The organism is Actinomycetospora sp. NBRC 106375, from assembly GCF_030269665.1.
Classification (GTDB): domain Bacteria; phylum Actinomycetota; class Actinomycetes; order Mycobacteriales; family Pseudonocardiaceae; genus Actinomycetospora.
Genome location: NZ_BSTS01000030.1, coordinates 1 through 47,610, shown reverse-complemented (window position 1 = coordinate 47,610; position 47,610 = coordinate 1). Strand labels below are relative to the sequence as shown.

44 protein-coding genes and 1 pseudogene are annotated in these 47,610 nt (G+C 75.4%); 32 read left to right on the top strand and 13 right to left on the bottom strand.

The annotated features are described in order from the left end of the window. Positions 1 to 123: 123 nt before the first annotated feature. Positions 124 to 1,158, bottom strand: a complete 1,035-nt coding sequence (locus QSK03_RS30590) for a glutathione S-transferase family protein (RefSeq protein WP_502872240.1) — start codon at positions 1,156 to 1,158, stop codon at positions 124 to 126. Between the two features lie 191 nt (positions 1,159 to 1,349). Here QSK03_RS30590 and QSK03_RS30585 point away from each other — a divergent pair, with 191 nt between their 5' ends. From QSK03_RS30585 to QSK03_RS30560, 6 genes are all read left to right on the top strand, one after another. Beyond that, positions 1,350 to 2,033, top strand: coding sequence for a TetR/AcrR family transcriptional regulator (locus QSK03_RS30585; RefSeq protein ID WP_285659374.1), 684 nt, complete (start codon positions 1,350 to 1,352; stop codon positions 2,031 to 2,033). Between the two features lie 108 nt (positions 2,034 to 2,141). Then, complete coding sequence (locus QSK03_RS30580; protein WP_285659373.1) at positions 2,142 to 2,717, top strand: dihydrofolate reductase family protein; 576 nt, start codon at positions 2,142 to 2,144, stop codon at positions 2,715 to 2,717. 29 nt (positions 2,718 to 2,746) lie between these two features. Further along, positions 2,747 to 3,343 carry a dihydrofolate reductase family protein gene (locus QSK03_RS30575; RefSeq protein ID WP_285659372.1) on the top strand — a complete coding sequence of 199 codons (597 nt, stop codon included), beginning with the start codon at positions 2,747 to 2,749 and terminating at the stop codon, positions 3,341 to 3,343. Continuing rightward, positions 3,343 to 3,957, top strand: a complete 615-nt coding sequence (locus tag QSK03_RS30570) for a dihydrofolate reductase family protein (RefSeq protein WP_285659371.1) — start codon at positions 3,343 to 3,345, stop codon at positions 3,955 to 3,957. Before QSK03_RS30575 ends, QSK03_RS30570 begins: the two co-directional genes overlap by 1 nt. Before the next feature lie 44 nt (positions 3,958 to 4,001). Continuing rightward, positions 4,002 to 4,394 carry a YciI family protein gene (locus tag QSK03_RS30565; RefSeq protein ID WP_285659370.1) on the top strand — a complete coding sequence of 131 codons (393 nt, stop codon included), beginning with the start codon at positions 4,002 to 4,004 and terminating at the stop codon, positions 4,392 to 4,394. A gap of 4 nt (positions 4,395 to 4,398) precedes the next feature. Beyond that, positions 4,399 to 5,622, top strand: coding sequence for an RNA polymerase sigma factor (locus QSK03_RS30560; RefSeq protein WP_285659369.1), 1,224 nt, complete (start codon positions 4,399 to 4,401; stop codon positions 5,620 to 5,622). 5 nt (positions 5,623 to 5,627) lie between these two features. Here the strand turns inward: QSK03_RS30560 and QSK03_RS30555 are convergent, their stop codons facing one another. Next, positions 5,628 to 6,236, bottom strand: coding sequence for a methyltransferase family protein (locus QSK03_RS30555; protein ID WP_285659368.1), 609 nt, complete (start codon positions 6,234 to 6,236; stop codon positions 5,628 to 5,630). A 168-nt stretch (positions 6,237 to 6,404) separates the two neighbouring features. Between QSK03_RS30555 and QSK03_RS30550 the strand changes: the two genes are divergently transcribed. Together QSK03_RS30550 and ppc are read left to right on the top strand one after the other, a co-directional pair. Beyond that, positions 6,405 to 6,872, top strand: coding sequence for a nuclear transport factor 2 family protein (locus tag QSK03_RS30550; protein ID WP_285659367.1), 468 nt, complete (start codon positions 6,405 to 6,407; stop codon positions 6,870 to 6,872). A gap of 137 nt (positions 6,873 to 7,009) precedes the next feature. Next, on the top strand, positions 7,010 to 9,793 hold the full coding sequence (gene ppc, locus QSK03_RS30545) for a phosphoenolpyruvate carboxylase (RefSeq protein WP_285659366.1): 2,784 nt from the start codon (positions 7,010 to 7,012) through the stop codon (positions 9,791 to 9,793). On the opposite strand, the gene QSK03_RS30540 is transcribed toward ppc, so the two are convergent. From QSK03_RS30540 to QSK03_RS30520, 5 genes are all read right to left on the bottom strand, one after another. Further along, positions 9,790 to 10,029, bottom strand: a complete 240-nt coding sequence (locus QSK03_RS30540; protein WP_285659365.1) for a hypothetical protein — start codon at positions 10,027 to 10,029, stop codon at positions 9,790 to 9,792. The two genes, ppc and QSK03_RS30540, sit on opposite strands and share 4 nt — an antisense overlap. A 563-nt stretch (positions 10,030 to 10,592) precedes the next feature. Next, complete coding sequence (locus tag QSK03_RS30535; RefSeq protein ID WP_285659364.1) at positions 10,593 to 13,655, bottom strand: sensor histidine kinase; 3,063 nt, start codon at positions 13,653 to 13,655, stop codon at positions 10,593 to 10,595. Beyond that, positions 13,652 to 15,049 (bottom strand): hypothetical protein, encoded by a 1,398-nt coding sequence (locus QSK03_RS30530; RefSeq protein WP_285659363.1) that lies wholly within the window; start codon positions 15,047 to 15,049, stop codon positions 13,652 to 13,654. Before QSK03_RS30530 ends, QSK03_RS30535 begins: the two co-directional genes overlap by 4 nt. Before the next feature lie 12 nt (positions 15,050 to 15,061). Then, positions 15,062 to 15,727, bottom strand: coding sequence for a response regulator transcription factor (locus tag QSK03_RS30525; RefSeq protein WP_285659362.1), 666 nt, complete (start codon positions 15,725 to 15,727; stop codon positions 15,062 to 15,064). Then, positions 15,718 to 16,311: a histidine kinase gene (locus tag QSK03_RS30520; protein WP_285659361.1), complete on the bottom strand. Its 594-nt coding sequence runs from the start codon at positions 16,309 to 16,311 to the stop codon at positions 15,718 to 15,720. The genes QSK03_RS30525 and QSK03_RS30520 overlap by 10 nt, the downstream gene beginning before the upstream one ends. 197 nt (positions 16,312 to 16,508) lie before the next feature. On the opposite strand from QSK03_RS30520, the gene QSK03_RS30515 reads away from it, so the two are divergent. From QSK03_RS30515 to QSK03_RS30485, 7 genes are all read left to right on the top strand, one after another. Then, on the top strand, positions 16,509 to 18,665 hold the full coding sequence (locus QSK03_RS30515) for an Hsp70 family protein (protein WP_285659360.1): 2,157 nt from the start codon (positions 16,509 to 16,511) through the stop codon (positions 18,663 to 18,665). 162 nt (positions 18,666 to 18,827) lie between these two features. Next, the gene (locus QSK03_RS30510) at positions 18,828 to 20,768 is read left to right on the top strand and encodes a DICT sensory domain-containing protein (RefSeq protein WP_285659359.1); all 1,941 of its coding nucleotides are present in this window, start codon (positions 18,828 to 18,830) and stop codon (positions 20,766 to 20,768) included. A 39-nt stretch (positions 20,769 to 20,807) separates the two neighbouring features. Further along, complete coding sequence (locus QSK03_RS30505) at positions 20,808 to 21,851, top strand: methylenetetrahydrofolate reductase C-terminal domain-containing protein (protein ID WP_285659358.1); 1,044 nt, start codon at positions 20,808 to 20,810, stop codon at positions 21,849 to 21,851. Next, complete coding sequence (locus QSK03_RS30500) at positions 21,848 to 22,684, top strand: class I SAM-dependent methyltransferase (protein ID WP_285659357.1); 837 nt, start codon at positions 21,848 to 21,850, stop codon at positions 22,682 to 22,684. The genes QSK03_RS30505 and QSK03_RS30500 overlap by 4 nt, the downstream gene beginning before the upstream one ends. A 220-nt stretch (positions 22,685 to 22,904) precedes the next feature. Continuing rightward, complete coding sequence (locus tag QSK03_RS30495) at positions 22,905 to 23,201, top strand: hypothetical protein (RefSeq protein ID WP_285659356.1); 297 nt, start codon at positions 22,905 to 22,907, stop codon at positions 23,199 to 23,201. A gap of 148 nt (positions 23,202 to 23,349) precedes the next feature. Next, entirely contained in the window at positions 23,350 to 24,117 is a 768-nt protein-coding gene (locus QSK03_RS30490) for an esterase/lipase family protein (protein ID WP_285659355.1), read from the top strand. Positions 24,118 to 24,375: 258 nt separating this feature from the next. Continuing rightward, a complete protein-coding gene (locus tag QSK03_RS30485; protein WP_285659354.1) occupies positions 24,376 to 25,383 on the top strand; it encodes a DUF2332 domain-containing protein in 1,008 nt (335 codons plus the stop codon). A gap of 4 nt (positions 25,384 to 25,387) precedes the next feature. Here QSK03_RS30485 and QSK03_RS30480 read toward each other — a convergent pair whose 3' ends face one another. The 3 genes from QSK03_RS30480 to gad form a co-directional block, all read right to left on the bottom strand. Beyond that, positions 25,388 to 26,851: a glutamate synthase subunit beta gene (locus QSK03_RS30480; RefSeq protein ID WP_285659353.1), complete on the bottom strand. Its 1,464-nt coding sequence runs from the start codon at positions 26,849 to 26,851 to the stop codon at positions 25,388 to 25,390. Then, entirely contained in the window at positions 26,844 to 31,460 is a 4,617-nt protein-coding gene (gltB, locus tag QSK03_RS30475; protein ID WP_285659352.1) for a glutamate synthase large subunit, read from the bottom strand. Before gltB ends, QSK03_RS30480 begins: the two co-directional genes overlap by 8 nt. A gap of 527 nt (positions 31,461 to 31,987) precedes the next feature. Next, positions 31,988 to 33,364: a glutamate decarboxylase gene (gene gad / locus QSK03_RS30470; RefSeq protein WP_285659351.1), complete on the bottom strand. Its 1,377-nt coding sequence runs from the start codon at positions 33,362 to 33,364 to the stop codon at positions 31,988 to 31,990. A 107-nt stretch (positions 33,365 to 33,471) separates the two neighbouring features. Here gad and QSK03_RS30465 point away from each other — a divergent pair. The 10 genes and pseudogenes from QSK03_RS30465 to QSK03_RS30420 all read left to right on the top strand — a co-directional run. Beyond that, positions 33,472 to 33,681: pseudogene (locus QSK03_RS30465) on the top strand (DUF3072 domain-containing protein); the annotation flags it as partial. Continuing rightward, positions 33,667 to 33,942 (top strand): DUF3072 domain-containing protein, encoded by a 276-nt coding sequence (locus QSK03_RS30460; protein WP_352232077.1) that lies wholly within the window; start codon positions 33,667 to 33,669, stop codon positions 33,940 to 33,942. The pseudogene QSK03_RS30465 and the gene QSK03_RS30460, both read left to right, overlap by 15 nt. Further along, on the top strand, positions 33,939 to 34,685 hold the full coding sequence (locus tag QSK03_RS30455; RefSeq protein WP_285659350.1) for a pyrimidine reductase family protein: 747 nt from the start codon (positions 33,939 to 33,941) through the stop codon (positions 34,683 to 34,685). Before QSK03_RS30460 ends, QSK03_RS30455 begins: the two co-directional genes overlap by 4 nt. Positions 34,686 to 34,845: 160 nt before the next feature. Next, on the top strand, positions 34,846 to 35,355 hold the full coding sequence (locus QSK03_RS30450; RefSeq protein WP_285659349.1) for an Asp23/Gls24 family envelope stress response protein: 510 nt from the start codon (positions 34,846 to 34,848) through the stop codon (positions 35,353 to 35,355). Positions 35,356 to 35,420: 65 nt separating this feature from the next. Continuing rightward, positions 35,421 to 35,735 carry a hypothetical protein gene (locus tag QSK03_RS30445; protein WP_285659348.1) on the top strand — a complete coding sequence of 105 codons (315 nt, stop codon included), beginning with the start codon at positions 35,421 to 35,423 and terminating at the stop codon, positions 35,733 to 35,735. Continuing rightward, positions 35,732 to 36,001 carry a hypothetical protein gene (locus tag QSK03_RS30440; protein ID WP_285659347.1) on the top strand — a complete coding sequence of 90 codons (270 nt, stop codon included), beginning with the start codon at positions 35,732 to 35,734 and terminating at the stop codon, positions 35,999 to 36,001. The genes QSK03_RS30445 and QSK03_RS30440 overlap by 4 nt, the downstream gene beginning before the upstream one ends. Positions 36,002 to 36,060: 59 nt before the next feature. Next, entirely contained in the window at positions 36,061 to 36,240 is a 180-nt protein-coding gene (locus QSK03_RS30435; protein ID WP_274197018.1) for a hypothetical protein, read from the top strand. After that, positions 36,237 to 36,755 carry an Asp23/Gls24 family envelope stress response protein gene (locus QSK03_RS30430; protein WP_285659346.1) on the top strand — a complete coding sequence of 173 codons (519 nt, stop codon included), beginning with the start codon at positions 36,237 to 36,239 and terminating at the stop codon, positions 36,753 to 36,755. The genes QSK03_RS30435 and QSK03_RS30430 overlap by 4 nt, the downstream gene beginning before the upstream one ends. A 3-nt stretch (positions 36,756 to 36,758) precedes the next feature. Next, positions 36,759 to 37,292, top strand: coding sequence for a DUF6286 domain-containing protein (locus tag QSK03_RS30425; protein ID WP_285659345.1), 534 nt, complete (start codon positions 36,759 to 36,761; stop codon positions 37,290 to 37,292). Continuing rightward, the gene (locus QSK03_RS30420) at positions 37,289 to 37,894 is read left to right on the top strand and encodes an Asp23/Gls24 family envelope stress response protein (RefSeq protein WP_285659344.1); all 606 of its coding nucleotides are present in this window, start codon (positions 37,289 to 37,291) and stop codon (positions 37,892 to 37,894) included. The genes QSK03_RS30425 and QSK03_RS30420 overlap by 4 nt, the downstream gene beginning before the upstream one ends. Positions 37,895 to 37,903: 9 nt before the next feature. On the opposite strand, the gene QSK03_RS30415 is transcribed toward QSK03_RS30420, so the two are convergent. Together QSK03_RS30415 and QSK03_RS30410 are read right to left on the bottom strand one after the other, a co-directional pair. Next, positions 37,904 to 39,658 (bottom strand): hypothetical protein, encoded by a 1,755-nt coding sequence (locus QSK03_RS30415; RefSeq protein WP_285659343.1) that lies wholly within the window; start codon positions 39,656 to 39,658, stop codon positions 37,904 to 37,906. Positions 39,659 to 39,788: 130 nt separating this feature from the next. Then, positions 39,789 to 40,859 carry an ATP-dependent DNA ligase gene (locus QSK03_RS30410; protein WP_285659342.1) on the bottom strand — a complete coding sequence of 357 codons (1,071 nt, stop codon included), beginning with the start codon at positions 40,857 to 40,859 and terminating at the stop codon, positions 39,789 to 39,791. 86 nt (positions 40,860 to 40,945) lie between these two features. Here QSK03_RS30410 and QSK03_RS30405 point away from each other — a divergent pair, with 86 nt between their 5' ends. The 4 genes from QSK03_RS30405 to QSK03_RS30390 all read left to right on the top strand — a co-directional run bounded on the left by QSK03_RS30405 (position 40,946) and on the right by QSK03_RS30390 (position 45,475). Continuing rightward, a complete protein-coding gene (locus QSK03_RS30405) occupies positions 40,946 to 42,535 on the top strand; it encodes an alpha/beta hydrolase (protein WP_285659341.1) in 1,590 nt (529 codons plus the stop codon). An 81-nt stretch (positions 42,536 to 42,616) separates the two neighbouring features. After that, positions 42,617 to 43,582 carry an SDR family NAD(P)-dependent oxidoreductase gene (locus tag QSK03_RS30400; RefSeq protein ID WP_285659340.1) on the top strand — a complete coding sequence of 322 codons (966 nt, stop codon included), beginning with the start codon at positions 42,617 to 42,619 and terminating at the stop codon, positions 43,580 to 43,582. Then, on the top strand, positions 43,579 to 44,808 hold the full coding sequence (locus tag QSK03_RS30395; protein ID WP_285659339.1) for an acyl-CoA dehydrogenase family protein: 1,230 nt from the start codon (positions 43,579 to 43,581) through the stop codon (positions 44,806 to 44,808). The genes QSK03_RS30400 and QSK03_RS30395 overlap by 4 nt, the downstream gene beginning before the upstream one ends. A gap of 250 nt (positions 44,809 to 45,058) precedes the next feature. Further along, complete coding sequence (locus QSK03_RS30390; protein WP_285659338.1) at positions 45,059 to 45,475, top strand: ATP-binding protein; 417 nt, start codon at positions 45,059 to 45,061, stop codon at positions 45,473 to 45,475. Here the strand turns inward: QSK03_RS30390 and QSK03_RS30385 are convergent. Beyond that, on the bottom strand, positions 45,472 to 46,080 hold the full coding sequence (locus QSK03_RS30385; RefSeq protein WP_285659337.1) for a TetR/AcrR family transcriptional regulator: 609 nt from the start codon (positions 46,078 to 46,080) through the stop codon (positions 45,472 to 45,474). The two genes, QSK03_RS30390 and QSK03_RS30385, sit on opposite strands and share 4 nt — an antisense overlap. Before the next feature lie 34 nt (positions 46,081 to 46,114). Between QSK03_RS30385 and tsaA the strand changes: the two genes are divergently transcribed. The 3 genes from tsaA to QSK03_RS30370 form a co-directional block, all read left to right on the top strand. Further along, a complete protein-coding gene (gene tsaA, locus QSK03_RS30380; protein ID WP_285659336.1) occupies positions 46,115 to 46,564 on the top strand; it encodes a tRNA (N6-threonylcarbamoyladenosine(37)-N6)-methyltransferase TrmO in 450 nt (149 codons plus the stop codon). A gap of 36 nt (positions 46,565 to 46,600) precedes the next feature. Further along, positions 46,601 to 47,182, top strand: coding sequence for a hypothetical protein (locus QSK03_RS30375; protein ID WP_285659335.1), 582 nt, complete (start codon positions 46,601 to 46,603; stop codon positions 47,180 to 47,182). A 240-nt stretch (positions 47,183 to 47,422) separates the two neighbouring features. Then, positions 47,423 to 47,610 (top strand): hypothetical protein (locus QSK03_RS30370; RefSeq protein ID WP_502872239.1); only part of this gene is annotated, 188 nt, incomplete at its 3' end.

Genomic DNA, 47,610 nt, shown 5'->3' with positions numbered 1-47,610 from the left:
ATCGCGCTCCCACTCCCGGTCCCGACCTGCGGCCGACACCGACAATGAGATCTTGCTCCAGCGCAGCAGCGGTGAACCTACGACGGCGTGTCGCGAAACCGGTCAACGTTCATGGTCAACGCACTAGGCGCCCAAGGGCGGGAGCGGCCGCAACGGGCCGTCGAGCGGCTCGGGCGGGGTGCCGTCGGGACCGAACGGCGAGCCGCCGAGCTCGTCGCGCCGGTGCGGCTCCAGCCAGGCCGAGGGCTCCGGGCCCAGCGGGACGATCTGCGTCGGGTTGATGCTCGTGTGCACCTGGTAGTAGTGCCGCTTGATGTGGTCGAAATCCACCGTGTCCCCGAAACCGGGGGTCTGATAGAGGTCGCGGGCGTAGGGCCAGAGGTTCTCGAACTCGGCGAGCTTCTGCCGGTTGCACTTGAAGTGGCCGTGGTAGACGGCGTCGAAGCGCGCGAGCGTCGTGAACAGCCGGATGTCGGCCTCGGTGATGTGGTCACCGACGAGGTAGCGGCGGTCCGCGAGCCGCTCGTCGAGCTCGTCGAGGCGGGCGAACAGCGCGGTGAACGCGTTCTCGTAGGCCTTCTGCGTCGTGGCGAAGCCGGCCTTGTAGACGCCGTTGTTGACGTCTCCGAAGACGCCCTCGTTGACCGCGTCGATCTCGGCGCGCAGGTCCTGCGGGTACAGCGTCGGGGCGCCGGGGCGCTGGTCCTTCGCCCACTCGATGCCGAGGTCGATCGTGATCTGCGGGTAGTCGTTGGTCACGAGCCGCCCGCTCGACTCCTCGACGAGCGCCGGGACGCTGACCCCGTTCTCGGTGCCGTTCTCCGGGTCCCGCGCGAGGTAGGCCTCCTCGAGGTACCGGTAGCCGAGCACCGGGTCGACGCCGTTCTCGTCGAGGGTGAAGCGCCAGGAGCGGTCGTCCTGCAGCGGGTCGACGATCGCGAGGCTGATCGCGTCCTCGAGACCCATCAGCCGGCGGACGATGATCGAACGGTGCGCCCACGGGCAGGCCAGTGACGCGACGAGGCGGTAGCGGCCGCCTTCGGCGGGCCACTCGTGGTCGGCGGCACCGACAGCGGGCTCGGCGACGATCCGGTCGGTGAACCGGGGCCCGCGGCGGCGGAACGACCCGCCGGCGTCGGCGTACGGGCTGTTGCCCACGGCCCTGTCGGTCGGCCTGTCGGTCGGGGTGCTCACGAGGACACGGGTGCCCCGCCGCGGTCCGGCGTCAACGTCCGTGATCGGTGACGCAGCAGCCACCACTCGGCGATCAGCAGGTTGACGATCCAGTTCGTAAGCCTTACGCATTGAGCGTACTTTTGTCTACGCACAGGTTGTGGAACGATCCCGACGTGCCCGTCCCCGCCCCCGATGCTGTCCCCGACCCCCGCTGGTCGCCGCCCGCAGCCCCGGGCGCCCGACGCCCGCTGACCCGCGACGCGATCGTCGACGCGGCGGTCGCGCTGGCCGACGCCGAGGGCCTCGAGTCCGTGTCGATGCCGCGACTGGCGCGCACGCTGGGCGCCGCACCGATGTCGCTCTACCGCCACGTCGCGCACAAGGACGCGCTGGTCGACCTCATGCTCGACGCGGCGATCGGCCCGCCACCGGCCGGCGCCGCGACAGGGGGCTGGCGCGCGCGGCTCACGGCCTGGGGACGGGCGAAGCGTGCGGTGTTCGCCGACCACCCGTGGACGCTCCCGCTGGTGAGCGGCAGCCGGCGGATGGGGCCCGCCGAATGCGCGTGGGCCGAGGCGGCCCTGCGCGCCGGAGTCGACGCGGGCCTGTCGGTGGCGGACGCCCTCGCCGTCGTCCACGTCGTCAACAGCTACGTCCGCGGCGCCTCGGCCCCGCTCGGCGACCGCGCCCCCCGCACCGCGGACCTCCTCGCCTCCGGTCGCGCCGCCGACTTCCCGCTGCTGCTCGACCTGCTCGAGGCGGCCCCGGACACCGGCGACCCCTTCGACGACGGGCTGGCCCGCGTCCTCGACGGCGTCGCCGCGTGGGTGGACGATCCGGCCAGGCAACGCCCCTGACCTTGCTCGTCCGTCCACGGGTGTCGGTGCTCGACCAAGCGCGCCGGGGCCGGTCGACGTCGGGGTGACCGGGCCGCCAGCGGCCCGCCGGACCCCGAGGAGCACCCCGTGACCCGCACCGTCAGCGCCAACATCACCCTCTCCCTCGACGGCTTCGCCGCCGGCCCGGGCGGCGACATGTCCTGGCTCGTCGACACCGCCCTGCACGAGCAGTGCGCCGGCGGGTTCGCCGGCTACTACCGGGGCGTCGACACCGTCCTGCTCGGCCGCACCAACTACGAGGGCTTCCACGGCTTCTGGCCCGCCGTCGCCGAGGACCCGGCCGCCGACGCCCGCAGCCGCGACTTCTCGCGCTGGTTCGACGCCGTGGAGAAGGTCGTGTTCTCCCGCACCCTCACCGAGGCAACGTGGACGAACGCGCGGGTGGCGAACGACCTCGAGGGGACCGTGACGGCGCTCCGCGAGACCGACGGCCGGACGGTCTCGGTGTTCTCCAGCATCAGCGTCATGCAGGCCCTGCTGGCCGCGGAGCTGCTGGACGAGCTCCGGATCACCCGCGTGCCGGCCGTCCTCGGCGCGGGCGTCCCGTTCTGGACCGCGGAGGTCGCGCGGTCGTCGTGGGCGCTCGAGACGCTCCAGACCATCCCGACCGGCGCGGTCGTCAGCGTGCTGCGGCGCCGCTGAGCACCGCCGATCGACGAAAGGACCTGATCATGAGCAAGATCGTGCTGTACATGTGGACGTCTCTCGACGGCTTCGTCGCGGGTCCCGACGACGGGCCGGACCAGGGGCTCGGGGTCGGCGGCGAGCGGCTGCACGACTTCCTGATCTTCGACGGCCCCGACCACCCCGCCGCCGCGCGGGCCCGCGACGACGTCGGCGCCGCCGTCATGGCCGAGGCGATGACCTCGGGCGCCGTGCTCACCGGGCGGCGCACGTTCGACCACGCCGGCGGGTGGGGCGGCGACCACCACGACGGCGTCCCGATCATCGTGCTGACGCGCTCTGTTCCCGCGACACCGCCGCCCGGCCACGCCCGTTACGTCACCGACGTCCGCGAGGCCGCCGCACAGGCGAAGGAGGCCGCCGGCGACCGGGACGTCCTGCTGCACGGCGCGGCGGCGGCGCAGGCCTGCCTGCGCGCCGGGGTGCTCGACGAGATGGCGCTGCAGGTGGTGCCGGTGCTGCTGGGGCAGGGCCGGCGGCTGTTCGACGACGTGCCGGGCCACGTCGAGCTCGAGCTCACGCACAGCGCCGACGGTCCGGGGATGGTCCACCTGCGCTACCGCGTGCTCGGAGGTGAGGGGTGATGGCCCTGCGACTCGACATGACCGTCTCCCTCGACGGCTTCGTCACCGGCCCGGACGACTCGCCGGACGACCCGATGGGCGTCGGCGGCTTCCGCCTCTTCAACTGGCTCGACCGCCGGAACGACCCGGGCCCCGGCGGCGCGGTGTACGCCGAGGCGATGGCGACCCGCGCCGTCCTCTCCGGGCGCCGGACCTACGAGCACGCCGGGCGCTGGGGCGGCGACCACCACGACGGCGTCCCGATCGTCGTCCTGACCCACACGGTGCCCGACGAGCCCCCGCCGGGCAGCGTCGTCTACGCCACCGACGTGGCCGCGGCCGCGGCGCTGGCCCGGGCGGCGTCCGGGGACGGCGACGTCGCGGTCATGGGTGCGGGCGCCGCGCAGGCCCTGCTGCGGGCCGGCGAGCTCGACGAGATCGAGCTGCACGTCGTGCCCGTGCTGCTCGGCGGGGGCCGGCGGCTGTTCGACCACCTGCCGGCCGAGCACGTCGAGCTCGAGCTCGTGCGCCGTCTGACCACCCCGGACACCGAGGATCGCGCGCGGCGGGCGACCCATCTCCGCTACCGGATCCGCCGGGCTGTCGATTCCCGGGACCGCTCCGCGACGACATGATGAGGGTCCCGCCGCGGGGCCCCGGAGAATCCGAGGAGACGACCATGGGCCAGTACCTGATCCTGATCTACACCGACGAGGCGTCGATGGCGGCGATGGGCGAGCAGGAGGTCGGTGCGCTCATGGCCGCGCACCAGCGCTTCGGCGGCACGCACGGCGCGGCCCTGCGGGGCGGCGGCTGGCTGCACCCGACCGCCACGGCCACCACCGTGCGCCGCCCCGACGGGCGGGAGCGCGACGACCTCGCCGCCGGCGAGGACGCGCTGGTCACCGACGGGCCCTACGTCGAGACCAAGGAGGCCCTCGGCGGCTACTACGTCGTCGAGGCCCCCGACCTCGACACGGCGCTCGCGATCGCCCGCCAGGTGCCGGAGCCGTTCGGCGGCGTCGAGGTGCGCCCGCTGCGCCCGGCGATGCAGGACCTCCAGGGGTCGTGACCCGGTGAGGACCCCCGACGCCGGGTCGGCCGTCGCCGACGCGCACCGTCGCGAGTGGGCCGGGGTGCTCGCCGCGACGGTGCGCGTCACGCGCGACCTCGACCTCGCCGAGGAGTGCGTCCAGGAGGCGTACGCCCAGGCCCTCGTCGCCTGGCGCGACGGGGTCCCGGCCCGGCCGGGTGCCTGGCTCACGACGGCCGCCCGGCGCCGCGCCCTGGACCACCACCGCCACGCCGCGGTGGCGCAGCGGGCGCTGCCGCTGCTGGTGGTCGACGAGGTCGCCCCGGAGCCCGTCGGACCGCCGCCGGACGACCTGCTCGCCCTGCTGTTCACCTGCTGCCACCCGTCCCTCACCGCCGAGGCCCGGGTCGCGCTGACCCTGCGCCTGCTCGGCGGCCTGTCCACCCCGGAGATCGCGCGGGCGTTCCTCGTCAGCGAGCCGACGATGGCCGCCCGCCTCACCCGGGCGAAGAAGAAGATCGCCACGGCCGGCGTGCCCTTCCGGGTGCCGGCCCCCGAGGAGCTCCCGCGGCGCCTCGGCGGCGTCCTCGCCGTCGTGCACCTCGTGCTCACCACCGGGCACACCGCGCCCACCGGGGCCACGCTCGTGCGCGACGACCTGCTCGACCGGGCCCACGACCTCGCCCGCCTGCTGCGGTCCCGGTTCCCCGACGACCCCGACGTCGCCGGGCTGCTCGCGCTGGTCCTGCTCACCGACGCGCGCCGCGCGACGCGGACCGACACCGGCGGGGCGCTGGTCCTGCTCGCCGACCAGGACCGGTCGCGCTGGGACGCTGCGATGATCGCCGAGGGCCGCTCGCTGGTGCTCGGGGCGCTGACGTCCCGGCCGGTCGGCCGCTACGCGGTGCTGGCCGCGATCGCGGCCGTCCACGCCGACGCCCCCACGTTCGACGACACCGACTGGCCCGAGATCGTCGGGCTCTACGACGTCGTCCTCGCCCGCTGGCCCTCCCCCGTCGTCGCGCTCAACCGCGCGGTCGCGGTCGGGTTCGCCGACGGTCCCGACGCCGGGCTGGCGGCCCTGGACGCCCTCGCCGGCGAGCCGCGGCTCGCCGGCTACGGCTACCTCGCGGCCGCGCGCGGCGAGCTGCTGCGCCGTGCGGGCCGCCGCGAAGAGGCCCGCACGGCCCTCGAGGAGGCGGCCCTGCTGACGGCCAACGACGTCGAGCACGAGCTCCTGGCCGGCCGCCTCGAGACCCTGCGCTGAGATCGTCATCGCCGCACGAGCCGCCCGTCCCCCTGCTGACGCGCCGGGCGCAGCCGGGGCAGCAGGCGGCCCGTGGTCGCGGCGTACTCGTCGTACGCGGACCCGAGGCCGGCACGCAGGGCACGTTCCTCGACCGCGATCCGGTAGCCGACGCCCAGACCGGCCACCGCGGTCGTCACCAGGGCCGCCGCGACGCTGCCCGCGGTGATCCCGAAGCCGAGGACCCCGACGAGCGCGCCCAGGTACGACGGGTGCCGCAGGTACCGGTAGGGGCCGCGGCGCACGACCTCGTGGTCGGCCTGGACCGTGACCACGCCGCGGAAGAACCGCCCGAGCACGAGGATCGACCAGAACCGGAACGCGATCCCGGCGACCGCGATCGCGAGCCCGAGCCACAGTGCCACCGCGTCGGGCAGCACCAGCAGACCGCGGAAGGGCGCCGACACGATCCCGGCCGCCACGCCGGCGGCGACCAGCACGACCAGGCTCCCCCACTCCGAGCGGCCGCCGCCGCGTCCGCGTCGCCACTGCCGGACCTGCAATGCGATCTCCCCGGCGAGCCACACCACGGCCAGCGCGAGGACCAGGTCGCCCCCGCCGACACCCGCGTCCATCCTCGGCCTCCCTCGTCCCCGGACCCCGCCGGCCCGGACGCGTCCAGGCTCGTCGCGGCGGCGGGCGCCGTCGTCGGCCCGCGGGTGGAGGGAGGGTGGACGGGGCGGTGGAGGCGGCGGTGGAGCGAGCGGTCGCGGCCGGTCGGGCCCGGGTGCGAGCATCGGGGGATGACCAAGGCCGTCCAGGACCTGATGGTCGCGGTCGAGCGCACCCGCGACGCGTTCGCGGCGGCGGTCCGCGACGGCGACCTGGACGCCGCCCTGGCGGTGGTGGCCGACGACGTCGTGCTGGCGACGATGCCGGCCGGCACCGGCGCGCAGGGCGCGGCCGCGCTGCGCCGGCACCTGGCCGAGCAGGTGCTGCCCCACCGCCCCGCCGACCTCACCACGCGGCGGGTGTCGCGGACCGGCGACCGCTGGCGGGTGGTCGACGAGGAGATGGTGACGTTCACCCACGACCGCGAGCTGCCGTGGCTGCTGCCCGGCGTCGTCCCCACCGGCCGGCGGGCCGAGGTGCTGGCGATCTCGGTGGTGGCCGTGCGCCGGGAACGGGTCACCGAGGTCCGGACGCTGTGGGACCACCACGGCCTGCTCACCCAGCTCGGTCTCCAGCCCGCGGCGGCCCGGAGCGCCTGACCGGCCCGCCCGGGGTGTCGAGCGCACCGATCGGGGGCACAATCCGACGGCGTCCCCACCGTCGCGGACCCACCGGCGGACGGTCTCGATGGTCGAGCACCGCTCCGCTCCGTCTCCGTCGACCAGGAGGGCGCCCCATGAGCGAGAACAGCAGGCCCGCGCGTGCCGACCGGGTCTCCACCGAGGGCAGTGTCGCGTCGGAGTCCGAGCACTCGGCCCTGCGGGCCGACATCCGCCGGCTCTCGACGCTGCTCGGGCGCACCGTCGCCGCCCAGCACGGCGACGACATGCTCGAGCTCGTCGAGAAGGTCCGCCGTCTCGTGCGGGAGATGCCGGAGCGCGGGGACACCGGGATCCGCGACATGCTCGCCGAGCTCGACCCGGGCACCGCCGCGGTCCTCGGGCGGGCGTTCGCGACGTACTTCCACCTCGCGAACCTCGCCGAGCAGCTGCACCGCTCGGAGGAGCGCGCGGAGGTGCACGTGTCCGGCGAGGGCCAGCTGCACACGCTCGTCGACCGGCTGGTGAGCGACGCCGACCCCGACGAGCTCTCCACCGCGCTGTCGCGGCTCGAGCTCAAGCCGGTGTTCACGGCGCACCCGACCGAGGCGCAGCGCCAGTCGGTGCTGGGCAAGCTGCGGGCGATCGCCGACGTGCTGGCCGACGGTCTGCCCGAGGAGCAGGCCGAGAAGCGGTTGCACCGGCTCGTCGACCTCATCTGGCAGACCGACGAGATCCGCCCCGAGCGCCCGACGGTGCTGGACGAGGCGCGTTCGGTCTCGTACTACCTCGATCAGCTCGGGCGCCGCACGCTGCCCGTGGTGCTCTCCGAGCTCGACGAGGAGCTCGACCGCGTGGGCCTGCGCCTGCCCGACGGGTCCCGCCCGCTGGTGCTGGGCTGCTGGGTCGGCGGCGACCGCGACGGCAACCCCAACGTCACCGCCGAGCTGACCCTCGAGACCATGCGGATCTACGGCGAGCGCGGCGTGCGCATCCAGATCGAGCTGCTCGAGGACCTGGTCCAGGAGCTCTCGGTGTCCACCCGGCTGGTCGGGGTCTCGGAGGACCTGCGTCGCAGCCTCGCCCGCGACCGCCGGGCACTGCCGGAGATCCACGACCGGTTCATCCGCCTCAACGCCGAGGAGCCCTACCGGCTGAAGTGCTCCTACATCCACGCCCGCCTGGAGAACACCCGCCGGCGCTACACCGAGGGCACCGCCCACCAGCCGGGGCGCGACTACCTCGGGGCCGGGGAGTACCTGCGGGATCTCGAGGTCATGGACGCCTCGCTGCGCGCCCACCAGGGCGAGCGGATCGCCGACAGCGGGCTGCGCGACGTCATGCGCTCGGCCAACGCCGTCGGGCTGCACCTGGCGAGCGTCGACGTCCGCGAGCACACGAACTTCCACCACACCGCGCTGACCGCCCTGTTCGACCGTCTCGGCGAGCTCGAGACGCCGTACGGCGAGCTCGACCACGCCGGGCGCGCGGAGGTGCTCTCGCGCGAGCTCGCGGGCCGGCGGGCGCTGACCCCGCGCCGCAACTGGCAGCAGATCGGCGACGACTCTTTCAAGGAGACGCTCGAGGTCTTCGACTGCATCCGCACGGTGCAGGAGACCTACGGCGAGGAGGCGCTGCACACCTACGTCATCTCCATGGCCCAGAACGTCGACGACATCCTCGCCGTCGCCGTCCTGGCGCGGGAGGCGGGGCTGGTCGAGCTGACCGCCGACGGGGCCCTGGCGTCGATCGACATCGTGCCGCTGTTCGAGACCGCCACCGAGCTCAAGATCTCCGGCGACCTGCTCGACGGGATGCTCTCCGACCCGTCCTACCGGGCGCTCGTGGCCGCCCGCGGCGACGTGCAGGAGATGATGCTGGGCTACTCGGACTCCAACAAGGGCGCCGGGCTCACCACGTCCCAGTGGTCGATCCACCAGGCCCAGCGCCAGCTGCGCGACGTCGCGACCAAGCACGGCGTGCGGCTGCGGCTCTTCCACGGACGCGGCGGGTCGGTCGGGCGTGGCGGCGGACCCGCAGGCGAGGCGATCGCCGCCCAGCCGCACGGCGTCGTCGACGCCTGCATGAAGGTCACCGAGCAGGGCGAGGTCATCTCCGACAAGTACTCCTTGCCGATGCTCGCCAAGGACAACCTGGAGATCATGCTCGCGGCGGTGCTCGACGCGACGCTGCTGCACCAGACCTCGCGGGTGGAGGCGGCAACGCTCAAGCGCTGGGACGAGGCGATGGACGTCATCTCCGACGCCGCCCAGGACGCCTACACGCAGCTGATCTCCCACGAGGGCCTGCCGAACTTCTTCACCCAGGCCACGCCGGTCGACGAGCTCTCCATGCTCAACGTCGGGTCGCGGCCGGGCAAGCGGCCCGGCGCCGGCGGGCAGGCGTCGCTGGACGACCTGCGCGCGATCCCCTGGGTGTTCGGCTGGACCCAGACGCGGATGATCGTGCCCGGGTGGTTCGGGCTCGGCACCGGGCTCAAGGCCGCCCACGACGCCGGTTACTCCGACGTCATCGACGAGATGCGCGACTGGGCGTTCTTCGCGAACCTGATCTCCAACGTCGAGATGACGCTCGCGAAGACCGACATGCGCATCGCGGCCTTCTACGTCTCCGAGCTCGTCGACCCCGAGCTGCAGGAGGTCTTCGAGATCATCAAGGCGGAGCACCGGGTCACCGAGCGCGAGGTCCTCAAGCTCTCTCCCGGTGAGCAGCTCCTCGGCGGCAACCCCCTGCTGCGCCGGACCCTCGACATCCGCGAGGGCTACCTCGAGCCGCTGCACCACCTGCAGGTGCACGCGCTCAAGGAGCGGCGCCAGGTCGACGACCCCGACCCCGACCTCCAGCGCGCGCTGCTGCTGACCGTCAACGGGATCTCGGCGGGGATGCGGAACACGGGTTAGGGCCGCAGGCACGGCTCGGGGACGTAGGCCGGCACCTGCCTCGCCGCCGAGATCAGCCGCTCGAGCCCGGTCGTGGGGCTGGTGAACGGGCTGCCCAGCGGCAGGTCGGCGGAGCACACGTAGCGGGCCTCGACGTCGCCGGTCGGGATGCGCCGGAGCCCGCCGCTCCGGTCGAGGTCGTCGTAGAGCAGCGTCAGCGCCGTGTCGTCCACGGACACGACGTAGCCGTGCAGCATCGCGTCGACGGCACGGACCTTGACGGCCTCGTACGGGAACCCGGGCTGGGCCGACAGGAACCCGATGACGAGGAAGGCGGCCAGGGGAGCCCCAGCCGTAGACGAAGCGCCGCGCGGAGACCGCCTCCGAGCGGTCCGCGACGACCCCGGAGACGTAGACGACGGCGCCGAACAGGAGCGCGACGGAGATCGCGCTCAGCCCGTCGTCGTAGACCAGGAGCCAGCTGATCGCGGCGGCGACGAGGACGCCCAGCAGCGCCGACGTCGCCACCGCGCGGCGGCCGCGCGGTGAGGGCTCGGGAGCCCCGCGCACCGCGCGCACGCGCGGCGAGACGAGCGACCGGTACCACCAGAACAGGAAGATGATCGGCGCCGTCGCGGTCAACGTGCTCACGGCCACCGTGATCCAGACGGCCCCGAGGTCCGCGCTCGCGACGATGGCCTGGAAGGTGTTGATGTCCCCGCGCGACTCGACGAAGTACAGCCGGAACACGGCGACGACGAACGGGGCGGCGGCCAGCGAGATCGACCAGACGGCCTCCCGGGGGAGCCGTGGACCCGGGTCACGCACGAGGGCCCGGGCCCGTCTCCGCGAGGATCGCCTCGCAGGCGCCGGCGAGGACGAGCGCCGCGTCGCGGACCGCCCGGGACGCGGTGGGGTGCGCCGCGCGGGACCGCCAGGTCGCCAGCTGCTCGTGCGCGGCGCGGCGGACGTCGTCGGGTGCGGCGTCGACCTCGAGCCCCAGACGGGTCGCGACCGGGTCGTCGGGGCGGACGAGCCGCTCCGCGGCCTCCTGCTCGCCGGCCGGGAGCACGACGGCGCGGCGGCGCAGCGCGTCGGCGAGATCGGCCTCGGCGACCTCCCGCGCCCCGGCGAGCCGTGTGCGCTCGACGACGTAGCGCAGGTGGTGCGACCAGTCCCGCCCGCCCGCGCCGTCCCGCGCCAGCGCGTCGAGGGCGTCGAGGGCGTCGAGGGCGTCGAGCGCCCGCCCGGCCCGGCGCGCGCCCGGACCGGTCGCCGCGTCGTCGAGCGCAGCGGCGATCTCGCCGACCCGTCCGGCGACCGGTGACGGCGGCGCGAGACCGGCGAGGAGCTCCTGGACGGCGGCGACGAACCGTGAGGCCTCGGGGCCAGGCACGTCGGGACCGGGCGCGTCGGGACCGGGTGCGTCGGGACCGGGGGCGTCGGGACCGAGTGGGCCCGGTGTCGCCGGGTCCCCGGGTGGAGCGAGGGCGTCCCTCGCTGCCTCCGACGCAGCGAGGGCGTCCCTCGCTCCCCCGTCGCCCGCGTCCCCGGGTGGAGCGAGGGCGTCCTCCGCTGCACCCGACGCAGCGAGGGCGTCCCTCGCTCCCCCACCGGCGGCCACCGCCACCGGCCCGGTCGCCGGGTCGTCGGCGTCATCAGCACCATCAGCACCATCAGCAGCGTCGGGCAGCGGGATCGACCCCGCGACCGTCGTCCCCCGTCCCGGCGCCGAGTCCAGCCGCACGCTGCCACCGACGGCGGCGATGCGGGTCGCGACGTTGCGCATGCCCCGCTCCCCGCCCGCGGCGGCGGGACGCGGGGTGAAGCCCGGCCCCTCGTCGCGCACCGAGAAGCGCAGCGCCCCGCCGGACTCCGCGAGCGTGATCGTGATCGGTGCGCCCGCCGCGTGCTTGCGGGCGTTGTTCACCGCCTCGAGGCAGCAGAAGTACACCGCCGAGTCGACGTCGGCACCGTAGCGGCGCCCGGCCGTCACGCCGGCGACGTCCAGGGTCACCCTCGTGTCGCCTCCGGTCAGCTCCCGGCGCAGGGTCTCGACGACGCCGTGCTCGGCGAGCCCCGCGGACGAGACGCCGGCAGCCGTCTCGGCGAGCACCGCCTCGGCGGTGTCGACCTGCTCCAGGATCGCCGCGAGACGCTCGGCGGCGGCGTCGAGCTTCCCCGCACCGACCTGGTGCTCGGCGAGTCCGAGCGACAGGCGCAGGGAGACGAGGTGGTGCTGGGCGCCGTCGTGCAGGTTGCGCTCGATGGCGCGGCGCTCGCCGTCCATCTCGGCCACCGCGGCCCGGCGGGACTCCGCGATCCGCTCCCCGTGCGCGACGGCGGCGCGCAGCTGGCGCTCCAGCTCGATCTCCTGGCGGTGCGCCTGGAGCACGGCGCCGAGGCTGTCGGCGACGTCGGCGAGCAGGCGGGGCCGGTCGCTGCCGCCGGCCACGGCCTCGGCGTCGACGGCGAGCACCCCGACCTCCTCGCCGTGCTGGCGCACCGGGAAGGCGACGAGCTCGGCGTCACCGGCGTCGTCGGCGAGCCGCCACCGGTGCTCCCGCGACCGCAACCCCGGCCGGTGCACGGTCAGCGCCACGGTCCGGGCGCCGAGGTGGCGCCCGATCGCCTCCGGCAGGCGCTCCAGGTCGGTGCCTGCGGACGCGGTGCGCGAGAGCTCGGCGACCTCGAGCAGCACGCGGTACGGCGTCGGGCGCCGGCCGTAGAGGAGGCGTTCGACGAGGCGGTCGGCCCGGGCGGAGACCGCGAGGTACACCGCGGCGCCCACGATCCCGCCGAGCACCCCGCCGACCACGCCGCCGCCGGCGAGCGCGGCCACCAGGGCGACGGCCCCGCCGACCGCGACGACCTCCACCACGACCGTCAGGGCCCGGTGCAGCCGGTCGGCCGAGGCGCGCAGCCGCGGACGGTAGGCCGCCAGCACCGCCAGGGCGATCGCGGCCGCCGAGATGCGCGCGAACCAGAACAGGAGCGCCGTCGGCTCCCCGCCCGACCCGTGGCGCGCGGTCGGGTCGTCGAGCGTGAGCCCCGGCCGGCCCGACGTCGCCATGACGAGCGTCAGCAGCGCGAGCACCGTCGCCGTGGCCAGCACGCCGGTGAGCACGGTGGCCAGCAGACGGGCCTGGTCGCGGCGCTCGCGGGTCGCCCCGGCCCGCAGGTGGCGCGCGACGCCCAGGGCACCGACGAGCGGGACCCCGAAGCCGAAGAACACCACGCAGCTCACCGTGTGCGGCAGCAGCGCCGTCCCCATGCCCGCGACGAACAGCGCCAGCCCGGCGAGCGCGACGAGCAGCCGCTGCCCACCGTGCGCCGCCGCCACCCCGGCCGGGAACAGCAGGAGGGCCCCGACGTAGGCCGCGCTGGCCACGCCGTGGAGCAGCACCTGGTGGGCCTCGCCGATCCCCAGCCCCGTGGCGACGCGCACGACGGTCGTCGCCGCGTGGGCCTGGAGGTTGAACGCGCCCGCGGAGCCGATCATCGCGAGGATCAGCAGGCGCACGGTCCAGGTGCGCCCGCCGCTGCGCCAGAGCACGACGGCGACGACGAGGTTCGCGAGGCTCGCGAGGTAGTCGAGGACCGCCTGCGCCCCGGGCTCCCCCATCGCGAAGCCCTCGACGACACCCCGGGCCCACGCGCTGCCGCCGGCCGCGGCCGCCCCGACCGCCGCGCCCAGGGCGGGCACGTGCGCCGCCAGCGCCACCACCGCGCCCAGCGCCAGCCACACGACGGCGAGGGTGGCGACGGCGACGAGCGCGACCCACCACGCCGCGACCCACCCGCCGCGGGGCGGTGCGGCGGTCGGCGGCACGGCGTCCGCCTCGGCCGCGGACGTCGCGGGCGGCGCCAGCGTCCCGGTCACGGCGAACCCCCGAAGGATCCGGTCGAGCTCCGCTGCGCTGCGCCCCCCGGGTCCAGCGCCACCGGCCGCAACCGGTCCGGCAGCCACGCCCGCAGCTCCACCGCGCCGCCGGGACGGGCGACGAGGTCCACCGACCCGCCCAGCGCCGCGAGCCGGTCGACGTCGTCGGCGAGCGCCGCGCGCAGGTCCTGCGGGTCGCCGTCGGGATCGGGGTCCTCCACCCGGACGGCGACGGTGTCGCCGTGGCGTTCGAGGACGACCTCCAGCGGAGCCCGGCCGCCACGGGCCGCGAGCAGCGCCAGGGCGGACGCCGCGGCGTAGTAGAGCCCCGACTCGATCTCCCACGGCAGCCGGTCGCCGAGCCGCCCGGTGAGCCGGACCGTGCGGGGCAGGTCCGCGACGACCTCCTCCAGCGCCGCCCGGGGGCCCTGCTCGCGCAGCACCGCGGGGTGCACCCCGCGCGCGATGACCCGGAAGCGGTCGATGAGCCCGGTCAGGCGCTCGCGGGCCTCCTCGACGTGGTGGCGGGCCATCTCCCCGGCGTCCTCGGGGTCGTCCTCGGCGTCCGCCAGGGCCTCGGCCGCGTCGGTGACCGACTGCCGGAACCCGGCGAGCCGGTCGGTGGTCGCGCCCTCGAGCTCGGTGACCAGACGCCGGCGCTCCACCTCGCGCGCGACCTCCAGCCGCCGTCGCGACGCCGCGGTCTCCGCCGCCAGCTCGTCGACGCGGCGCACCCGCGCCGCGAGCTCGGCACCGCGCGCGACGCCCTGGAGCACCAGCTGCGCGCCGCCCGCGACGTCGCGCACGAGGCGACGGTCTCCCGGAGTGACCGGCCGGCCGGACTTCGCGATCGTCAGCACCGCGCGCAGCCGCTCGCCGTCGAGCACGGGCACGGCGTGGTCGATGCCGGGGCGCGTCAGGAGCACGCCGAGGGACCGCACGCGCTCGCCGGCGTCCTCCTCCGGCGGGTACACCGCCTCCGCGACGAGGACGTCGTCCACCACCAGCCACACCACGGCACGCTCGGCCGTGGTGCCCTCGCCGAGCACCCGCGCCAGGCCCGGCAGGGCGTCGGCCAGCGATCCCTCACGGACGCGGGCCGCGGTGTCGGCGAGCACCGCGTAGGGGGTCGGCGCCGGGCGCCGGGCGAGCCGCCCGGCGACCCGGTCGACCAGCGGTCCCGCCGCCCGCGCGCCGGCGACCGCGACGGCGGCGGCCACGAACGGGCCCACGACGGCGGCGAGCGCCGGCCCGGTCAGCAGCGCCCACCCGAGCGTGACGACCACGAGGACCACCGCGACGCCGGCGCCGAGCAGCACCGGGCGTGCCGGCAGGGTCCGGGGGGCGCCCGCGAGCGCCTGCCCGGCCGTCCCGGCGACGCCGCGATCCGACACCGGTCCGGCCCGTCAGTCGTCGCCGCGCTGGGAGCGCAGGTAGGTCAGCACGGCGAGCACCCGGCGATGGTTCGCGGAGGTGTCGGCGTGCAGGCCGAGCTTGTCGAAGATGTTCGCGACGTGCTTCTCCACGGCCTTGCCGCTGACGAACAGCGTGGAGGCGATGCCGCCGTTCGAGCGGCCCTCGGCCATGAGCTCGAGGACGTCGCGCTCGCGCTGGGACAGCGCGGCGACGAGATCCCGTTTGTCGCTGCGCGGGCGCTCGACGAGGCGCTTCGCGAGCTCCGGTTCGATGACGATCTCGCCGGCCCCGATGCGGGTCAGCGTGTCGGAGAGGACCTCGACGCTGCCGACCTTCTCCTTGAGCCGGTAGCCGATGCCGTCGGTGCCGATCTCGAGGATCCGCATGAGGTAGTGCGACTCGGCGTAGTGCGAGAGGAACAGCAGGCCCATCTCGGGGTACTGGGCGCGCAGCCGCTCGGCGGTCACGAGCCCGCCGTCCGGCTCCGGCGGCATGCGGATGTCGAGCAGCGCGACGTCGGCCGGGGTGCGGGTGAGAGCCGCGACGAGCTGGTCACCCCCGGACTCGCAGGCCACGACCTCGTGACCGGCCGCCTCGAGCAGCATGACGAGGCCCTGGCGGAAGAGGGCGCCGTCCTCGGCGACGGCTACGCGCACGGGAACCTCGCGGTGATCGTGGCGCGCCCGGCGCCGTCCGGGGTGGCGTCGACCGATCCGCCGAGCGGGGCGGCCTCGTCGAGGACCGCGCCGCGCTGCCCGGCGTCGACGCCGTCGAGCGTGAGCACCAGGTCGCCGCCCTCGACGCGGACCCGGACGACCACCTCGCCGTCGCCCTCGCCCGTGGCGGCCAGGCACGCGGCGGCCGCGAAGTAGGCCGCCCCCTCGGCCGCGGTGCCCGCCCGGGCGTCGACGGCGTCGATCCGGGCGGTCGCGCCGGTGGCCGTGGCGAGCTCGCGCAGCGCGGGTCCGAGACCCGCCTCGTCCAGCAGCGGCGGGTAGAGCGCGCCCTCCACCTCGCGCAGCTCCTGCAGGGCGGCCCCCAGCTCGTCCTGGAAGGCGTCGAGGCCGCGCACCCACTCGCGCGACGGCGCCTCGGCACGCAGGACCCCCAGGCGCAGCGACAGGGCCGAGAGGCGCAGCGCCGGGCCGTCGTGCAGCCGCCGCTCCCACCCCCGGCGGGCGTGCCACCGTTCCGCGCCGCGGCGGCGGTGGTCCTCACCCGGGTCGTCACCGAGGGTCATCAGCGCAGCCTCCTGTCGCGACCCGCACGCCGACCAGGGGGTGCACCCTCCGGGGTGGCGGGGAGAACCCGACCGCTCCCGTCGTCGCCGCACACTGCGCGTGTTCACTGGGACTCCCTGAGTGGCAACCGGGCGTGGACTCCTCGCTGGCGAGGGACCCGGAAGTTACTATCCGTCAGATTGCCGGAGGAGGGGTCGTGACGTACAGCCTCGGGATCGATCTCGGCACGACGTTCGTCGCCGCCGCGATCTCCCGGGACGGCCACCGCGTCGAGATGGTCCCGCTCGGCGACCGCACGGTCACCGAGCCGTCGGTGGTCATGCGCCGCCCGGACGGCACGTTCGCGGTCGGCGACGCCGCCGCCCGCCAGGCGGCCGCACGCCCCGGCGACGTCGCCTGGGGCGTCAAGCGCCGCCTCGGCGACCCGACCCCGGTGGTGCTCGGCGGCGCGTCCACGCCGGCGGACGAGCTGCTCGGGGCGATGCTGCGCGACGTCCTGTCGCGGATCGAGGCCGAGGAGGGCGGCCCGCCGGACCGTGTCGTGCTCACCCACCCGGCCAACTGGGGGCCCTACCGGCGCGGGCTCTTCGAGGACGTCGCCGCACTCGCCGGGTTGCAGGACCCGCCGATGCTCACCGAGCCCGAGGCCGCCGGGGTGCACTTCGCGATCACCCGGGGCCTGGCGGAGGGCGAGCTGCTCGGCGTCTACGACCTCGGCGGCGGCACCTTCGACGCCGCCGTGCTGCGCGGGCGGGCCGCCGGGGTGGAGATCCTCGGGGTGCCCGAGGGCATGGAGCACCTCGGCGGTGTCGACTTCGACGAGGCCGTCCTCGACCGCGTCGACCAGGCGTGCGGCGGCGCGGTCAGCGAGCTCGACCCCCACGACAGCCGTGCGCGCGCCGCCGCCGCCCGGGTGCGCCAGGACTGCGTCGTGGCCAAGGAGACCCTCTCGGTCGACGACGAGGCGAACGTGTCGGTCCTGCTGCCCGCCCGGCAGGACGACGTGACGGTGACGCGCGACGAGTTCGAGACCATGGTCCGCACGCCGCTCGAGTCCACGGTTTCGGCCCTGCGCCGGGCGCTCGAGTCCGCGGGCGTCACCGCCGACGCGCTGACCGCCGTGCTCCTCGTCGGCGGCTCCTCGCGCATCCCGCTGGTCGCACGGATGGTCGGCGACGCCCTGGGCTGCCGCACGGTCGTCGACAGCCACCCGAAGCACGCCGTCGCGCTGGGCGCGGCGGTCGTCGCCGCCCGGGGCACCGACGCCGTCGACACCGCGAGCCGCGCGACCGCCGACGACCCGACGCCCACCCCAGCCCGCAGCCCCCAGGCCTCGCCCGCCCTCCCCGTCACCGATGCCCCGGCGCCCGAGGTCGTGCACTCCCCCGACCCCGTCGCCGCCACCCGGGCGCTGCCCCGCGACCTGGCGAGCCGCGCCGCATCCGTGCAGCCGGTCGGGCCCACCGGGTCGCACGGGTCGCACGGGTCCGACGGGTCCGGCGGGTCCGGCGACGGCCGGCCGGACCAGGGCCACCCGGGCCAACCGGGCCCCGCGGGTCGCGCGCCGGGCGGTGGCGGACCGCACGCCCCCTCGCCGGGCGCTCCCCGGCCGCCGGCCGGTCCCGCTCCGGGCCACGGCGGGGCCGGCGCGGGCGCCCCCGGCAACCACCGCGTCCCGGGGGCTCCCGGCGGGCCGCCCGGCCACGGCGCGCCCGGCCAGCCCGGCCAGCCCGGTCAACCCGGCCAGCCCGGTCAACCCGGCCAGCCCGCTCCGCCCGCTCCGCCCGCTCCGCCACCGGGCGGTCGCGGCGCGCCGGGTGGCCCCGGCCCCGGTGGTGGTGGTCCCGCCGGCCCGGGTGGCGGACGACCCCGCGGCCCGTATCCCGGTGGCGGTGGTCCTGGACGACCCCCCAGCCCGGGCGGTGCGGCCGGCACGGGCGGTGCCGGCGGTCGCCCGCCCTACGGCCCCGTCGCCCCAGCCACCCCCGGCGGACCCAACAGACCTGGTGGCCCCGGCGGCCCCGGTGGCCCCGGTGGCCCCGGTGGCCCCGGTGGCCCCGGTGGCCCCGGTGGCCCCGGCGGTCCCGGCGGCCCCGGCGGTCCCGGCCGTCCGCCGCCCGACCCCCGTTTCCCGGCCCCTCCCGCACCCGGGCGCCCGGGCGACACGGCCGGCTCCGGTGCGGGGCCGGCCGACGCCCTCACGTCCACCGTCGGGGCGACGGGCCCGGAGGCCGACGCCACGGCCGCCACCGGGGACGACGGACACCGTGTCCGGGTGATCGCCGTGATCGTCGTGGCGGTGCTCGCCGTCGGCATCGTGGTCGGGTTCCTCTTCTTCTTCGGCGTGCTCTGAGCGCCCGGGCGGTGCACCGTTCGCCGCCACGCGTGGCCCATTCGACGCAGACGGTGGCGTGCAGACGGTCATGTTCCCCACCGTTGGGGGTACGGCGACATCACTCGGACGGTGGCGCGGCGACGACGCTGGGCACGCGAGTGGGCGGACGGAGGGGCTGCGGTGGTCGACGACGACACGAGCGCGAGGCGTGCCGAGCGGCCGGAGACGAACCCCTGGTCGCCCGACCGGCCCACGCCGGCGTCGAAGCGCTCCCTGGTGGCCGTCTCGCACGCGATCGAGGCCGCGGTCCTCGCCGGGCCGGTCAACGCGCCGACCGTCGTGGTCGCGCTGTTCCAGCACCAGGCCTACTTCGCCCGCGAGTACGCGGTGTACGAGCGCATCGCCGCCTCCGGCGCCGTCGTCGTGCTCGCGTTCGCCGACGGTGAGGCCCACGACGTGCCGCCGGGGTGCCAGCTCGTCGTCCTCGACCCGGGCGAGCCGCTGGCCGACGAGTGGAGCCTCGTCGCCGTCGGTCCGCAGGCCGGGGCGTTCCTCGTCGCGACCGACGCCCACCGGATCGACCCCACCGAGCACAGCCTCGAGGCGGGGCGGGAATTCATCGGGCGCTGGGGCTGGTCGCGGGTCCAGGCGGCCAACGAGCTCGCGCGGATGCGCTCGGCGCTCGGGACCCGGCTCGAGACCGCGGTCGGCTACACGATCGACGGCCTGCTGGCGCGGGTGATGCCGGCCGGCGGCGCGGCCGCGGCGTCGGGAGGCACCGACGGCGAGCGCTGGGCGACCCACGCGCTGCACCGGATGGTGCGCCGGATGCAGGACGCGCGGGAGGGCACCCGGGTGCTGCGCGCCCAGCTCGTCGACGCGCACGCCGCCGTCGCCGCCCGCTCCGCCGCGCACGTCGACCCGCAGTCCGGCCTCACCACGCCCGAGTTCCTCACGCGGTGGACGAACACCGGCGGTCCCACCGCCCTGCCGGTCGGCGTCGCCCTGATCGACGTCGCGGCCCTCGACGGCGCCGAGCAACGGCTCGGGCGCCGTGCGGCGTACCACGCGGCCCGCCGCGTCGCGGCCGCCGTCAGCGAGCCCCTCGGGCCGGTCGACGCGGCCATCCGGCTGTCCGAGCGGGAGTTCGCGCTCGTCGTGCCGGGCGCGTCGTCGCGCCACCTCGCGGGGCTGGTCGACGCGGTCACCGAGCAGCTCGAGCTCTCCTCGGACGGCTACCCGAACCTGCCCCTGGCCGGGCCGGTGGCCTGGACCGTCACCCTCACGCGGCCGCTGCCGCTCGACGACCTGCACCTCGCCCTCGGGACCCCCGAGCAGCCGGCCGCCACCCTCGCCGGCGACCCGATCACCGTGCGCGAGCTCGCCGACGGCGGCGCGGGGACGGGCGCCCACCACCGCGAGGAGCCGGTCACCGACCGCATGCCGCGCCTGCGGGTCCCCGACGCCGCGACCACGGAGCCGCCCGAGGACGACGTCGCCCCGTGGCCGGTGCCATCGCAGGACGACGCCCACGACGCCCCGCCCCACGACGCCCCGCCCCACGACGCGCCCGAGCCGGACGTGGCCCCGCACGCGACCGCAGCGGCGGACGGGGACGCGCCGTCCGGGCCCCGGCCGGTGCCGGACCGGCGCGGTGGGCCCGACCCTGACGAGCAGGGCGGCCCGAGGCTCCCCGGCGGCCGGTCCGGCTGGGACCCGTTCGGCGCAGCGGTCCCGCCCGGCCCCGCGCCCTCGGGTCCCGTGCCCACGCCGCAGGACCTCGACGGCGACCGCCACGGCACCAACGGCACCGGCCCCGCGGCGGAGGTCGGCCACGGTCCCGGCGCCGCCGGGTCGGCCGAGCACGGCGAGAGCGCCGACCTCGCCGACCGTCCGTCGCCCAGCCCGTCGCCCAGCCCGTCGCCCCGCCCGGGCCGTCGGCGTCTCGCGGGTGGGGAGCCGGCGCTGAGCATGCTCTCCGACCTGCCCCGGCGGCGGCGCACGAACGGGACCGCGCACGGGGCCGCGGCCGGCCCGTCGGGCGGCGGCGCGGAGCCGTCGCGACCGACGTTCGGTGCGCCCGGCGACGCCGGGGGTGACCCTCCGCCCACCGCCTCCTGAGGCGGTTTACCGCCCGGTCGCCCGCGGGAACGTCGCCGCGTGCTCGACCAGATGCCCGTACCGGCGGCGGGATGCCCCAAGCGCATGATCTTCGGGCCGTGCGGCGGGGTGCGCAGCGACGGTTCCTGCGAGCTCGACGCCGCCCTGACCTGCCCGTGGTGCGACGACCGCGACCCGCTCGCCGTGCGCCCGTGGCCGTCGCCGACGGCCACCGGGCCCGCCGAGGCGCCGGCGATCCTCACCGACCTGTCGGTCCCGCCGTACGACCTCGCCGCGATGCGGGACATCCTCGAACTGCTCGCCCCCGTCTCCGACGCCGTGCTGGTCGGCGAGCACCAGAACCGGCCGGACTTCCCGCCGACCATGGTCGCCGCGGAGATCCTCGCCGCGGGCACCGGGCCGTGGATCACGCTGACCTGCCGCGACCGCAACCGCGTCGTGCTCGAGCAGGAGCTCGCCGGGCTCGCCGCGCTCGGGATCGACGGCGTCCTGTGCGTGACCGGCGACGGCCGCGGGCAGGACGTGCGCCCGGAGGTCACCCAGGTCTTCGACCTCGACAGCACCCGGCTCACCCACCTCGCCGCGACGACGGGCCTCACCACCGCCGTCGCCGTCGCCCCCGCCGCCCCGCCCGCCGAGCTGCGTCCGGCGGCGCTGGCCGAGAAGCAGCGCGCCGGCGCTTCCCTCGCCGTCGCCAACCACGTCGGCTCGCCGGCGGCCCTGTCGTCCTTCCTCGACCGCGCCCGGGCGGCCGGCGCCGACCTCCCCGTGATCGCGGCCGTCGCCGTCTACACCGACGAGCGCTCGGCCGCCGTGCTCGCCGCCTTCCCGGGGCTCGCTCTCGACCCCGACGCCGTCGCCGCCGTCCTCGCCGCGCCCGATCCGCGCGAGGCGGGCATCGAGGCCGCCGTCGCCGAGGCCGAGGCGCTGCTCGCGGTGCCCGGCGTCGCCGGGGTGAACCTCTCCGGGCTCGCGTCGGCGGACGGCTGGCGCGCGGGCGCCGAGGTCAAGGCCGAGGTCGCCGCCCGCGTCGCCGAGCGCACGCGCCGGGACGCCGGCCTCGCCCCGGGGCGGCGAGGGTGAGCGCCCCCGAGGACGGCACCGACAGCGCTCCCGACAGCGCTCCCGACAGCGCTCCCGACAGCGCTCCCGACAGCGCCATGGAGGCCGAGTTCGACACGGTCGCGGCGTGGACCGAGGAGGCCGTCGAGGCGCTGGGACGCGACCACGCGATCCCGGCCGCCTGCCGCGGCAGCGGCTCCCCGGCCGACCTGGCGTGGCTCGCGCGCGGCCTCGACCTGCGCGACGACGAGACCTTCCTCGACGCGGGGGCCGGGCTCGGCGGACCGGCGGCGTGGCTCGCCGACCACGTCACCGACCGCTGGCGGGGACGCCCCCTGCTCACCGAGCCGATGGTCCACGCCGCCCGGTCGGCGCGGCGCCTGTTCGGGTTCCCGACGGTCGCGGCGGTGTCCGAGGAGCTGCCGGTCCGCTCGGACAGCGTGGACGTCGCCTGGTCGCTCGGCGTCCTGTGCGTCACGCCCTCCCGGGACGCCATGGTCGCCGAGCTGCGCCGGGTGCTGCGACCGCAGGGCCGCCTCGGGCTGCTCGTCCTGGAACGCGGCGAGGCGCCGCTGCCCGAGCAGCCCGAGGGCAACGACTTCCCCACCCGCGAGGAGCTGGACGACCTGCTCGGCGACGCCGGCTTCCACGTGGACGACGAGATCGACGCCGCGCGCCTGCCCGGGGCGCCCTCGGCGTGGTCGGAGCGCGCCGACCGCGTCGAGGAGCACCTGCGCCGGCACCACGGCGAGCACCCGGCGTGGCACGCGGCCCAGGAGCAGGAGCGGGTGATGGGCCGGTTGCTGCGCGAGCGCTACATCGTGACCCGCCTCCTGCGCGCCACCGCACGCTGACGCGACGGGCGGGCCGCACGTGCTCCTCCTGCGCTCGGCGGCACGTCCGGACGGGCGACACACGGGCGGGCGCACCATCCGCCGCGGAATCGGTTCAGTTCGGCGCGGCCCCGGTCGGCGCTCCTCGCCGGACCGACCCCGGGCGTCTTCACTGGAGCCGAGCCGGACGGCCCTCTCCCCCGCGTCCGCGGGTCGCCGCCCGGCTCCGGGAGGAGTTCAGGTGACCTACGACGCGGTCAGTGCCTACACGGTGCTGTTCGGCGACGGCGAGGCGCCGGCGACGGTCAGCGTGCACGGCTCGGCCGACGAGGCCTGGGGCGCTCTGGACGTCCTGGTGCGCGGGCGTTCCCGCCGCTGGCGCGCCCGTCCGGGCACGGTCGACGAGGACCGGGTCACCGAGCTCGCCGAGCGCTGGCGCCGGGCCGACCCCGAGCGGCGCTACTGGCAGGTCGCCCCGCACCGCCTGCGCGTCACCGTGCCCGCCATCGCCCACGACCGCGCGCCCCGTCCCGCCTAGTCCCCGCCCTTCCCACCGGAACCGAGGACGGGGGACGACCCCACCCCACCGGAGGGTGCGCCCTCCCGACACGCGCCCGCGTCCTGAGCAGGCTCACCGCAGGGCACGCCGGCCAGGGATCCGGCGCCGGGCGCGGGGGGGTGGGGTCATGGTCGGCACGGCACGGCGCCGCCTCCGCGAGCTGCGGGCGGTCCTGCGGGTCACGCTCGCGGTGGTCGCCACCCTGCTGCTCGGGGCGCGGCCCCACCACGGACCCGACCCCGTCGCACCCGTGACGAGGGCACGCTCGCTGGTCGTCCTGGTGCACGGTTTCGGGGCCGGTCCCGACTGCTTCGACGACCTCGCCCGCGCGCTGGGCGGCCCGGGCGTCGCCGTCGTCCGCCACCGCTACTGCTGGACCGCGGGCGTCGAGGAGCTCGCCGCGCGGCTCGCCGACGATGTCGCGGACCTGGCGCGACGGACCGGGGCCCGGTCGGTCACCGTCGTCGGGCACAGCCTCGGCGGGGTGGTCGTCGCCGCGAGCCTCGCCGACCGGCGCCTCGCCGGCACCGCGACCCGTGTGGTCACCCTGGGCGCACCGCTCGGCGGCACCGGCTGGGCCCGCCTCTTCCCGGTCGGGGCGCTGCGCGACCTGCGCCCCGGCGCGCCGGTCCTGCGCTCGCTGAGCCGGCCGGACGTGCCGTGGACGACGATCGCGTCCCGCGCGGACGCCGTCGTCGCGGTGCATCGGGCGACGCGCGACGGCGCCGAGGCGGTCGTCGTCGACCGTGTCGGGCACTGCGGGCTGCTCCGCGACGCCGGCGTCGTCGCCCGCGTCGCCGCCCTCTGCGCCCGCCCCGCCCGACCCGCCCGCCGCCGCACCCGCCGCACCACCACTGCCACCACCACGCCCCCGAGCCTCACGCCTGCCGCGTGAGTCGCTTCGGCCGCGAGAGGCACCTTGCGCATGATCGACAGGGCCCTCGAGCTGCCGAACGTGCCACTCGCGGCCGGCCGCGCCTCAACAGCGCCGCCAGGAGCCGGCGCCCCGGCGCGAGAGGCACCTCGCGCATGATCGACAGGGTTCCCGAGCTGCCGGACGCGCCTCTTGCGACCGCCCGGGCGCCCGCGGACCTGGTGACACTCCCGGGAGATCGACATGGAGAGCCCACCCCAGATGGCTAGGGTCGCCGGAGTGTCCGGGACGAGCCGCTCGCTCGCCGCGCAGTACCGGCGCTTCGCGGACGCCGAGGGGACGTCGCCCCTCCAGGCGCGCCTCGCCCTCGCGATCAGCCGGTCCGCGGACGCCCTGCACGCCGTCGAGGCGGCGCCACCGCAGCGCCGCGGGCCCGCCCTGGTCCTCGCCGCGCTGCACGACCTCGCCCTCGCCGAGCGGGCCCCGGCCCTCGAGGACGCCGCCGTCGACACGCTCGTGCACCGGGCCGACGAGGTCGCGGCGATCGCCGCGCGCCGGCGGCACCGGCCCGACGAGGCGGGACGCCACGCCGTGCTCCACCCCGCCGTCGCCGAGGCGGCGCACCGGACGGGGGCCGACGCGATCGGGCTGATCGACCTGGGCCGCCCCGCCGGGCTGAACCTCGCCGTCGACCGCGTCGGCGTCCGCTACGACGCCGGGGCGACGCGGGGCGACCCCGCCTCCCCGGTGCAGCGGGCAGCGACGGTCGTGGGCGGGCGGCCCGTCCCGGCACACCCGGTCCCCGACGTCGTCGCCCGTATCGCCGTCGACCGGGAGCCGCTCGACGTCGCCGACACCGAGAACGCCCGCTGGCTGCGCGCCTGCCTGCCCCCGGACGCGACGGACCAGCGCCGCGACCTCGACACCGAGATCGCCCTGGTCGCGACTCTGGGCCCACGCTACCTCGGCGGCGACCCCGTCGACCGGCTGACCGAGGCCCTCGCCCACGTGCCGGACGACGCCCTGCCCGTCGTCACCACCACCTGGGCGCTGTCGCGGCTGAGCGCCGCCCGCCGGCAGCGCTTCGCGGACGTCATCGGCGCGACCGACCGGCCCGTGGCCTGGGTGTCCGTCGAGGGCGTCGGGGTGGCGCCCGGGGTCCCGACGCTCGGCGACCGGCCGGCGTCCGGGCACAGCATCATCGGCCTGGCGCTCCCCGGCGGACCGCCGGACGTCCTCGGCCGCTGCTGGTCCCGCGGCCGCCTCCTGTCCTGGTTCGGCGGGTGAGGCCTCAGACCAGCGCGCGGTCCGTCGGGCCGATCGGGCGCGGCAGCACGTCGCGGCCCGTGAGGTAGGCGTCGACCCCCGCGGCGGCGGAACGGCCCTCGGCGATGGCCCAGACGATGAGCGACTGCCCGCGTCCGGCGTCCCCGGCGGCGAAGACACCGGGGACCGTGGACTGGTAGTCGTCGCCGCGGCGCACGTTGCCGCGGTCGTCGTACTCCACGCCCAGGCTGTCGAGCAGGCCCTCCTTCTGCGGGCCGAGGAAGCCCATCGCGAGGAAGACGAGGTCTGCGGGGATCTCCCGCTCGCTGCCCTCGACCGGCACGAACTTCCCGTCGGCACGCTCGACGTCGACGAGGCGCAGCGCCCGGAGGTTGCCGCGGGAGTCGCCGAGGAACTCGTCGGTGTTCACCGAGAACAGCCGCTCGCCGCCCTCCTCGTGGGCCGAGGAGATCCGGAAGATCATCGGGTAGGTCGGCCACGGGTTCGCGTTCGGCCGCTCGTTCGGCGGGATCGGCATGATCTCGAGCTGCGTCACCGACCTCGCCCCCTGGCGATGGGCGGTGCCCACGCAGTCGGCGCCGGTGTCGCCGCCGCCGATGACCACGACGTCGCGGCCCTCGGCGTCGATGAAGGAGCGCTCGTAGTCGCCCTGCTGCACCTTGTTCGACGGCGGCAGGTACTCCATCGCCTGGTGGATGCCGTGCAGCTCGCGACCCGTGATCGGCAGGTCGCGCCAGGCGGTCGCGCCGACGGAGAGCACGACGGCGTCGTGGTCCGCGCGCAGCTTCTCGACCGACAGGTCGGTGGCCGCGGGACCGCCCACCTCGACGCCCGCGAAGAACCGCGTCCCTTCGGCCACCATCTGCTCGAGGCGGCGGTCGAGGCGCTTCTTCTCCATCTTGAACTCGGGGATGCCGTAGCGCAGGAGCCCGCCGATGCGGTCGGCGCGCTCGTAGACGGTGACGTCGTGCCCGGCGCGGGTGAGCTGCTGGGCGGCGGCCAGGCCCGCCGGCCCCGAGCCCACCACGGCCACGGAACGACCGGTCTTCGTCTCCGGGGGCTGGGGCTTCACGAAGCCCTCGTCCCAGGCGCGGTCGATGATCTCGATCTCGACCTGCTTGATCGTCACCGGGTCGGAGTTGATGCCGAGCACGCACGCCGACTCGCACGGGGCCGGGCACAGCGTCCCGGTGAACTCCGGGAAGTTGTTGGTCGCGTGCAGGCGCTCGATGGCCTCGGCCCAGTCGTCACGCCAGACCAGGTCGTTCCACTCGGGGATCATGTTCCCGAGCGGGCAGCCCTGGTGGCAGAAGGGGATGCCGCAGTCCATGCAGCGCCCCGCCTGCTTGCGCAGCGTGGTCGGGTTGAGCTCCTCGTAGACCTCGTGCCAGTCCTTGATGCGGATGTCGACCGGCCGGCGGCGCGGGAGCTCCCGGCCGGTGGTCATGAATCCCCGGGGGTCAGCCACGAGCCGCCTCCATGATCGCTTCGTTGACGTCGCGGCCGTCGCGCTCGGCGTCGGCCGTGGCCTCCAGGACCCGCTTGAAGTCGACCGGCATCACCTTGGTGAAGCGCGCGACCGCGGCATCCCAGTCGGTCAGCAGGTCGTGGGCCACGGCGGAGTCGGTGGCGGCGTAGTGCTTCTCGACCAGGGAACGCAGCTCGTCGACGTCCTCGGGGCCGACGACCTCGAGCTCCACCATCTGGTGGTTGACCCGGATCTCCTGCATGTCGAGCACGTAGGCGATGCCGCCGGACATGCCCGCGGCGAAGTTGCGCCCGGTCGGGCCCAGGATCACCGCGCGGCCGCCGGTCATGTACTCGCAGCCGTGGTCGCCGACGCCCTCGACGACCGCGACCGCGCCGGAGTTCCGCACGCAGAAGCGCTCGCCGACCTTGCCGCGCAGGTACGCCTCGCCGGCGGTCGCCCCGTAGAGGATGACGTTGCCTGCGACGATGTGCTGCTCGGCGACGAACGGCGCCTGCGGGTGCGGGCGCACCGAGAGCCGCCCGCCCGAGAGGCCCTTGCCGAAGTAGTCGTTGGTGTCGCCGATCAACCGCATCGTCACGCCGCGCGGCAGGAACGCGCCGAACGACTGCCCGCCCGAGCCGGTGAACGTGATGTCGATGGTGTCGTCGGGCAGGCCCGCACCACCCCAGCGCCGGGTCACCTCGGAGCCGAGCATCGTGCCGACGGTGCGGTTGACGTTGCGCACCGGCAGCTCGAGCCGCACCGGGGTGCCGTCCGCGATCGCGCCCTCGGCGAGCTGGATCAGGGTGTGGTCGAGCGCCTTCTCCAGACCGTGGTCCTGCGGCTTCGTCTGGTGCAGGGCCTGGTCGCCGAAGTTGTCCGGGACGTCCGGGCGGTGCAGCACCGCCGAGAGGTCGAGGCCCTCGGCCTTCCAGTGCGACTCGGCGGCGCGCGTGTCGAGGACCTCGGTGTGCCCGATGGCCTCCTCGATCGACCGGAAGCCCAGCGCCGCCAGGTGCTCGCGCACCTCCTGGGCGATGAACTCCATGAAGGCGACGACGTACTCGGCCTTGCCGTCGAACTTCTGCCGCAGCACCGGGTTCTGGGTCGCGACGCCGACCGGACACGTGTCGAGGTGGCAGACGCGCATCATGATGCAGCCCGAGACCACGAGCGGCGCCGTCGCGAAGCCGAACTCCTCGGCGCCCAGCAGCGCGGCGATCATGACGTCGCGGCCGGTCTTGAGCTGGCCGTCGGTCTGCACGACGATCCGGTCGCGCAGCCCGTTGGCCAGCAGCGTCTGCTGCGTCTCGGCGAGGCCGAGCTCCCAGGGACCGCCCGCGTGCTTGATCGAGCTCAGCGGCGAGGCGCCGGTGCCGCCGTCGTGCCCCGAGATCAGGACGACGTCGGCGTGCGCCTTGGACACGCCCGCCGCGACCGTGCCGACGCCGACCTGCGAGACGAGCTTGACGTGCACGCGCGCCCGCGGGTTGGCGTTCTTGAGGTCGTGGATGAGCTGGGCGATGTCCTCGATCGAGTAGATGTCGTGGTGGGGCGGCGGCGAGATGAGGCCGACCCCGGGCGTGGAGTACCGGGTCTTCGCGATCCACGGGTAGACCTTGTGCCCGGGCAGCTGCCCGCCCTCGCCGGGCTTGGCGCCCTGCGCGATCTTGATCTGGATGTCGTCGGAGTTGACGAGGTACTCGCTGGTCACCCCGAAGCGCCCGGACGCGACCTGCTTGACCGCGGACCGCCGCGAGTCGCCGCTCGGGTCGCGGGTGAAGCGGTCCGGGTCCTCGCCGCCCTCGCCGGTGTTGGAGCGGCCGCCGAGGCGGTTCATGGCGATGGCCAGCACCTCGTGCATCTCCTGGGAGATCGACCCGTAGGAGATGGCGCCGGTGTTGAACCGCTTGACGATCTCGGAGACCGGCTCGACCTCGTCGATCGGGACGGGGGTGCGGCCGGTGTCGGCGCCGTCCCGGAAGGCGAAGAGCCCGCGCAGCGTCAGCAGCCGCGAGCTCTGCTCGTCGACGGCGCCCGTGTACTCCTTGAACGTGTCGTAGTTCTGCGTCCGCGTCGAGTGCTGCAGCTTGAACACCGTGTGCGGGTTGAAGACGTGCAGCTCGCCCTCGCGCCGCCACTGGTACTCGCCGCCGACCGCGAGCTCGCGGTGGTCGGGCCGCACGCCGTCGGCTGGCCAGGACTGGCGGTGCCGGACCGCGACCTCCTCGGCGAGGACGTCGTAGCCGACGCCGCCGAGCCGCGAGGTGGTGCCGGCGAAGCAGTCCTCGACGATCTCGGAGCCGAGGCCGATCGCCTCGAACACCTGCGCGCCCATGTAGGACGCGACGGTCGAGATGCCCATCTTGCTCATCACCTTGCGCACGCCCTTGGCCAGCGCCTCGACCACGTTGCGGGTCGCGGTGCCGGAGGTGACGCCGGTGATGACGCCGCGGTCGATGAGGTCGTCGACCGTGTCGAGCGCGAGGTACGGGTTCACCGCGCTCGCCCCGTAGCCCAGCAGCAGCGAGACGTGGTGGGTCTCGCGGACGTCGCCGGCCTCGACGACGAGGTCGACGCGGGTGCGCGTCTTCTCCCGCACGAGGTGGTGGTGCACCGCGCCGGTGAGCAGCAGCGACGGGATCGGCGCGTGCTCGGCGTCGGAGTGCCGGTCGCTCAGGATGATCACGCGGGCGCCGTCCGCGACGGCCCGGGAGACCTCCTCGCGGATCTCGGCCAGCCGGGCGCGCAGCGCGTCCCCGCCGCCGCCGACCTCGTAGAGCCCGGAGACGAGGTACGGCGCGAAGCCCGGCATGTCGCCGTCGTCGTTGATCCCGGCGATCTGGGCGAGCTCGTCGTCGTCGATCACGGGCAGGGGCAGCACGACGCGGCGGCAGGACGCCGGCGAGGCGTCGAGCAGGTTGGTCTCCGACCCGAGCTGCACCTGCAGCGAGGTGACGAGCTCCTCGCGGTAGGCGTCCAGCGGCGGGTTGGTGACCTGGGCGAACAACTGGACGAAGTAGTCGAACAGCACCCGGCTGCGCGAGGAGAACGGCGCGAGGGGCGCGTCGTTGCCCATCGAGCCCGTGGCCTCGGCCCCGCTCTGGGCCATGGGGCGCAGGAGCAGCGAGACCTCCTCGCCCGTGTAGCCGAAGGTCTGCTGGCGGCGCACCAGCACCTGGCGGTCGAACTTGTCGCGCTCGCGCGACGGCAGGTCGGCGAGCTCGACCATCCCGGCGTGCAGCCACTCGTCGTACGGGTGCTCGGCGGCGAGCTCACCCTTGATCTCGTCGTCGTCGACGATGCGGCGCCCGACGGTGTCGACCAGGAACATGCGGCCCGGCTCGAGGCGGCCCTTGCGCACCACCGTCGCGGGGTCGATGTCCAGCACGCCGACCTCGGAGCCGAGCACGACCAGGCCGTCCTCGGTGACCCAGTAGCGCGCCGGGCGCAGGCCGTTGCGGTCGAGCACCGCGCCGATCACCGAGCCGTCGGTGAAGGCGGCGAGCGCCGGGCCGTCCCAGGCCTCCATCAGCGTGGAGTGGTAGCGGTAGAACGCGCGCCGGGACTCGTCCATCTCGGCGTGGTTCTCCCACGCCTCCGGGATCATCATCAGCACCGCGTGCGGCAGCGTGCGCCCACCGAGGTGCAGGAGCTCGAGCACCTCGTCGAACGTCGCCGAGTCACTGGCGTCGGGCGTGACGATCGGGAAGATGCGGTCGAGCTCGGCCTCGCCGAAAGCGCCGGTCGCGAGCATCGACTCGCGGGCGGCCATCCAGTTGCGGTTGCCCCGCAGCGTGTTGATCTCGCCGTTGTGCGCCAGGTAGCGGTACGGGTGCGCCAGGCTCCACGCCGGGAACGTGTTGGTGGAGAAACGGCTGTGCACCAGCGCGATCGAGCTGGTGGTGCGCTCGTCGGCGAGGTCGGCGAAGAAGGGCTGGACCTGCTCCTCGGCGAGCATGCCCTTGTAGACGACGGTGCGCCCGGACAGGCTCGGGAAGTAGGTCTCGAGCCCCGCGGCGCGGGTCTCGTGCTCGACGCGCTTGCGCAGCGCGAACGCCCGCCGCTCGAGGGTCATCACGATGCCGGCGTCGTCGTCCCCCGCGTTCGGGGTGTCGACGACGTGCTCGACCTCGGGCGGCAGGCCGACGAAGAGCTGGCGGAACCGCGGCATGGCCGCGCGGGCGGCGTTGCCGATGCCGGCGCCGTCCGGGTCGACGGGCAGCTCGCGCCACGCGAGGACGTGCAGGCCCTCCTCCGACGCGATGCGGGCGACGATCTCCTCGATCTCGCTCGCGTCGGCGTCGGTGGGCAGGAACGCGTTGCCCACGGCGTAGCGCCCGGGCTCGGGCAGCTCGACGCCGGCCTCGGCCAGCACGGGACGGTAGAGGCCGTCGGGGACCTGGATGAGGATGCCGGCGCCGTCGCCGGTGTCGGGCTCGGCCCCGCGCGCGCCGCGGTGCTCGAGGTTCAGCAGGGCGGTCAGACCGCGGCTGACGGTGCGGTGGTCGCGGCGTCCGGCGATGTCGGCGACGAACGAGACGCCGCAGGCATCGTGCTCGTACGCCGGGTCGTAGAGGCCCTCGCGCTGACGGTGGTTGCCCACGTGCGCCCTCCGATCTCTCGCGTCCGTGCAGGTGGTGGTCCGCCGGGGTCCGGCGTGGTCCGGCGGGGGTGGTCGTGGGGTCCGGGGAGCGTGCTCACCCGGGAGACGGCCCTGGGCGCACCGGTCGTGGTGTCCGTGGTGGACGACCGGAGGGGCAACCTGACGTTAACCTCCCCGGCCGGGCGAGCGCACCGTGTCGACCAGGTCCGAAAGAGTGCTGATCGCCACGTGGCGGCAACCGATGGGGTCACCGTCCGCAACCGGCTCGCGCGCCCGGAGCAGGGGGAGGTCGGCGCCTCAGCGCCGCGACCGTCTGTTCGCGGCGCTGTAGGGATCGCGTCCCGGCCACCCGCCGAGAAAGCGACGCGCGCCGCGCTCCCCCGCGGCGTGGCCCCCCGACAGGCGTGACGCCCACATGACCGATCCCGACACGCCGACCAGTCTGGCCGACGACACACCGTGGGCCAAGGGTTTCCCTACCGCGTAGTACGGCTCCGGACGGTCTCGTTCGGTCGCTCGGCGGTGGGCTAGTGGTGGAACGAGGGTGTCTGCCCGTCCGCGGGCATGGGCGACGAGAGCTTGTCGAGGTAGGCCGTCTCGGCCGTGATGTCGGCCAGGAGCCGGTCGGCGAGATCCCCGCTCAGCCCGTTGCGGACCACGATCCGCTGCACCGTCCGGTCGGCCAGGGCGTCGGGCAGCGGGTACGCCGGCACCAGCCAGCCCTTCATCCGCAGCCGGTCCGAGAGGTCGTGGAGCGTCCAGTTCTCCGTGTGGCCCTCGCGCAGCCGCCAGGCGAAGACCGGGATGTCGGAGCCGTCGTTCCAGAGGTCGAACGCCCCGAGACGGCCGATGCCGTCCGCGAGGTAGCGGGCGACGTCGCGGCAGTTGCGCTGCACCGCGGTGTACCCGGCGCGCCCGAGGCGCAGGAGGACGTAGTACTGCAGGAGCACCTGGGCGCCCGGGCGCGAGAAGTTCAGCGCGAAGGTCGGCATGCTGCCGCCGAGGTAGCTGACCTCGAACACGAGGTCCTCGGGCAGCCACTGCCGCTCCCGCCACACGACCCAGCCGACGCCCGGGTAGACCAGCCCGTACTTGTGGCCCGACGTGCTGATCGAGTGCACCCGCGGGAGCCGGAAGTCCCAGGCGAGGTCGGGCTGCAGGAACGGGGCCACCATCGCCCCGGACGCCCCGTCGACGTGCACCGGCACGTCGAGCCCGGTGTCGGCCTGGATGCGGTCGAGGGCGTCCACGATCTTCTCGACCGGTTCGTACATGCCGGTGTAGGTGACGCCCATGATCGCGACTACGCCGATGGTGTTCTCGTCGACCCACGCGGCGAGGTCGTGGCCGTCGAGGACGGGGTGCTCGTCGGAGATCGGGACGCAGCGCGCCTCGACGTCGAAGTAGTTGCAGAACTTCTCCCAGCAGACCTGCACCGCGGAGCTCATGACGAGGTTGGGCTTCTCGGTGCCCTTCCCCGCCGCCCGCCGGGCGTGCTGCCAGCGCCGCTTGAACGCGAGGCCGCCGAGCATGCAGGCCTCGGACGACCCGGTGGTGGAGGTCCCGATCGCGGCGTCCGGGTCGGGCGCGTGCCACAGGTCGGCGAGGATGCGCCGGCAGCGGTCCTCGATCGCCGCGGTGCTCGGGTACTCGTCCTTGTCGATCATGTTCTTGTCGGCGGCCTCGGCGTAGAGGCGGTCGGCGTGGCCGTCCATCCAGGTGCCGACGAAGGTGGCCAGGTTCAGCCGGGCGTTGCCGTCGAGCATCATCTCGTCGTGGACGATCTGGTACGCCGTCGCCGGCAGGATGGCGTCGTCCGCGAGGCGGTCACGCCGCTGCCCGGCGAGCTCCGCCCCGCGGGCGAAGACGGGGAGCAGCTCGTCGCGGTCGGCCGGGCTCGTCATGGTCACCGAACCTAGCGGGGCCCGGAGGTGTCCCCGGGCCGACACGGGGTAACCCGCCGCCGGATCGAACGGATGTTCGACACCCCCGACCCCGAGGAGCGATCCCCGTGACCGAGCAGGCCCCCGACCCCCACGCCGTCAAGACCCCGGGCGACGACTCCCCCGCCGCCAAGGACAACGACGCCTGGGTCACCGGCGACGAGCCGATGACCGGCCCCCAGGCGAGCTACCTCGAGACCCTCGCCCACCAGGCCGGCGAGGAGCCGCCGACCGGGCTGACGAAGGCCCAGGCCTCCGACGAGATCGAGCGCCTGCAGGGGTCGGTCTCCACCGCCGACACCGACGGGTCCGGGGGCTCCCCCGACCTCTCCCGCCAGGAGCGCCCGACCGACGAGTGGGTCACGGGCGACGAGCCGATGACCGGCCCGCAGGCGAGCTACCTGGAGACCCTGGCCCAGCAGGCGGGCGAGGAACCCCCCACCGGGCTGAACAAGTCGCAGGCCTCGCGGGCGATCGAGGAGCTGAGGCAGAAGGCAAGCCACCCGCGCAGCGCAGCGGAGCCGGGTACGTCGCGGTGAGGCTGGTCTGGCCCGCCGACGGCGACGAGCTCGACCGGGACGCCCTCGCCGACCTCTACGCCCACCCCGCCCCGTGGGTGCGCGTCAACTTCGTCGCGAGCGCGGACGGCGCGGTGGCCGTCGAGGGCGTCTCCGGCGGCCTGCAGGCGCCCGGGGACAAGGAGATCTTCGGGCTGCTGCGCGAGCTCGCCGACGTCGTGCTCGTCGGATCCGGCACGGCGCGCGCCGAGGGCTATCGGGGCGCCCGCACCACCCCCGAGCGCGAGGAGCGCCGGCGCGCCCGCGGGCAGGCGCCCGTGCCGCCGATCGCCGTCGTCAGCACTCGCGGCGCTCTCGACGCGGAGGCCGCCCTCTTCACCGACACGGCCGTCCCGCCGCTGGTGCTGACCGCGGCGGTGGCCGCCGACGACGCGCGCCGCGCGCTCGCGGGCACCGGCGCCGAGGTGGTCGCCGTCAGCGGGGCCGACCCAGGGGCCACCGACGCCGGCGCGGTCGTCGCCGCGCTCGCCGAGCGCGGGCTCGGCCGGGTGCTCTGCGAGGGCGGGCCGGCGCTGTTCGGCTCCCTGCTGGCCGCCGACCGCGTCGACGAGCTGTGCCTGAGCCTCGCGCCGCAGCTGGTCGGCGGCGGCGCCGACCGGATCGTCGCCGGGCCGTCGCTGCCCGTCCCCCGCTCGCTGACGCTGGCCTCGGTGGTCGGTCACGAGGACGGCCTGATGCTGCGGTACCGGCGCGCACCCGGCTGAGCGTGGCCGGGCTCACTCCTTCTTTCGAGTGAGAGTCCATGACGTTCCGGCGCCGGGTGTGTCTCACGGGTACGAGGTCGGCAACCGCGGACGGTCACCGGCCCGGCAACGACCCGACATCGACACTCGATCCGCACCCAGCGCACAGGGAGCGCCCACCATGACGCAGAGCCCCAGCACCGCCACCGGCTCCGAGGCCGCAGCCGTGTCGAGCGGACGGACCGGGGGCGCCACCCCGGCCCGCCTCGCCGACGACACGGGGCAGGGCAAGACCACGATCGCCTCCGGCGTCGTCCAGAAGATCTCCGGGATCGCCGCCCGCGACGTCTCCGGCGTGTACTCGATGGGCGGGGGCGTCTCGCGCGCCTTCGGCGCCATCCGCGAGCGCATCCCGGGCGGCAGCGGCACCTCGCAGGCCGCCGGCGTCCAGGTCGAGGTCGGCGAGAAGCAGGCCGCCATCGACCTCGACATCGTCGTCGAGTACGGCGCCGGCATCGTCGAGCTGGCCCGCGCCGTGCGCCGCAACGTCATCGCCGCCGTGGAGCAGATGACCGGTCTCGAGGTCATCGAGGTCAACATCGCCGTCAACGACATCCACATGCCCGGCGACGACAACGACGAGGGCGGCGAGCCGTCGGGGCAGCAGCAGCCCACGACGCGCGTCGAGTGAGCACGCACCACTCGGGTGGGCGGCCGCGGGAGACGGAGCGCAGCGGAGCTCGACCGAGCTCCGTCGTGGTCAGCCCCGCCTCGCCGGAGGCCCCGGGCCTCGGGCCGCTGCCCGAACGGATCGCCGAGGCGGTGCTCGCCCACCCCGCGGTGGCCGCGCTGTCCGGCGGCCCGTTCGGCACGATCGCGAGCTACCTGCCCGGACGACGCCTGCCCGGCATCGTGCTGGGCGAGAGCGGCGAGCCCGACCGGATCGCCGTGGTGTTGCACTACGGCGCCCCGGTCGCGGCGACGGCCGCCGAGCTGCGGCGCATCGTGGCCGCGCAGTCCGGCGCCCGGCAGGTCGACGTCACCGTCGTCGACCTGGAGATGCCGCAGTGAGCGCGCCGGGTGCCGCCGACGCCCGGGCGGCGCTGCGGGCCTTCGTCCGGGCGCACCATCCAGATGTCGGCGGTGACCCGGACGCCTTCCGGGCGGGCCTGGAGGCCCACCGGGCGGCCACCCGTCCGGGCCCGGCTCCCGACGACCCGCGCCTCGACGCGCCGATCGTCGCCGTGTCGGGCCGCCGGATCGCCCGGCTCGGCCGCTTCGGCCGTCGCCTGGCGCGCCGGTACGACCCCCGTCGCGGGTCCGCCCGCGTGCAGTAGGAGAACTTCTCGGCCCGCGCAAGGGCGCGGGGCGAGCCCACAACGTGGAGGTAGTGGTCATGAGCGCCACCCGTGCCGGCATGTTCGTCGGCCTCATCCTGGGTGTGGCGGCCGCCGCCGGCGGCCTGCAGGGCTTCTTCATCGCCCTCGTCCTGGGGGTCCTGGGCTTCGTCGTGGGCCGCGTGCTCGACGGCGAGCTCGACGTCAACCAGTTCGTCGGGCGCGGCCGCGACCGATGAGCACCCCGACCGACGCCCCGAGCCCGGACGGCGACGACGCCCCGCCCGCCGGCGGCGCCTCGCCGACGGCGGTGACGGCCCCGGTGGCCGTCCCGAACGTCGCGGGCGGTCCGGGCGTGCCGGACGTCCCGGGTGACGACGAGGCCGCCGAGCGCGGGCGCCTCGACGTCGCGCTCTCGGTCGTCCGCAAGATCGCGGAGTACGCCGCCGATCACACCGCGGGCACCGTGCGCACGCAGCGCCGCCTGGCCGGTCTGGACCTCGGCGAGTCCGGGGCGAGCGCCCGGGTCTCGGGCTACGGCGAGCAGGTGGACCTGCGTCTGGAGGTCCCGCTGGCCTACCCGGCGCGGATCACCGACAGCGCCGCGGCCGTCCGCGACCACGTCCGCGACCGCGTCCAGTCCCTCACGCCCTACCGGGTCCGCTCGCTCGACATCGGCGTCTCCGCCCTCACCGATCCGTCGATCCGGGCCGCGGCGTCGTCGGGCCGGACCCCCACCTCCCGGACGGAGTGAGAAGTGCGCCTGCTCCTGCGCGTGCTCGCCCCCCTGCTCGGCCTCCTGCTGGCCGTCGTGGGCCTGGCCGTCGTGGTCGAGACCGTGACGGCCTGGGTCGCGCCGACCTCGAGCCCGCTCGTCGTGCCGTGGACGTCCTGGCGGACCACGATCGAGGGCCTGACCTGGCAGTCGGGTGCCGTGCGCACCGTCGCGATCGTCGTCGGCGTGGTCGCGCTGTTCGTGCTGCTGCTCGGGCTCACCGCCCGCCGCCACGACGTCTTCCTCGCCGACCCGGTCCCCGAGGTCACCGTCACCACCTCGCCCCGCTCGCTCGCCCGCGCCGTCGGGCACGAGGTCCGCTCGCACGACGAGGTCGTCTCGGCCTCGGTGGTGGCCTCGGCCAAGCGGGTCACCGTCAAGGCGGCCACGCTCGACCCGGCCGGCGAGGTCCGCACGGCGGTCAAGGACCGGGTCGAGGAGATGCTCGTCCGCCTGCCGCTCGCGCGGCGCCCGCGCGTCGCGGTGTCGGTCACCACCACCAAGGGGGTCAAGTGAGCCGCCGCTCGCGTGCCGCCGTCGCCCGTTCCGCGGGCGGCGACCGCACGCTCACCACCCTCGTCGGGCTCGTGCTGCTCGCCGGCGCGGTGCTCGTCCTGCTGGTCAGCTACGGGGTGTTCGGCACCTACCGGTCCCAGCGCCCGCTGATCGACCCGATCGCCGTGGCCTGGGTGTCGACCCACGTCGACCTCACCCGCTGGATCGCGATCGCGGCCGGCGTGGTGCTCTTCGTCCTCGGCATCTGGTGGACGGTCCGGTCACTGCGCCCGGAGCCGCGCCCCGACGTCTCGCTCTCCGAGCTGCCCGGCGAGCGGCTGACCGTCGAGCACTCCGCGATCTGCGACGCCGTACGGCACGACGCGGAGGCGATCGACGGCGTCAGCCGGGCCCGGGTCCGTCTCGTCGGCTCGCCCCAGCGCCCGGCGCTGCGGATCGCGCTGACCCTCGTCGAGGGCACCGACGTCCGCGACGTGTGGGCCGACCTCGACGGCCGGGTGCTCGCCAGGGCCCGCGAGGCGTTCTCGGTGTCCGCGCTGCCGACCGCTGTGCGCCTCGAGCTGGACGCCACCTCGGCGCCGACGCCGGCGCGGGTGGAGTGAGGTCCGTTCTCACTGCCCGGCGACGGCGGACCGAACGCCGTCGGATCCAGGCCTCGCTCGTGCCACACGCAGCCGGTCGGTCAGGACCCGGTGGAAGCCATCGCTGCGTTCCAGCTGTCCCGAACGGTCGAAGGCCCAGACACGGACCTCGTGGGCGAGTTGTCGGCTGACGGCTGCGGCGGCCGGGAACTCGTGACCCCGGAGCGCCACGAGCAGACAGTCGTCGAGACGCCGTGATGCGCGGAGCAGGCCGAGCTCCCACGCGAGGTTCCCGGTCATCTCGGTGACGTCGACGACGACGACGTCGCACCGGGCCACCATCCGCACGACGGCCTCCTGCCAGATGTCGTCCGAGCAGCGGACGGGGAAGACCTTGCTCCGCGAGACCATCCAGTTCGTGTTCCGCCGCGTCGAGGAACCGAGCGACGACAGGAGCTTGTCCAGCCGACGCGGATTCGAGATCACGCCCCGTCGGAAGGACAGCACACCGAGCTGGCCGACCAGCACGGGGAACCGGATGTACCAGCGGACCCGGATCGCGACGTCGGCCAGGGTGTACGTGTGTCCGTACCCGGACACGTGGCGGCGGACCAGCTCGCGCAGCGGCCGCGATGACTCTGGGCGGTGGAAGGGGCGGAGCACGAGGAGACGTGCAGGATCGCGCCAGCGAACGATGAGCGGCGTTCCCAGCAAGGCCGCGACCACTCCTGGCACGACGAAGAAGATGCCGTACAGAGCCACGAACAGGAGCGCCAAGCCGGTCGCGGTCGCGGTTCCCCGTGCTCCCGGGGCGAAGACCAGGAGATTGGCGACCAGGACGGTGAAGAACGTGCAGACACCGGCAGCGATGATCGCCAGTACGCGAACCAATCGACTGTAGTGAATTCGGGCCCTCGCGGATCGCCACGCCGTCGTCCCCGCGGGAGTGGAGCCGGGTGGAGGGAGCGGAGGCGGCCATGGGGTTCGGTGACGGATCGACCCCATGAGCGCCGGCAGGTCCGGGCTGTCGAAGGTCGGAGGTGCGAGGAAGTACGAAGCACCGACGGTGCTGAACACGAGAGTCACGGAGAGCAGCCCGAAGACCAGGCCGCCCCAGAGGTCGCCCGCGACCGACAACAGCAACTGGTAGGCGATGACCGTGACGGCGACGACGAACACGGCGTCGAGCACGATCCTCTTCTTGCGCTCGCCGGAGATCCTCCGCGTGGCGAGCAACGAGATCCAGGTCGCGACCGGGAGGAAGACCAGCGACCACGCGACGCTCCGGCGCTCCCACCACGTCGGCCTGCCGTCCGGGCGCCGCAGCGGTGGCCCTGGCCGCGGCCTGCGGTAGTACAGATGCCCGAGACCCAGCAGGACGAGGCACGCTCCGAACCCGAGGGCGAGACCGCGCCCGCTCGCCACGACACCGAAGTACGGCCACACCCCGGCCGCTTTCAGGAGTCGCTCGTCGCTGACCGCTCGGCCCTGGTCGTCGAGGACCACGACCTGGGTTCCGGCCCCACCGATCTGGTAGCAGGCGTGGAACCACCGCCCCTCGACCTCGCCCCGGACGACGCGGTACTCGAACCCGGTGGCCCGGCGGGGGAAGCAGATGTCCAGCGCCTGCTCCGCGCTCGCCGCTCCCGCGAGCGCGCGCGACGCCGTCGGCCCGGCGGGGGCGAGCGGCCCGGAATCGGGGAAATCCTTGGTGAGGAACAACCCGCTCGCGACGAGGAGATAGACCGCGAGAATCACGACGGCGAGGCCGCAGTAGCGCCTCACGGTTCGCGGCGGTGTCCACGACGCGACCATGGCTTCTCCGTCGGTGCACAGAATCGCCGATGCTGCGAACGCGGTCCCGGGAGTCCGATTCTTCCGGAGACGATCGCGTCGGCAACCGCCGAAAGGGGCGCTACCTCGCCGTCAGCACTTCCGCGAGGTCGAACAGCACCGGGCGCTCCAGCTGCTCGAACGTGCACGACGCCGGGTCGCGGTCGGGCCGCCACCGCTTGAACTGCGCGGTGTGCCGGAAGCGCACGCCCTCCATGTGGTCGTACTTCACCTCCACGACGCGCTCCGGGCGCAGCGGGACGAACGACAGGTCCTTCTGGGCGTTCCACCGGCTGTGCTCGGCCTCGCGGGGGGTGCGGGTGCCCTCCTCCTGCGCCGCCCAGGCCCACGGGTGGCCCTCGAACGAGGTCACCAGCGGCTGCAGCTCGGTGAAGAGCTCCTGGCGCTTCTTCATGGGGAAGGCGCCGATGACGCCGACGCTCTGCAGCGACCCGTCCTCGGTGTGCAGGCCCAGCAGGAGCGAGCCGACGGCGTCCGGCCCCGACTTGTGCACGCGGTAACCGGCGACGACGCAGTCGGCCGTGCGCTCGTGCTTGATCTTGCTCATGACCCGCTTGTCGGGCTGGTAGGTCAGGTCCGCCTTCTTGGCGATCAGCCCGTCGAGCCCCGCGCCCTCGAAGCGCTCGAACCAGTCCCGGGCGGTGTCGACGTCCTCGGTCATCGGGGTGAGGTGGACGTCGGGACGCTCGAGCCCCCCGACGACCTCCGCGAGCCGCTCGCGGCGCTCCGTGAAGGGGCGCCCGGTGAGGTCGTCGTCGCCGAGGGCGAGCAGGTCGAACGCGACGAAGTGCGCCGGGGTCTCGACCGCGAGCTTGCGCACCCGGGACGCCGCGGGGTGCACCCGCTGGAGCAGCGCCTCGAAGTCCAGGCCCGTGCCCGCCGCGTCGACGACGACGATCTCGCCGTCGATGACGCACCGCGGCGGGAGCGCGGCGGTGAACGCCTCGACCAGCTCGGGGAAGTAGCGGGTCATCGGCCGCTCGTTGCGGCTGCCGATCTCGACCTCGTCGCCGTCGCGGAAGATCACCGAGCGGAACCCGTCCCACTTGGGCTCGTAGCGCTGCCCGGTGGGGATCTCGGGCACGGCCTTCGCGAGCATGGGGGCGACGGGTGGCATGACGGGCAGATCCACGGGGGCATCATGCCCCCTCACGGTGACGCCACCACGGACCGTCAGACTCGCCCGCAAGCCGGAACCACCAGCCGATGAGGAGCGCTGTGCCGCGAGCGAACGTGCGGGCCCTCGCCGTGGTGCCCGTCGTGGTGCTCGGCGCGGTGCTGCTGCTCGGGGTCGCGGCGTGCGCGGTCGGCCCCTCGCAGCGCCCGCCGGTGGCCACCCGTGTCGACGGCCCCCTGACGCCCGGGCCGCCGCCGGAGACGGCGACGCCCGGCCCGGCGCCGTCGCTGCCGCCGTTCGTGCCCGCCCCGGGCGCGCCGGCCGGGTTCACCGACTGCACCTCCCAGGTGCGCGGCACGTACGGCCCGGCGGCGCTCGGCGGGCGCGACCTGCGGTTCGGTTGTCAGAGCGTGCCGGTCGGCGGGGGTGACTCCTCGCGCACCGAGGTGGCCGTCCTGCAGGTGACGGTCGGGCCGGTGCCGCCCGGCGGGCCGGTGCCGATCGCGGTGGTCGGCGAGGCCGGCGGGCCGACGGGCGCCGAGCGCGCGGTGCGGCTCGCGGCCACGGCGCCGGACGCGCTGCTCGCGGGCACCGCGCTCTACGGCGTGGACCTGCGCGGCACCGGCAACTCGGAGTCCGTCGACTGCATCACGCCGTCCACCCGCCAGGACATCGTCGACGCCGACCCCCTCGCCGCCGACCCGGTGTCGCTCGGCCTCCTGCGCGACGCCGCCGCGACCGCCGCCCGCACCTGCACGCAGGTGCTGGAGAACGCGCTCACCGACTACCGCACCGGGATCGACGCGGAGGACCTCGAGGAGGTCCGGGCGACGCTCGGGGTGGACCGGCTGCACGTGCTGGGCGTCGGCGAGGGCGCCGGGGTCGCGGCGGCGTGGATGCGGCGCTACCCGACCTCGGTGGGGCGCACGGTGCTCGACGGGCTCGCCGACCCCACCACGTCGTTCTCCCAGCGCGCCCGCGAGCGCGCCGTCGGGGCCCGGGAGGCGCTCACCGGCTTCGCCGCCGACTGCAGCGCCCGCCCCGACTGCCCGCTCGGCCTCGACCCGGCCGGGGCGGTCACCGGCATCCTCACCAACCTGCACGCCGCCCCGCTGACCGGCCCGGACGGCCGGCGGATCACCGACGGCACCGTCACCCAGGCGCTGGTCAGCGGGCTCGGCGAGCCGGCGCGGTGGCCCGAGCTCGCGGCGGCGGTCGCGGCCGCCGGCCAGGGCGACCCGGCCCCCGTGCTCGCGCTGCTGGCGAAGCAGGAGGCCGACGGCGGCGGGTTCGACACCGGCGTGCTGCTCGCCTGCAACGACACCACGGAGCGCCCGACGCTCGACCAGGTCGCCGCGGACGCGGCGCGGGCCCGGGCGGCCGACCCGGTCTTCGGGGCCTGGTTCGCCCACGAGGCGCTGCTCTGCAGCTCGTGGCCGGTGCCCACGGAGACGCCCGCGCCGGGCGCCTTCGCCGGCCCGCCGCCGCTGGTGCTCGGCACCCGCGGGGACCCGGTGACGCCCCTGCCCGGCAGCGAGCGCGCGGCGGCCCAGCTGGCGTCGGCGAGCCTCGTCACCTGGCTCGGGGCGGGCCACGGCGCCTTCCCCGCCACGCCGTGCGTCCGCGACGCCGTCGGGGCCTACCTGCGCCAGGGCGACCTGCCGCAGGCGGGCACTGTCTGCCCGCCCTGAGCGGTTCGTCCCGTGTGGGCGTGGTGAGACGTCTGCGGTGTCGACGGGCCGCGGGGCGCCCGGCTTTGTAGCCTGCGCACCGTGCACCTGCCCCGCGTCGTCGACGCCGTCCTCGACCGTCTGGTCGTCCCCGGCTACTCCCGTGTGGGGTACGCGGTACGCCGTGCGAGCTGGCGGTCGGTGCCGGCCGGGTGCCTCGAGGGGCGCACGATCATCGTGACCGGTGCCGGCGGCGGCCTCGGCGCCGCCGCCGTGCGCGGGCTCGTGGCGCTCGGCGCGCGGGTCGAGATGGTGGTGCGCGACCGGTCGCGGGGCGAGGAGACCGCCGCCGCGGTGCTTGCGGACCACCCGGGCGCGGCGGTCGACGTCGCCGTCTGCGACGTGTCCTCCCTCGACGACGTGCGCCGCTACGCCGCCGGGCTCCGCGACCGGGAGCTGGCGATCCACGGCGTGGTGCACAACGCCGGCGTCATGCCCCCGGAGCGCACCGAGACCGGCGAAGGCCACGAGCTGACCCTCGCGACCCACGTGCTCGGGCCGTTCCTCCTCACCCGCGAGCTCCGCCCGGTGCTGCGGGCCGGCGCGTCCCCGACCGCCCCGTCCCGGGTCGTGTTCGTGTCCTCGGGCGGTATGTACACGGCGTCGCTGCACCCGGACGACCCGGAGTTCCGCGAGGGGACCTACTCCGGCGGCGCGGCCTACGCGCGCACCAAGCGGGCCCAGGTCGTGCTGTCCGAGCTGCTCGCCGACGACCTCGCCGGCGACGGCGTCGTCGTCCACAGCATGCACCCGGGCTGGGCCGACACCCCCGGCGTCGCGAGCTCCATGCCCGGCTTCCACCGGGTCACCGGGCCGCTGCTGCGCACCGAGGAGCAGGGCGCGGACACCGTGGTCTGGCTGCTGTCCGCGGCCGAGCCCGGGCACAGCACCGGGGTGTTCTGGCACGACCGCGCGCCGCGGCCCACCCACTACCTGCCGCGCGGGGGCGAGACGCCGCAGTCCCGCGCGGCGCTGTGGACCCTCTGCGTGGACGCGACGGCCGCGTGAGCGGGCCCCGCACGACCTGGAAGCGCCGCGGCCTCGACGGGGTCCGCACCGAGGCGCCCACGGCCGCGGCCCTGCTCACCCCGGCGCGGCGGGAGCTGCAGGACACGGCACGGGCGTTCGCGATGGAGGAGGTCCTCCCGGTCGCCGACGAGCTCGACCCGCGGCGCGAGGACATCCCGGCGTCGCTGCTCGCGCGCATGGCCGAGCTCGGGTACTTCGGGATCCTCGTCGACACCGAGCACGGCGGGCAGGGCCTCGGCGTGGTCGAGTACTGCCTCGTCTCCGAGGAGCTGGCGCGCGCCTGGATGAGCGTCGGCAGCATCATCGCCCGCGGCAACGGCACCGGGTGCGCGTCGCCGGACCCGTCACGGCGGGCCGAGCTGCTGCGCGCGAGCGCCGCGGGGCGCTGGGTCGGGGCGATCGCGTTCTCCGAGCCGCACGCGGGGTCCGACCTCGCCGGCGTCGAGTGCACGGCGCGTCGCGTCGACGACGGCTGGCTGATCGACGGGACGAAGCGCTGGGTGGGGCACGCCCTGTCGGCCGACTTCCTGCACCTGCTGGCCCGCACCCGCCCGCCGCGCGAGGGCGAGAGCCGTTCCGACGGCCTCGAGCTCTTCCTCGTGCCCAAGGAGCGCGGCAGCTTCCCCGACGGCGTCACGGGCACGGCGATCGACAAGATCGGCTACTTCGGGCTGACCACGTGGGAGCTGCAGCTCGACGGCGTGCGCCTGCCCGCCGAGGCCCTGCAGGACACCGGGCAGGACGAGGGCCAGGGCTTCAAGGACAGCCTGCGCTGGCTGGGCACCGCCCGCGTGCAGACCGCGGCGCGGGCCGTCGGGCTGGCCCGTGGCGCCCTCGAGGACGCGGTGGCCTACAGCCGTCGCCGCGAGCAGTTCGGGCACCCGATCGCCGACCAGCAGGCGCTGCGCCACAAGCTCGCCGACATGTCCGCGGCCGTCGACGCCGCCCGCACGCTGTGGTGGCACGCGGCGTGGCTCCTCGACGGGGGCGCGCCAGGGGGCGACGTCGCGGCGTCCGCGGCCAAGCTCTTCGCCTCGGAGACGGCCGAACGGGTGACCAGCGACGCGCTGCAGATCTTCGGCGGCAACGGCTACACCACCGAGCACTCGGTGGAGCGCTACTGGCGCGACGCCAGGCTCACGACCATCTTCGAGGGGACCTCGGAGATCCAACGCAAGATCCTGTCGGACGACCTGCTCGCCTGACGAGCCCGTCCGGGGGTGATCTCATCACCCGGATGCCACGGATGTGCTTCACCCGGTCGGACCTGCAGTGTCGATCAGCACCAACCGTTCACCCGCCGGTCGCGCCGGACGGACCGTTCGTGACGTTGGTGGTCGACCTCTCAGGTGCCGGGCGCGCACGGTGGGCATCCGGTGCCCGGGAGTGATCGGAGCGCGACCGAGGGTCGCCGCCGAGGGTCCGGGGACACGAGAGCCGGGGCGGGGGACGGACATGACGGACGCAGTGGAGTTCGCGCGGGCGGTGCACCCCGCGCGCCCCGACGAGTCACAGCGGATGCGCCACGAGGCCCGCGACTGGCTCGCCGGCCTCGACATCGGGCAGGAGGCGCGCGAGCGCGTGCTGGTGGCGGTCGCCGAGGCCGTCGAGAACGCCTGCGAGCACGCCTATCCGCAGGACCACGAGGGCACCGTCGAGCTGACCCTGTGGGCCGAGGCGGACGCGGTGAACGTGCGGGTCACCGACCACGGGCAGTGGCACGAGGGATCGACGCCGGCGGCGCCGGGCTCGCACGCCCCGCGCGGGCGGGGCATGGTCCTCATGCAGCGCTGCGTCGACAGCGTGGCCATCCGGCACACCGCGGCCGGGACGACGGTGGCGCTGCGGCAGCACCGTGAGGCGGCGCCCTAAGGGGTCCTCGTCATCCCGGCGATGACCTGGTCGAAGAAGCCCAGCAGCTCCGCCCGCAGGGCGGGGTGCTGCTCGGGCGGCGCCTGGCCCAGCAGCTGCCCGGCGCTCGAGAGCATCCCGAGCACGAGCGTCGGGTAGGACGCCCCGGGCGGCCGGGCCAGGTGGCCCTCGCGGGCCAGCCCGTCGAGCACGCGGGCGATGAAGGCGTAGGCGTAGTCGACCTCGCACTCGCGCCAGCGCTCCCACCCCAGCGCGAGGGGGCCGTCGCGGAAGACGATCCGCCCGTAGGCCGGCTCCGTGCAGGCCTCGAGGAACGTCGTCAGGGCCGCGCGGGCACCCGCCATCTGGTCGGGCGCGTCGTCGAGGGCGGCGCGCAGCCGCTCGTGGACGTCGGCCTCCCGGGCCGAGAACACGGCCTCGAACAGCGCCGCCTTGCCCGCGAAGTGGTGGTAGACCGCACCCTTGGTCATGCCCGCGACGGCGGCGACGTCGTCGATGGAGGTCTCGGCGAAGCCCCGCTCCGCGAACAGCGCCGTGGCCGCCTCGACCAGCCCCGCGCGGGTCGCGGCCGTGGCCTCGGCACGGGGGGACGTCGCGCGGGGCACCCGCGCAGGGTACGGAACGGCCTACGGTGGCGGGGTGTCCGACGGTCCCGTTCTCCGCATCCTCGGCCGGGTGTCCTCACCGCTGCAGGAGCGCGGCCAGGCGCCGCTGCAGGGCGACGAGGGCGGCCCGGAGGCCACCGTGGCGTTCGAGCCCGATCTCGCCCGCGCGCTGGCGGAGCTCGAGGTCGGCCAGGAGGTCCTGCTCGTCACCTGGCTCGACCGCGCCGACCGCTCCGTGCTCGCGGTGCACCCCCGCGGCGACCCCGCCCGTCCCGAGACCGGCGTCTTCGCCACCCGCTCCCCCGACCGCCCCAACCCCCTCGGGCTCCACCAGGTCCGGGTGGTCGGGATCGAGGGCACGACCGTGCGCGTCGCCGATCTCGAGGCGCTCGACGGCACCCCGGTCGTCGACGTCAAGCCCGTCCTCGGCCCGGTGGGGACGCGGTGCCACAACATCGGGGATGACGCCGCCGCGAGCGGGTAGCCCTCCAGTATCAGGGGTCTGATTCTCGGGGGGATCGTGTCGTCGTCACGAGTCGGTCGTCGGACCCGGCGCGTCCTGGTCTTCCTGCACGTGGTCGTCTCGCTGGGATGGATGGGCGCCGGGGCGGCCAACGTCGTGCTCGCCGTGACCGCGCTGACGGTGCCGCGGGACGTCGCCCGGGTCTGTTACCAGCTGATCGACCGCATCGACATGGTGCTCGTCATCCCGGCGGCGTTCGGTGCGCTGGCGACGGGCGTCGTCCTCGGGCTCCTGACGCCGTGGGGCCTCGCGCGCCACTGGTGGGTGCTGGTCAAGCTGGTGCTGACGGTCGCCGTGATCGTCTTCAGCACGCTCGGCGTGGGCGTGTGGGTGCTCGAGAGCATCGAGCGGCCCGGCCCCGCGGCGTGGCCGCTGGTGTGGGGCGGCGCGGCCAACCTCGTCGCGTTCCTGCTGATGACCTGGGCGTCGATCGGCAAGCCGTGGGGGACGACGCCGTGGGCGGGGGCACGGACGCGGCGGGCCGGAGCGTCGCGGGCCGGACGGTCGCGGCCCGGAGTGTCGCGGCCCGTGTCGTCCGGTGCCGGTCGGGTCGGGGTCGACGCTTCGGGTGGCCGATAGGCGGCCCGGCGGAGCGCAGCCGTTGCGGAGGCCCTGACCGCGGTGCGCTTCGGTCGTTGTCGCCGCCGGTCCGGGGGCCCGGTTGAAGATCGTCCGGGAGTGTCGGGGGTCGGGGCTAGCGTCGGACCCGTGGATCTCGACCGGGGTGCTGACGGCGACGCCGCGGCCGCATCGCCGCCGGTCGGGGGCCCGGTTGAAGATCGTCCGGGAGTGTCGGGGGTCGGGTCTAGCGTCCCGGGTGTGAGCATCGACCAGGCCGGCAGCCCCGCCGCGGGCGGCGGGGCGGGGGGCGGGGCGGGGAGCGGGGCGGGGGGCGCTGCGGGGGTGCCGTCGTGGCTGGTGGGTGGGTTGGAGGCGGTCGACCCGGCCGGGCTGGTCGGGGTCGAGGTGATCGACTATGTGCGGGAGTGTCACCGGGCCCGCAACCG

Excerpts from the sequence above, each read along its gene's own strand:
- QSK03_RS30570 (WP_285659371.1), top strand. The coding sequence starts at position 3,343 with ATGGCCCTGCGACTCGACATGACCGTCTCCCTCGACGGCTTCGTCACC.
- QSK03_RS30555 (WP_285659368.1), bottom strand. The coding sequence starts at position 6,236 with ATGGACGCGGGTGTCGGCGGGGGCGACCTGGTCCTCGCGCTGGCCGTG.
- QSK03_RS30575 (WP_285659372.1), top strand. The coding sequence starts at position 2,747 with ATGAGCAAGATCGTGCTGTACATGTGGACGTCTCTCGACGGCTTCGTC.
- QSK03_RS30550 (WP_285659367.1), top strand. The coding sequence starts at position 6,405 with ATGACCAAGGCCGTCCAGGACCTGATGGTCGCGGTCGAGCGCACCCGC.
- QSK03_RS30450 (WP_285659349.1), top strand. The coding sequence starts at position 34,846 with ATGACGCAGAGCCCCAGCACCGCCACCGGCTCCGAGGCCGCAGCCGTG.
- QSK03_RS30490 (WP_285659355.1), top strand. The coding sequence starts at position 23,350 with ATGGTCGGCACGGCACGGCGCCGCCTCCGCGAGCTGCGGGCGGTCCTG.
- QSK03_RS30390 (WP_285659338.1), top strand. The coding sequence starts at position 45,059 with ATGACGGACGCAGTGGAGTTCGCGCGGGCGGTGCACCCCGCGCGCCCC.
- QSK03_RS30435 (WP_274197018.1), top strand. The coding sequence starts at position 36,061 with ATGAGCGCCACCCGTGCCGGCATGTTCGTCGGCCTCATCCTGGGTGTG.
- QSK03_RS30565 (WP_285659370.1), top strand. The coding sequence starts at position 4,002 with ATGGGCCAGTACCTGATCCTGATCTACACCGACGAGGCGTCGATGGCG.
- ppc (WP_285659366.1), top strand. The coding sequence starts at position 7,010 with ATGAGCGAGAACAGCAGGCCCGCGCGTGCCGACCGGGTCTCCACCGAG.
- gad (WP_285659351.1), bottom strand. The coding sequence starts at position 33,364 with ATGACGAGCCCGGCCGACCGCGACGAGCTGCTCCCCGTCTTCGCCCGC.
- QSK03_RS30540 (WP_285659365.1), bottom strand. The coding sequence starts at position 10,029 with ATGCTGCACGGCTACGTCGTGTCCGTGGACGACACGGCGCTGACGCTG.
- QSK03_RS30520 (WP_285659361.1), bottom strand. The coding sequence starts at position 16,311 with ATGACCCTCGGTGACGACCCGGGTGAGGACCACCGCCGCCGCGGCGCG.
- QSK03_RS30430 (WP_285659346.1), top strand. The coding sequence starts at position 36,237 with ATGAGCACCCCGACCGACGCCCCGAGCCCGGACGGCGACGACGCCCCG.